The following is a 57,671-nucleotide window of genomic DNA, read 5'->3' as shown; positions in this document are numbered from 1 at the left end:
GCAGGCCGCCGGTGAAGTGCGGCACCAGGCCGGAGACGCAGCGCAGCAGCGTCGACTTGCCCGACCCGGTGCGACCGACCACCAGGCAGAGCTCTCCCTCGGGGATCGTGAGGTCGACCCCCCGCAGCACCGGGTCACCGGCTCCCGGGTAGGTCACCGAGACGTGCTCGAAGCGGATCACGCGGCCACCGCCCGGCGGGTCCGCATCGCCGCGGGCACCTCGGGCGCCGCCCAGGCCGGCAGCAGCGCGCAGGCGAGCCCCGCCACCGGCAGCAACGGCAGGGTCGGGGCGACCAGTGGCGACGTCGACGGGTCGAGGGCGCCCGGGTCGGTGGCGAAGACCGCGGCGGCCGCCAGCACCCCGCCGAGCACGACCAGCCACTCCGGCAGCGCCCAGGGGTCCGGCCGGTAGCGGGTCCGGGGGGTACGCCGCCCGGCGAGAGCCAGCCCGGCCGCCGCGAGTGCGGCGCCGACGGCGAGCAGCGGCAGGCCGAGCGCGGTCGGCGCGGAGGAGTCGAGCAGGCCGTAGGTGCTCGCGCACACCGCGAGAAGCCCGCTCACCGTCAGCGCCGCCGTGAGCCGGCGCTCGCGGGCCGGCACGCCCGCGCGGCGCCCGAAGCCGCGGGTGTCCATCGCCGCCGCGAGGTCGAGCGAGCGCTCCAGGGCGTCCTCCAGCACCGGCACCACCAGGCCACGCAGCCCGGACAGCCCGCGGATCGTCCGTCCCCGAAGCCGTCGCGCGGCGCGGACCCGGCCGGCCGCGACCACGGCCTGCGGGGCGAACGTCAGCGCGACCGTCACCGCCACCCCGATCTCGTAGATCGCGGCCGGGAGCACCCGCAGCAGGCGGGCCGGGCTCGCGAGCGCGTTGGCGGCGCCGACGCAGACCAGGATCGCGGCCAGGCGCAGCCCGTCGTACGCCGCCGCCACGGTGCCCTCGACGGTCACGTCGCCGCCGATGCGTAGCCCGGCGAACGATGACGGCAACGGCACCTGCGGCAGCCGCACCAGCGTGTGTCCCGGCACCCCGCCGCCGAAGAGGATCTGCAGCAGCACCCTGATCAGCAGCACGGTCAGCGCGAGCCGTACGAACGCCGCGTAGGAGCGGGCCCACGGAGCGTCGGTGCGCCGGGCAGCGACCACGTAGCCGGCGGCCGCCATGGCGAGCAGCAGCAGCAGCGGGTTCGTGGTGCGGCTCGCCGCGGTGCCGAGACCGATGGCCCACAGCCACCACGCGGCGGGGTGCAGCAGCCGCGGCAGCCGGGCCTGCGCGAGGGGGTGCGCCGCGGTCGTCATCGCCGGGTCCGCAGCAAGGCGGCGCCACCGAGCGCGACGGCCACCACGACGCCGACGACCAGCCCGGTCGGGAAGCCGCCGCCGGGCTTCCCGCCGGAGTGCGCCGCGGCCCGCGTGCGCCCCGCCGGATCCGGCGGGGGCGTGGCCGTGCTCCCGCCGGCCGGTGCCGCGGACGTGGCGGTCACGGCCGGCGAGCTCTTTGCGGCTGCCGGCGCGCGGGTCGCGGGCGGCCGGCCGGTGGCGCCTGCCGTCGCGACGCCGGGCGCGGACCCGCCGCCCGTGGCGGGGACCGGCGCGGCGGCCGCCGTCGCGGCCGGAGCGGGCGCGGGTGCCGGCCGGGCGGGCGCAGCCGGCGGCGTCGCGGTCGCGGCGGGCGGGCAGATCTGGGACTCCGGGATGTTCGGCGGCGGGTCGCTGCCCTCCGGGCCGCCGTTCTGCCAGACCCAGCCGTCGCTGGAGTTGTTGGCCGGCTGGTAGGTGCCGGACCCCTCGGAGCTGTACTGCCAGGTGCTGGAGCCGGCCGGGCGGTGCCAGTAGGCCCAGTAGTGCGAGCTGTCGGTCGCGCTGCATCCCTGTGCCGGCTGCCCGTCGATGGTGCAGATCAGCCCGTCGCTGCGGAACGTCATCGTGTGCCCGGCGGCCTTGAGCACCTGCGTGCCGGTCGTGCCGTCGGGCACTTTCGCGCAGGTCGATGCGACGCTGCCGCCGAGCGTCCGGAAGTCGACGACGACGGCCACGCAGATCTGCCTCGCCGCGCTGCTCGGCACCGCGGGCAGCAGCCCGGCGAGTGCCGGCGCCACCGTCACCAGGAGCGCCGGCACCCACCATCTGCGGGCGCGCGTCGTTGCCATGTCAGGCCGTGCGCCGGCCCCATCGCAGGAGCACTGCGCCGATGGCCAGCGCCGCCAGCGCGGCGGCCACGAGCGGCACGACCGGCGCGCTGCTGCCGGTGCGCGGCAGCTCCGCGGTGCCGGAGCTCGCGAGGGGAGCAGGCCGCTGGACGTGGCCGTCGGTCAGTGGTGCGACGGTGCGCGTGGCGGTGGGCGTCGGCGTGGGGGTCGCCGTCGCGGCGCAGGCCAGGGTCGGCGCTGCCGCGCCCGCGCCCGACTCGGTGATCTGGGCGAGCGTCTTGCCGGCCAGCGCCTGCGCGGCCTGTGAGGTGGCGCGCACGGCGGTCGCGCCGAAGGTGCCGCTGAACGTCACCGCGCCCCGCTGGGCGGTCGTGCCCGCGCACCCCACCTGGAGGCCGCGCAGGTAGGCGATGGACGCCGACGGGTCGCCGCCCGCGGCGAGCAGCGCCTGGACGGCGATCGCGGTGGAGTTGGCGTTGCTGCTCGGCGTACCGAAGCCGTTGTCGGAGTTGCGGTGCGCGGTCAGCCAGGCGACCGCCTTGCTGGCGTCGGTGCGCGTGGCCGCGAGCGCCTGCACGGCGAACGACGTGGTGTCGGCGTCGCTCGTGCAGGGAGCGCTCGTGCTGGTGCGGACGTCGGTCTGGAAGCCGCCGTCGGCGCACTGCTGCCCGGCCAGCCAGGAGACCGCCTTGGCGTCGGGCTTGGTGTCGGTCCGTGAGAGGGCGACCAGTGCGAGCGCCTGGGTCACCACGCTCTGGTAGCCGTTCTGCGTGTCCGGGTCGGTGTAGAGGCCGTCCGACGCCTCCTCGCCCTGCAGCGCCTTGACCAGGTCGGTGTTGCCGAAGGCGTGCGGATCCTCGCCCTGCGCGACCGCGACGAGGATCAGCTTGGCGAGCGAACCGGGGTAGTAGTTCGGCGCGGTGCCGGCATACGCGTCGACCTGGGTCGCGAGCCAGGTGGTCGCCCGCTTCGCGGCGTCCTGCGCGACCCCGGCCGCGTCGAAGGACAGCACCGCGTCGGCGGTCAGGCCCTGGTCGGCGTAGGTCTGCGTGGCGCCGTTCTGATCGACGTACGACGAGGTCAGGTGGTCGGCCTGCGGCCCGGTCAGCTGCCCGGCGAGCCACCCGGCTGCGGCCCGGGCGGGGTCCGTGGTGGACGCGCCGGTCGTCGGCGCCGGGGTGGCGGCGTAGGCCGGAGCGGCCCAGAGCGGGGCGGCGAGCAGGCCGGCGAGCGTGACGCCGGTCGCGGCGCGGGTGACGAGAGACACCGGTGGCCTTTCGGTTCGGAGATCGCGGCGCGTCGCCGGACCCACCCCCGAACCGACAAACCCCCCGTCGCCGGACGGCGACAGGGGGCGGTCACGGGCGCACGGCCCGGGCTCCGCCCCGCGAACCTCGACGGATGTCAGGGAGCCCTCGTCACCGCCAGGTGTTCCGGCTCGCTCCCGGGAGTCCACCCGGAGGCCTACGGTTGCGGGTCAGCGCCGGATTTCGACCGGCTTCCCCTGTCCGTGACGACTGCGGCTACAGCGGACCACGACGGCAGGTCGTTGTCAAAGGCGGGTCGCCGGCCCGCCGCACGTGGCACCGTGGAGGCGTGCACGTGGTCCGTGTCCTCGCCGCCGGTGTGCTCGTCGCCGTGGCCGCCGGGTGCGGCACGGGCGGGCAGGAGCTGGTCGTGCTGCCGCCGACCGCGCACCCGGCGACGAAAGTCGCGCCGCCCACGACCGCCCCTCCGACCGCCTCGCCTCACCCGGGCAAGCCGCACGTCACCGTGCAACCGGCCAAGGGACTGCACGACGGGCAGGCCGTGCACGTCACCGGCACCGGCTTCACCCCCGGAGCGACCTACATCGTCGCCGAGTGCGGCGACAAGGGGAGCAAGACCGGCCAGGGCGACTGCGACATCACCGCCGTCGTGCCCGCGACCGCCGACGGCACCGGCACGGTGCAGGCCGACTACACGGTCAAGAAAGGCCCGTTCGGCACGCACAACATCGTCTGCAGCGCGACCCAGCCGTGCCTGATCAACGTCAGCCAGCCGACACCCGACCCGACGCAGCAGGCCGACGCCCGCATCGTCTTCGCCGGTTAGCGGCCGCCGCCTGCCGCCGCGGTCCCTCAGATCGTCGCGACCGGCGTCGGTGTGTTCGGCTCGTCGACCACCCGGCCGTCGCGCATCCGCACGATCCGGTCGCACGACTGCGCCACCCGCGCGTCGTGGGTCACCATCAGGATGCAGAGTGACGGGGCGTCCTGGCGCAGCCGCTGGAACAGCGACAGCACGTGGTCGACGGACTTCTCGTCGAGGCTGCCGGTCGGCTCGTCGGCGAGGAGGATCGGCGGGTCGTTGGCCAGCGACCGTGCGATCGCGACGCGCTGACGTTCGCCGCCGGAGAGCTTGGTGGGGGGCCGGTTCTCGCGCCCGGCGAGGTCGACCGCGGCGAGCAGCTGCAGCGCTCGTTCGTGCCGCTCGCCGCGGGACAGGTGCGTGCCGAACATCGCGATCTCGACGTTGCGTACGGCGGACAGGTGGGGCAGCAGGTTGTGCAGCTGGAAGACCAGCCCGACGGTGGTGCGCCGGTAGTCGCTCGGGTCGGACAGCGTCGACAGGTCGATGCCGTCGACCCGGATCGTGCCGGAGGTCGGGCTGTCGAGCTTCGCCAGCAGGTGCAGCAGCGTCGACTTGCCGCACCCCGACGGCCCGGTGATGGCGACCGACTCCCCGGGGCGCACCCGCAGCGTCACCCCGTCGAGTGCCCGCACGATCCCGCCGTCGAAGTGCTTGACGACGTTGATCGCCTCGATGGCGTAGTCCGGCGCCGCCTGCGTCGCGGCGGTAGCGGGGACCGGCTCACTCATGGCGCAGCGCCTCCAACGGAGCGAGGAACGCCGCGCGCAGCGCGGGGTAGAGCGCGCCGAGCACGACCATGCCGGCCGCGGTGTAGATCGCGCGGCCGAACGTGCTGCCGGTGTAGTCGAGGTGCAGCACGCCTTGCAGCGACGGCAGCTGCGCTACGACGCTGGTCGCGGCGAACGACAACGCCACCCCCGCGGCCGCACCGACTATCCCGATGAGGCCGGCCTCGCTCATCACGAGCCCGAGAATGCGGGTGCGACGCCAACCGATCGCCGACAGGACGCCGAACTCCCGGGTGCGCTCGATGAACGTCATCGTCATCGTGCTCATCACGATGACCGCGCCGATGAGCACGGCGAGGATCGTGCTGCCCTTGTCGGCCGCGTTGATGAACTGCAGGCTGCGGTCGGCCCGGCCGAAGTCGGCGGCCGTGCGCACGGTCACCAGCTGCGGGAAGTCCTTGTCGATGCGGGCCTGCGCGGCCTGGACGTTGACGCCGGCGCGCACCTGCACGAACAGCAGCGAGAGCTGCCCCGACTGCCGCTGGTGGGCCTGCATCCCGATCAGCGGGAACATGGCGCCCTGGTCGCCGAGCGACTGGCCGGTCTGGTAGAGCCCGACGATCTTGTAGTTGACGTTGTCGATGTGGAACGTCTCGCCGACCTTCTTGCCGAGGTTGCGCGCCGCCTCGTAGCCCAGCAGCACCTCGTGCTGCGCGGTCGGCGCCGGTGCCCGCCCTTGGATGATGTTGACGCCGAAGCCGGCCATCTCGTCCGGGCGGATGCCGATCTCGATGAATAGCGGGTTGGCGGCGTCGTACTTCTTCGTCGCCAGCAGCACTCCGATGGCCTGGGCGACGTCGGGGTCCTGGCGCAGCCGGTCGAGGTCCGCCTGCTGCACCGAGCTCGACAGGATGTCGGAGACACCCTTCTGCGCGACGGTGAAGTCGGCCCGGCCCACCTGCATGATCGCCAGCGCGCTGGTGCGGATGCTGTGGTTGACCAGCCCCAGCGTCACCACGGTCATGACGCCGATGGCGACGGCCAGAGCCGTGAGGATCGAGCGCACCTTCTTCGTGGCGACGTTGCGCGCCACCAGCGACAGAAACGACACGGGTCCCTCCCGGCCACGACGGTAGCGCGCAGTAACCGCCCCAGGGCGGAGATCGCCTACCATGTCCTTCTCGTGCGATTCCTCGACGACACGGTTGCGTCGTACGACCTCACCTACGACGACGTGTTCATGGTCCCCCGGCGATCCGCGGTCGGCTCGCGGCTCGACGTCGATCTCTCGACGCGTGACGGCAGCGGTACGACGATCCCGATCGTCGTCGCCAACATGACGGCCGTCGCGGGCCGGCGGATGGCCGAGACCGTGGCCCGCCGCGGCGGCCTCGCCGTCATCCCGCAGGACATCCCGGCCGAGGTCGTCGCCGACGTCGTGCAGTGGGTGAAGGCCCGCCACCTCGTGCACGACACGGCGATCACGTTGACCGGCACCGACACCGTCGGCGACGCGCTCGCGCTGCTGCCCAAGCGCGCACACGGGGCCGTCGTCGTGGTGGCCGACGGGCGGCCGGTCGGCGTCGTCACCGAGGCCGACTGCACCGGCGTCGACCGGTTCACCCAGCTCGGCCGGGTGATGTCCACGGAGCTGCTCACGCTGCCGGAGAAGGTGCTGCCGCGGGTGGCCTTCGACCGCCTGCACGAGAGCCGGCACCGGCTGGCGCCGGTGGTGGGCGACGACGGTCGCCTCGTCGGCATCCTCACCCGCACGGCTGCGCTGCGCGCGACCCTCTACGACCCGGCGGTCGACGACCGCGGCCGGTTGCGGGTCGCGGTGGCCGTCGGCATCAACGGCGACGTCGCGACGAAGACGCGTGACGCGCTCGAGACCGGCGCCGACCTGCTCGTGCTCGACACCGCCCACGGTCACCAGGAGAAGATGCTCGCCGCGCTGCAGGCGGTGCGGGCCCTCGACCCGGCGGTGCCGGTCGTCGCCGGCAACGTCGTCTCGGCAGAGGGCGTGCGCGACCTCGTCGCCGCCGGCGCCGACATCGTCAAGGTCGGCGTCGGACCGGGCGCCATGTGCACGACCCGGATGATGACCGGTGTCGGCCGGCCGCAGTTCTCCGCCGTGCTCGAGTGCTCCGCCGAGGCGGCCCGGCTGGGCAAGCACGTCTGGGCCGACGGCGGTGTTCGCCACCCGCGTGACGTGGCGCTCGCCCTCGCCGCGGGAGCGTCCAACGTCATGGTCGGGTCGTGGTTCGCCGGCACCCACGAGTCGCCCGGCGACATCCACGAGGACGCGTCGGGCCGCCGCTACAAGGAGAGCTTCGGCATGGCCTCGGCCCGTGCCGTCAAGGGGCGCACCGCCGAGGAGTCGGCCTTCGACCGCGCCCGCAAGGGGCTCTTCGAGGAAGGCATCTCCACGTCGCGCATGTACCTCGACCCCGAGCGACCCGGCGTCGAGGACCTGCTCGACGCGATCGTCGCGGGCCTCCGCAGCGCCTGCACCTACGCCGGCGCGGGCACGCTCGCCGAGCTGCACGAGCGCGCGGTGGTGGGCGTGCAGAGCGCGGCCGGCTACGCCGAGGGCCGCCCGCTGCACACCAGCTGGTAGCGCGGCGGGCGAGGTAGTCCCTTCCGCCCGCACCGATCACCGGAGCGGCGGATGCTGCGGAATGCACCGGTCGGGCAACCTTGTTGGCACCTCATGCGTCTAGTCGTATGACCGGCACCCCCGCCGGGCATCATGTGCCTGCCCCACCGAGTCGACCGGAGCAGCCCCGTGCGTCTGCGTACCGCCCTCACCTCTGCGGTCGCCGTCCTTGCCGTCGCCGGTGGCGGGGTCGCGGCCTACGAGACGCTGGGCACCGGCTCTCAGCCCGGGAGCGTCACCGCGGCACAGGGCACCGCCGAGCTGTCACCGTTGCCGCCGCCCCCCGCCAAGCTGGTCGTCGCGCTGCAGAACGCGCAGGGGCAGGTGCCGTGGGACCAGCCGCTACGGCTGGTCGCCGAGCACGCCGCGATCACCTCGACCTCGGTCACCGGGCCTGGCGGCCAGGCGCTGCCGGGTCACGCAACGGCCGACGGGTCGGAGTGGCGCAGCAGCAACACGCTGGAGCCGCTCGAGACCTACACGGTCCACGTCGCCTACCAGGACCTGCGCGGCAAGAGCCACACCGACGACCTCAAGGTGCTGGTCGCCGACTCCGAGAAGCACCTGCGGCCGGTGCTCAACCCGGCGATGAGCGCCGTGGTCGGCATCGGCCAGCCCGCGATCGTCACCTTCAACCGCACCGTGCCCGACAGCGAGAAGGCCGACGTCGAGCGGCGGCTGACGATCAGCACCAGCCCCAGCGTCGAGGGCTCGTGGCACTGGATCAGCGGCACCGAGATCCACTGGCGGCCCCAGAACTACTGGGCGCCCGGCACGACCGTGACCTTCGGCGTCAACCTCGCGCACCTCTACCTCGGTGACGGGGTCTGGGGCGAGCGCGACGCGCACACCGCGACCTACCGCATCGGCGACTCCCACGTCAGCAAGGTCGACGTCAAGAACCACTCGATGCAGGTCTTCGCCAACGGCAAGCTGGTCAAGACGTTCAAGATCAGCGCGGGCCGCGAGGACAAGTGGCCCACGATGGGCGGCGTCCACATCGCGCTCGACAAGGCGCCCACGGTGATCATGGACTCCGCGACGGTGGGCATCCCACGCAACTCGCCCGACGGCTACTACGAGACGGTCAAGTGGGACGTCCGCATCTCCAACGGCGGCGCGTTCGTCCACTCCGCCCCGTGGTCGGTGGCGGACCAGGGCAACACCAACGTGTCCCACGGCTGCGTCAACCTCGCGCCGTCCGACGCGGAGTGGTTCTACAACTTCTCCCAGCGCGGCGACATCATCGACATCTTCAACACCCCCCGCCTGCCGGTGCGCTGGGACGCCGGCACCGCCGACTGGAACATGTCCTGGGCCGACTGGCTCGCTGGGTCAGCTCTTCACTAGCCGCACGAAGCCTGACGGGGTGAGGGCGCCGGTGACCGACCGGTCGTGGGCGTCCACGGGCACGGCGTCGAGCACCTCGTCGTCGAAGACCACCGCGTACGCCGGCTGCGCCAGGCTCGCCAGCAACCGGTCGTAGTGTCCGCCGCCCCGGCCCAGCCGGTGCCCGGCGCGGTCGACGGCCAGCGCCGGCACCAGCAACAGGTCGGCCTCGGCGACGGCTTCCGGCCCGAGCCGCGGGCCGGCCGGTTCGCGCAGGCCGAACCGTCCCGCCACGAGGTCGGCCGTTCCCGTGTACGCCGCCCAGGCCAGGCGCCCGCCCCGGAGGGCCACCGGCAGCAAGACCTCCAGGCCGCGCGCCGCCGCTTCGTCGAGCAGTGGCCCGGTGCCGGGCTCGTCGTCCACTCCGACGTACGCCGTCACGCAGCGCGCGGCACCGATCTCCGGCAGGGCGTCGAGGTGGCGCGCCAGCCCGGCGGCGGCGGCGCGACGCTCCGCCGGCGACCTGCTCGCCCGCCGCGCCAGCAGCTGCGCCCGCAGGCGTGACTTCACCACACTTATGGCGGTTGGCGGGGTGGCGGGCACCGGTCCACAATGACGCAGCGCGACGGCGGGGGAGCGCAGCGCAAGCAGAGTTGGCGGGGGGCCGTCGACGAAGGGTTCCCGCGGTGAGCAGCCTCCGCGCCCGGCTGTGGTTGGCGTTCGTGCTCGTCGTGCTGGTGCCCGTCGCCGCCGGGGCCGTCCTGATGCTCACCCGGGTCCCCTCCGCGCTGCAGAGCCAGGTCGACGAGCGGCTGTCCGCCGGCCGGGCCGCCATCACCGAGGTCGTCGGCGACCTCTGCCGCACCGCCCAGGTCGGCGCCGACCTCGTCGCGCACGAGCTACCGACGGCGACCACGTCGGCCGCGGTCGCCGACGTCGTCGACCGGCAGGTCGTCGGCTACGCCGCCGTCCTCGATCCGGCCGGCCGCGTCGTCGCCGAGCGCGGCACCGTGCCGCAGCTCCCGGGCGGCGGCCCCGTCGGCGCCGCGGCTCCGGCCGGCTCCTGCGTGGCGGGTCGTGGCGCCGGTGGCTACGTGCTGGTCACCTCAGTCGCGCTGCACAACCCCGACGGCTCCGCGCGCGGGACCGTCGTCGCCGGGGTGCCGTTGCCGCGGGAGCGGCTCCGCGCGCTGGCAGGTGGCGCAGACACCGCCCTGACCATCGTCTCCCGGGGCGAGCCCGTGGCGAGCACGCTGCCGCCGCGGCGCGCCGCGCAGGTCGCCGCGGTCGCCGAGCGTGCCGTGGCCGCCAGCGGTTCCGTGCACGCCGGCGGCCAGATCGTCACGGCGGCACACAGCGTGCCCGGCGGGCCGCTCGTCGTGGTCAGCGATGCCCAACCCGGGCGCAGCGGGCTGGTCGCCGTGGTCGCGGTGGTGCTGCTGGTGGCGCTCCTCGTCGCGACGGCGGTCGCGTGGCTGCTGGCCGGGCTGACGACGCGTCCCCTCGTCGAGCTCGCCGACGCCGCCGGCCGGGTCGCGGGCGGTGACCTGGACACCCGCATCCCGGTGCGCTCCCGGGACGAGGTCGGCATGCTCGCCGTGGCGTTCAACGAGATGACCGACAAGCTGCAGTCGCACATCCGTGCGCTGGTCGCGAGTCGCGACCAGCTGCGGCGCAACCTCTCCCGGCTCGGCGACACGCTGTCGAGCACCCACGACCTCGACCGCATCCTCGGCGTGATCCTCGAGGCGGCCATGGCGACCACCAACGCCACCGCGGGCGCGGTGCTGCTCGTCTCGCCCGATCGCAGCCGGCTCGAGCTCGCGGTCGGCGTCGGCCTCGGACCGCGTGGTGTCGGCGAGACGCTCTCGATCCCCCTCGGCTCCGGTGTCACCGGTCGGGTGGCCGTGCGGGCCGAACCGTTGCGTGGTCGGGTCGGGCCCGGGCAGCTGGTGCTGTCGCCGGAGGAGCCACAGGCGGCGGCGGTGCTGGCTGCGCCGCTGCACAGCGGGGAACGTGTCGTCGGCGTGCTCAACCTCTACGACCCCGACGGGTCGTCGGAGTTCCGCGAGGGCGACCTCGTCACGATCCGGTCGTTCGCCGCGCAGGCCAGCGTCGCCGTCGAGAACGTCCTGCTGCACGAGGAGGCGCAGCGGCTCTCGATCACCGACCCGCTGACCGGGTTGTGGAACTACCGCTACCTGCAGATGGCCCTCGAGCAGGAGATCGAGCGGGCCACCCGGTTCGGCCGACCGCTGAGCCTGCTCATGCTCGACCTTGACCACTTCAAGGACGTCAACGACGCCTACGGCCACCAGCGAGGTGATGCGGTGCTGGTCGAGCTGGCCGCCCGGGTGCACTCGGTGATCCGCGAGGTCGACGTCGTCGCCCGCTACGGCGGTGAGGAGCTCGTGCTGCTGCTGCCCGAGACGGGCGCTGCCGGCGCGACGACGTCCGCCGAGCGCATCTGCGAGGTCGTTCGCAACCGGTCGTTCGACGGTCACGGCGACGACCAGCCGGCGATCAGGGTCACCGTGTCGGTCGGTGTCTCGACCTACCCGACCCACGCGGCCGACGGGCCCGGCCTGATCCGGGCCGCCGACGAGGCGCTGTACGCCGCGAAGACCGAGGGCCGCGACCAGTGGCGGGTGGCCGTGCCCCACGCGACGCTCCGCGGGGCTCCGGCACAGCAGCAACAGCGGCGCTGAGCGCGCCCCGTTAGGGTCCGGCTCATGAGCAGCAGCCCGGCGCGCGCCCGCAAGGCGGTGATCCCCGCCGCGGGTCTCGGCACGCGGTTCCTGCCTGCGACCAAGGCGGTCCCGAAGGAGATGATCCCGGTCGTCGACAAGCCGGCCATCCAGTACGTCGTCGAGGAGGCCTCCCGCGCCGGCCTCGCCGACGTGCTCATGGTCACCGGGCGCAACAAGGGCGCGCTGGAGGACCACTTCGACCGGGCCTATGAGCTGGAGGACACCCTCGAGGGCCAGCCGAGCAAGAAGGACCTGCTGGAGCGGGTCCGCGCCGCGACCGACCTCGCGACCGTCCACTTCGTGCGCCAGCAGGACCCGCGCGGTCTCGGCCACGCCGTGCTCTGCGCCGCCGACCACGTGGGCGGCGAACCGTTCGCCGTGCTGCTCGGCGACGACCTCATCGACGAGCGCGACCCGGTGCTGCCGCGGATGATCGAGGTGCAGCAGCGCTACGGCGGGTGCGTCATCTGCCTGCTCGAGGTGCCCCGCGAGCAGATCCGGCTCTACGGCGCCGCCGCCACCGCGCCGACGGGCGAGGCCGATGTCGTCCGGGTCACCGGCATGGTCGAGAAACCCGAACCGGCCGAGGCGCCGAGCAACCTCGCGATGATCGGTCGCTACGTGCTGGCCGCCGAGCTGTTCGACGTCATCCGCAGCACCCCACCCGGCCGAGGCGGCGAGATCCAGCTGACCGACGCCATCGAGGCCTACGGCAAGAGCGCCGGCCCGGTGCACGGAGTGGTCTTCCGAGGGCGTCGTTACGACACCGGAGACAAGGGCGACTACCTCCGGTCGGTCGTGCAGCTCGCCGCCGACCGGCCGGATCTCGGGCCGGATTTCCTTGCCTGGTTGCAGGAATGGCTGCCGGATCGGCTGGCCGGTGGCGACGAGGAGCCGGTGCGGCCGTGACCTCCCCACCGCACGGCGACCACGGGCACGCCCCGCCGCAGCGCACCGTCGAGCAGCACCTCGAGGAGATCCTCGAGGTGGTCTCCCCGCTGTCCGAGCTCGACCTCTCGCTGCTCGACGCGCACGGGTGCGTGCTCGCCGAGGACGTCACGAGCAGCCACCCGCTGCCGCCCTTCGACAATTCCGCGATGGACGGCTACGCCGTGCGCCGGGCCGACGTCGCCGGTGCCTCCGAGGAGTCCCCGACGATGCTGCCGGTGGTGGGCGACGTGGCCGCCGGCAGCGCGACCCCTTACACGGTGCAGCCCGGGTTGTGCGTCCGGATCATGACGGGGGCGCCGCTGCCCCCCGGCGCCGACGCGGTGGTCCCGGTGGAGTGGACCGACGGTGGCATCGCGACCGTGGCGATTCGGCGTACGCCGCCGGAGGGTGCGCACATCCGCCGCGCCGGCGAGGACGTGACGGCGGGCCAGCAGGTGCTGCCGGCCGGCACGCATCTCGGTGCCGCGCAGGTCGCCCTGCTCGCCGCGGTCGGCCGGGCCCGCGTGCTGGCCCGCCCCCGCCCGCGTGTGGTGATCCTGTCGACCGGCAGCGAGCTGGTCGAGCCGGGTACGCCGCTGGGCCACGGTCAGATCGTCGACTCCAACTCCTACGGGCTGACCTGCGCGGCCCGGGAGGCGGGCGCGATCGCGTTCCGGGTCGGCATCACCACCGACGACCCCCGGGAGTTCCGCGACACGCTCGAGGACCAGCTGATCCGCGCCGACTGCATCATCACCAGCGGTGGGGTCAGCGCCGGCGCCTACGACGTGGTGAAAGAGGTGCTGTCCCAGCTCGGCACCGTCGGCTTCCACCGGGTCGCCATGCAGCCCGGCATGCCCCAGGGGTTCGGCACCGTCGGACCGGAGGCGACGCCGTTCTTCGGGCTGCCCGGCAACCCGGTCAGCGCGCTGATCTCCTTCGAGGTGTTCGTGCGGCCCGCGCTGCGCCGCATGCTCGGCACCGAGCCGATCCAGCGGCCCACGGTGCGCGCCAAGCTCGAGAGCCCGATTCGCAAGGGGGCGGGCCGCCGGCAGTTCGCGCGCGGCCGGCTGCGGGTCAAGGACGGCGCCTATGTGGTCGCGCCCTTCGAGGGCCCGGGCTCGCACCTGCTAGCCGACTACGCCGCCGCCAACACGCTCGTCGTCGTCCCGGAGGAGACGACCGAGCTACCTGCGGGCGCGGCGGTTGACTGCCTGATGCTCGAGAGAAGGCAGCGATGAGCAAGCGGCTGACCCACGTCGACGCGACCGGCGCGGCCCGCATGGTCGACGTCGCCACCAAGGACGTGACCGTCCGCACGGCGACCGCGCGGGGCCGGGTGCTGGTGTCGCCACGGGTCGTCGAGCTGCTCCGCGGCGAGGGCGTGCCCAAAGGCGACGCGCTCGCCGTCGCCCGCATCGCCGGGATCATGGCCGCCAAGCGCACGCCCGACCTGGTGCCGCTCTGCCACCCGATCGCCGTGCACGGGGTCGTTGTCGACCTCGACGTCGCTGACGACGGGGTTGACATCAGCGCTACCGTGCGCACCGCCGACCGCACCGGCGTCGAGATGGAGGCGCTCACCTCGGTGACCGTCGCCGCGCTCGCCCTCGTCGACATGGTGAAGGCGGTGGACCCGGCCGCGGTCGTCACCGACATCTGCGTCGTGGAGAAGACCGGCGGCAAGAGCGGCGACTGGAGGCGGGATGGGTAGCGAAGGACTTCCTGCCGGCGCCACCGCCCGGGTGATCACGGTCTCCGACCGCTCGCACGGTGGCGCGCGCCACGACTCCTCGGGACCGCTGCTCGCCGGCCTGCTGCGCGACCAGGGATTCGAGGTCGGCGACGTGGTCGTCGTGCCCGACGAGGTGCCCGAGATCGTGGCCGCGCTGCGCAGCGCAATCGCCGACGAGGTCGACGTCTGCGTCACGACCGGAGGCACCGGGTTCGCACCGCGCGACGTCACGCCGGAGGCGACCCGCACCGTGCTCGACAAGGAGGCGCCCGGGCTGGCGGAGGCGGTCCGGCAGTACAACCGCGAGCAGATCCCGACGACGATCCTGTCCCGCGGTGTCGCCGGTGTCGCCGCCGGCACGCTCGTCGTCAACCTCCCCGGCTCGACCGGCGGCGTCCGCGACGGCATGGCGGTGCTCGCGCCGGTCATCGGGCACGCCGTCGCGCAGCTGCACGGCGAGGACCACTGACCCGTGGCGGCGGGATGGCCGGCGCGCCTCGGCCACGGCCCGGTCACCCTCCGGCCCATGCGGCTGCGCGACGCCGGTGAGTGGGTCGACGTGCGCCGCCGCAATGAGGACTGGCTGCGGCCCTGGGAGGCGACCCCGCCGGGCCAGAGTGGGCGATCCGACCCCAGCGCCACGGTCTACCTGGCGATGCGGCGAGACCTCAACCGCAAGGGCCGCGAGGGATCGGCGCTGCCCTTCGCGTTGCTCTTCGACGGCCGGCTCGTGGGCCAGGTCACCATCGCCACGATCGTGCGCGGCTCGCTGAACTCCGGTCATGCCGGCTACTGGATCGACTCGGCCGTGGCGGGCCGCGGGATCATGCCGATCGCGCTCGCCCTCGCCGTCGACCACTGCTTCGAGCGGGCCGGTCTGCACCGCGTCGAGGCCAACATCCGGCCCGAGAACGCCGCCAGCCGCCGCGTCGTCGAGAAGCTCGGGTTCCGCGAGGAAGGCCTGCGCCGGCGCTACCTGCACATCGACGGTGCCTACCGCGACCACATCAGCTACGCGGTCACGGTGGAAGATGCACCCGCCGGTCTCCTTTCCCGTGCGCTCGCCGCCGCGGCGCGCTGATCGGTCGCTGGATGAGGAACCAGCCGAGATACGACGCCGTTGTCCCCTCGGCCGGTGAGGAACCCGGCGACACACCGGGCCAGATGCGTGCCGCACGCGGAGGGCCTGACTAGCGTTCAGCGGCGGTAGGTACAAGGGTCTGGAGGCTGTCCTGAGCGGGCTGATCTACGCCGCGATCGTGGCCATGTGGGCGGCGGTTCTCGTCCCCATGTGGCTCCGGCGACACGACGCCTCTCTCGAGGCCCGGTCCGCCGACCGCTTCTCCGCTGCGATGCGGGTCCTGTCCCGGCGCGCCATCCCGATGGCGTCCCGGTCCACCACGTCGAAGAGGTACGTCGTCATGCCCCGTCGCCTGCCCGACGCGATGTCCTGGCACGTCTCGGGGGCGTCCGACCCGGCTCGCCGGGCCCGCCAGACCCGGCCGGAGCCTGCGCCGCAGCCCCGGCCGGCCTCCCGTCCCGCCGGGGCACGACCGCCGGTCGCGGCATCCCGGCCGGCCCGGCCGGCCGACGCCCGCCGGGGCCTGATGGCTCGCCGGCGCCGGGTGCTGCTCGTCCTGGTGTCGCTGGTCTTCCTGTCGCTGGTGCTCGTCGCGGTCGGCGTGCTGCCGTTGCCGGTGCAGCTCCTGGTGGACCTGCTGCTGGTCGCCTACGTCGCGCACCTGCGGATCGAGGCGCGCTCCGCCGCCCGCCGGCCCATGCGCCGCGCCCCCGCTCGTCCGGTTCCGGCGCGGCCCGCGCCGGCACGCCCCGCGCCGCCGGTGCCGGCCGAGGAGCCGGAGGTCCCGGCCTACGCGCCGGCCGCCGCCACCGAGGTGTCTACGGTCGAGCCGATGGTGGCAGAGGGCGTAATCGAGGAGGGCGCAACCGGCACCGACGGCTGGCAGCCGGTGCCGGTGCCCCCGCCGACCTACACGCTCAAGCCGCCGGCGATGCCGGTCATCGACCTCACCCGACCTGGCGCGTGGAGCGACGCGTTCCTCGACGACGAGCCTGCCGTCGAGGTCGACGGCTGGGACGACGAGGACGACGAGCTCGACCAGATCGTCGAACGTCGGGCAGTCGGAGACTGACGCCGCTGCGTCCACGCAGGGGTGGCGCCGCGTTCGTGTAACTTGGACAGCACCGCGGGGCTGTGGCGCAGTCCGGTAGCGCACCTCGTTCGCATCGAGGGGGTCAGGGGTTCAAATCCCCTCAGCTCCACCACCCGCACGAAGGCTCTGACCTGCGAAAACTGTCGCAGGGCCGCTCTACGGTCGCTCCCGAGGCATAACCGAGGCATAACGGTTGATCTTGGAGGCGGTCATGGCGAGCGTCGTCACGCGCAAGCACAAGTCCGGCGAGCGCACCTACAAGGTGCAGTGGCTGCTCGGTGGCAGCCGCGGCGCACCATGGCAGTCCGAGACGTTCGCCGACCGCCGGGCGGCGCTGAAGTTCGCGGCGCTCGTCGACGCCGCCGGTCAGCGGTGGCCGGACGGCTGGGTCAAGGGCATGGGTTTCGGTGAGGCGTGGGAGGAGCCGGCGGAGGAGCGCCCGTTACTCGAGTTCGGCACGGCGTACGTCCGCCGGCTCACCAGCGCCGGGCCGGACACGCAGACGAAGTACGTCCAGCAGCTGACGTCGCTCGACGGCTGGCTCACCGAGATCAAGCGGTGCCAGCCGACGATCGAGAACCTGACGTCGGACGACGACCGCGACTGGATCGTCGCCCGGCGCAAGGCCGGCGCCAGCCCGAAGACGATCGCCAACTACCACGGCCTGCTGGCGGCCGTGCTCAAGAGCGCGGTGGAGAAGGGCCTGATCGGCCGCAACCCCTGCGAAGGGGTGAAACTGCCGCCGACCGACGACGACACTGAGGACGACGAGGACAAGGTCTTCCTCACCGAGAAGGAGTTCGCGCTCCTGCGCTCGTGCATGCCCGAGGTTGACCGCGACTTCCTGACTGTCGCCGTGGGCACGGGGCTGCGCTGGGGCGAGCTCACCGCGCTCAAGGTCAAGGACCTCAACATCGACGGCTCACCGGCGATGCTGACGATCCGCCGGGCTTGGAAGAGCAACGGCCGGGGCGAGTTCGCGCTCGGGCAGCACGGCGTCGCCTACATCGGCAAGCCGAAGACGCGCGAGTCCCGGCGGCGCATCACCCTGGCCCCGCGCGTCGTCGAGGCGTTGCGCCGCGTCGTGGCCGGTCGAGGCCCGGACGATCTGGTGTTCAGCGCCCGCGGCGGCGGCCGGCGGGTGCACGGCAACTGGTACGGCGGATGGCAGCGCGCGATCAAGGCCGCGCAGGCCAAAGGACTGGCGAAGACGCCGCGGTTCCACGACCTGCGGCACACGCACGCCGCCTGGCTGATCTCGGCTGGCGTCCCCCTGCCGGTGATCCAGAAGCGGCTCGGCCACAAGAGCATCCAGATCACCGTCGACGTCTACGGTGGGCTGCTCTTCCAGACCCACGAGATAGCCGACCTCGCCATCGACCGGGCACTCGGCGGTCGCAAGGTGGTCACCGCAACCGGAGGGGACAGCGTCGAGGCGGCGGTGCTCGTGCTTGAGGAGAAGCCGGCATAGGGGTGCCATTCCTCGTTCGGGCGCAGCATGCCCGGTCTGACTGACAATGGCGATTCGGCCCGGAGTCGGGGGCCGTACACCTGACTACGGAGGTCGCTTTCAGGAACGTTTGCCTGGTCCGGCAACCCTGTCGCCCAATCTGCTGGTCGGCCCGGGCAACCTTTCCACCTCCTCGTGCGTGCTACTGGCGGAAGGTGGTGAAGCGTGGACGCCGACGAACGAGCGTCGTTCGACGCGTTCGTGCGTGTCCGTATGCCGGAACTCTCTCGCTTCGCATATGCGCTGACCGCCAACTCCGCGCATGCCGACGACTTGGTGCAGGAAGCGCTGTTGCAGGTCGGGACCCGGTGGTCTCGTGTGCTCGCAAGCGGGGACCCGGCCAGGTACGTCCGTCAGGTCATGGTGAACCAGAGGATCAGTTGGTGGCGACGTCGCCGCTTGGAACGCCTGGTCGCCGTAGTTCCGGAGCAATTCTATGAGCCGGTCGGCCGGAGTTTCGAGGTGTGGGACGCGCTCGCCGCTTTGCCTCCGCGTCAGCGAGCGGTGTTGGCGCTGCGTTATGTGGCTGACTACTCCGAACAACAGGCCGCAGCGGCCTTGGGATGCAGCGTCGGCACCGTGAAGAGCCAGTCGGCCAAGGCCTTGCGCACGCTAAGAGAACGGCTCGGCTCGCCATTGCGGGAAGCGGAGCAACCGAAATGAACGATGCAGAACGTGAGCTAGTTCGTGCCTTCGAAGACGTTCCCGTCGTTGCGGTACAGGGGGAATTTCTGGAAGAACTGCACCGGCGTATCGACCGCCGACGCCGCTCTCGCCGCGCTGTCGCGGTTCTAACGGCGACGGCCACGACGACCGCCGTCGTCGCCGTCCTCTCTACCTACAGCCTCGCCGGGCACTCTACTGAGCCGGTCCCGATCCGTATGGGAAGCGCGCAGCCGGCGCCATGGGTCAACCAGCCCGTAGAAGTCGACAACTCGGCCGAGTATCCAGCCTGCGGCGCCGCGGAAATGCAAGGTCGCGCCGAACCAGTCGACGCGGGCCTTGGTGTTCACGATCATCGCCTTCTGCTCTGGTTCACCAATCGTGGCAGCCAGCCCTGCACGCTGTCCGGCTATGCCTCTGACATAAGCGTGGAACTGACCGGCGGTGGTCGGGTCAGCGGGACGACCGTGACGGCTGACCCTCATGTGCACACCGCCCCGCCGGCAAACCTAAAGCCTGGGGAGCGTGCGGCGATCGTGTTCAGCTACTCAGACGAGTGCGACACGTTGCCCCCAATGCCTTCTGGCGAATCCAATGCCACCGCGACAGCCTTCCGGGTGCCGGCCCCGGGGGGCGGCGAGGTGACAATCGCCTTCCCCGCTGCGACCGACACTCCGTGCAACGGTTTTCGGCATACGGCCTTCACGTACAGCGCGTTCACCACGCCCGCGGCGGCCACCTCGGAGTTGAACGGCTTGGTGATCACGATCAGCGCTCCCCGCGCGGCTACCAGCGGAGACACGGTCACTTACACGGTTACCCTCCACAATCCGTCCGATCGGGACGTGATCTTCAACCGCTGTCCGATCTACACCCAATACATGGGTGCCGGCTACGACCAGCCAACTGACGCCACCGTCGGCCAGTACCGCCTCAACTGCGACGAGACAAACGGCATTAAGGCCGGGGACAGCGCCACATTCGCGATGCAAATCGAGGTCCCCGCCGGCCAGGGAAGTGCCCGACTGGAATGGGGACTCGACGACAGCATCGCCGTTGCCGCGCTGCCAGGCCCGATCACGCTGAACGCGCCAGAGACTCGTCCATCGAGTTGAGACACCTAAGTCCAATTGTTGACAAGAAGGGGGTGGTTGCAGTGGCTCGTCGCAAGTCGTTCGTAGTCACGTTCGCCGTCGCGTTGGGTTTCGTGGGAGGCGCAGACATTGCACCCGCGGCTGCAGATGGTTCGCCTCCGACGCCAACGGGGCAACCTGTTTCCAGCGTGGACGCAAACCCACTTCCGGCCGCGCCGTCGGCAGCAGCGCCGAGAAGCGCGTGGGAAGCCTGGGCAGCCGACCAGCAAGCAAGCATGCGAAGCGCGAAATGGGACGAGCTTGCTCCCTCCGGTTGCCACCTTGAGAACCTCGAGTACATCCCCGTTAGCGGCGCCAGCGGGATCAAGGGCATGCCTGCGGACATAACGACCTTGGCCGTCGCCGGTGTGATCAGTTGCGATCCGAAGTCGGTGCCAGTGCCCTCGGGGGCGCAAGCGAATTCCAACTCTTCCGCGTCTGGGCCGCAAGAGAGTGCTAGCCCGTCTGCGGATCAAGCAAGTGCTAGCCCATCCCCGTCCGAGACGCAGTCGCCGACACAGGTTTCCCCGGCGTCTGTTCCTGTCGGCTCAGCCTGTGCTGCCACTACGTCCAGCGGCACCATATGCGTGGGTACGACTTTGGTCGGCGGATCCAACTACATCAAGGGCACCTACACGTACTTGGGATCTTGGGTCGACCAGGGCCATGTGTCCGTGTCCAACGAAGGAATCAGCGCAACGTCCTGTCACCCAGGAACCGGAGGCGCGAACTCGTCTGACACGAACGTGACGTACGGGCAACAAGTCGTTGTCGTCTACGGCCCAGTCAACTACTCGACCGTGTGGGACGCGACCTGGTGGGAAACGCCGTCGCCGTACTACGACCGCGGCGATGCGTGCGCCAGCATCTGAGAGTGCACACTCACCCAACTGGTAGGGCGTAGCAATCCGGCCATTGGATCCGGACACCGCAACAGTGGTGTCCGGATCCAATTCCGAGTGCACCCTCAAGGAACCGACAGGGTCCTGCAAACTGGCCGAGCATGTTATGCGAGCTTCCTGGCGCGCCGGCTGAGGCCTTGCCTGGCGGGTACGACAATCGGTAGTACCTCGCCGGCTATGACGATGGCGCGTAGTTGGTCGTCGGTGAAGCGGACGTGCTTGCCCAGGCGGGTGAAGGGCACTTCGCGAGCGGTGACCTTCTTGCGCAGCCAGCCTTCGGGGACGTGCAGCTCCGTGGCCGCTTCGGGGATGGTCAGCAGCCTCATCGGCCGATCCCGAGGTCGTGGCCGCGCCCGTCATCTCGCAGCCAGTCGAACAGCCCGTCCGGATGAGATCCGCCGTCCGGGTACTGCTCGAGGGCGAGCGTTTGCCGGGCTGACTGTTCGAGCCGGTCGGCGAGCCAGTCCGGTACTTGCCGCTCGACGGCGTACAGCTCGTCGAGGTCGGGGTTCGCGGCGTAGAGGTGGTTGCTCTCGCGGCCACGGGACAGGGCGACGTAGCCGGCTTCCTGGCTGAGGGCGCCGGTGCCGTAGAGCAGGGCGTGGTCGACGGTGGAGCCTTGGGCCTTATGGACGGTGAGCGCGTAACCGTGGGCGAGTCGATCCTCCTGTAGCCAGTCGGTGCCGACGGTGTGCCCGGCGCCGTCGCGGGTGGTCAAGGCGAGCCACTGGGCGTGGGGGTCGACGGCGGTGACGGTGGCCCGGGTGCCATTGAGCAGCCCCCGGCTGTGGTCGTTGCGGATGACCACCACCTCGTCGCCGGCCTGGAAGTCACGTACGTCCCCGTCAGCGGTCATGACGGTGAGTGCGGGGCCGGCGAGCCGGCCGTGGGCGCGCAGCCGGGCGCGGGTCAGCTCGTTGAGCTCGCACGTGTCGGCGCGGGTGGACGTGAGCATGAGCACCCGGTCGGGATGGACTGTCTGGTCCCGGAGGGCGAGGTAGTCGCTGACGATCTCGACCTGCGCGTCGACCGCGGTCGGGGCCGTGTGGATACGCCCGTGCGCCTCGTAGGCATCCAGGGCCCCGGCAATGTCACCGGTGCGCAGCTGGGCGAGCGCGACCCGTTCCCACAGTCGGTGCTGCCGCTGGTTGCCCTGCAGCCGGATGGTGTCGGGATGGCGGGTGAGCGCGGTGAACAGCCCGCCGGCGCCGATCTCCGGCAGCTGGGCCGGATCCCCGACCAGCACGAGTTTCGCTCGGCTGGCCGCGGCGTGGTCGAGAAGCCGGACGAGGGTGCGGGTGTCGACCATGCCGGCCTCGTCGACGACCAGCACCGACCCGGCCGGCAGGCCTGCCGGAGGGTGACCGTCGGCGGTAGGCCGGTCGGCGTCAGCAAGCAGGCGGGTCAACGTAGTTGTGGGCATGCCGGTGGCCCGGGATAGTTCGCGGGCGGTGAGCGCGGCGACCGTCGCGCCGTGCACGGGTACGCCGGCCGCGGACCATGCCTCGACGGCGGTCTTCAGCGCGGCGGTCTTACCGGCGCCCGCCGGGCCGACGACGATCGTCAGTCCGCCTGTATGCTCGAGCAATCCGCGGACCAGCGCCGCCTGTTCGCCATTGAGGCCGCGCAAAGCGATAGAGCGGATCGGGCGGGCGGGGGCGGCGGCACGGAGCGTGGCGGCGACGGTGAAGGCGTGCTTTTCGGTGGCCAGCAGTTCAGCTGTGGACCAGCGCGGCCCATCCTCAACCACCGCGGCGGCGCCTGCCAGCCGCACCAACTCCGTGGAGCGGAGGGTGGCGTCGGCGTAGGCGTCGACCAGCTCGAGGGAGACCGGTGCGCCGGGCGGCAGTTCTTCGCAGACGGCCTGCAGCAGATCGCGGCGGTCCACGCTGGTCTGCATCGAGGTCAGCCCGGTCGGGGCGACCAGCCTGTCGCTCATCTCGGCGAACGTCGGCAACGCCGGCAACTCGATCTGCCGGCCGACCGTCTGGTCGATCAGCTGCTCGCCCGGATGACCAGCCTCGGCGGCGCGCAGCTGCCAGCGCTCCCGTAGCGCGACCTCCGGCGTGTGGGACTTGGCGGGGCGGGTGGCCAGGCAGGCGACCTGCGCCGCAGCGGGGCCGTCCCGGCCGGTTCGGGCCAGTTCGGTGCTGATCTGGACGCTGCGGGTCGAGAAGAGCCGGCGCAGCCCAGCCGGCACCCCCACGATCTCGGCGATGCCCCGCTTGGGGGCGGTCCACGTGACGCCGAGCCGGCGGGTCAGCTCGGCCCGCAACGTTGCTTGGTACAGGTAGGAGGCCGTGGTGGCGTGCCGGTAGACCGCCCGGGAGTCCACCGCGCTCCACTGGCCGTCCTCACCCCGTACGACGTTCGGGATGACCAGGTGGGTGTGCAACTGCGGGTCGTCCGCGCGGCTCGTCCGGTGGGTGAACCCCGCCGCGATCAGCCCGTCGGTGCCGATGCGCGCCGCCCGCCGCCCATCACCTTGATGCCCGCGCAGCCCGTGCCCCGCCTCCCGCGACAGGTAGCGCAGTGCCTCGGCGACCGCGGCGTCGTGGGCGGCCCGCGCCTGCCCGGCGACCGCCGGCGAGCCGAGCCCGTAGAGGACGGAAACCGACTTGGGCGCGGACATGGTCACGTCGATCCCAGCGCGGCGAATGTCCACTCGGCCGTCGGCCGCCGCGAGCGCCGGGCTGAACCGGTCCGTGCCGTCCGCCGCCCGGAACACCGCGACCGGGTCGAGGCCGGCCGCCGAACACAGCCGCTCGGCGTCCTCCGCGCCCACGGTCGCCGTCGCGCCACGCGGCCCGTCCATCCGCCGTTCCAGCACCCGGTACCGCGCATCCGGCGTCCGCGGCAGGATTTCGGACGGGGTCAGTTGCTGGCCGATCGCGACCGCCCTGACCGCCTCCACGAGTGGGCCGGCGGGCAGCCGGGACGCCGGAACCGCCCGAAGCACCGCCGCCACCAACACCTGGCCGTCCGGAGCGCGGCCGGCGAGCATCGCTCGCAGCACATGCTCGCCGCCTGGACCCAGCGGACCCGTCAGGCCGAGCGCTTCGGCGCCGGCACCTACCCACACGCCCTCCGACTCGCCCCGACCGACGTAGTAGTCAGCCGCGCAGTCCGCCTGCCGGCGCAGGTAGTAGTCCCCCGCGCCGGGTCCGCCGGTCAGCATCTCGACCGAGATCACCGCCGCCCACCCCTCGCAGCGGTAGCCCGGGTCGACGGGGAGGGGGCGGCAGGCGGGCGGGGACGGCGGGTGGGCGCACCGGGGTCGAGATCCATGCGCGCATTGCAAGCTCGGGGCGTCCCCGCCGACGTCCCCGCCGGCGCCCCCGGGGCCGGTTTCGAGCGTGGGGGGATCTTGAAATCAGGCCACCGGTCCGTCTGCACGGCGAGGACTCTGGCGCCCGTACCTTGTCCAGATCCTTATCCGAACCCTTGGCCGCAAGCCGAAAGCGCCCCGGATTCTGCTCGTCAGGCGTGACGACCTTGTCCAGATCCTTGGCCAACACCTTGTCCGGCAACCCGACACGCGTCCCCGCCCGCGTCCCCGCTGACGTCCCCGCCTGCGTCCCCGCGCGGGCCGCGGACTGATCGAAGCTCGAGCGAGCCGAGTGGGGCTGGTGTTCCGCCTGGCGGAATCGACGCGGAAGGAGTGCAGGGAGCCAATCTCGGCACAGGAGTCGCCAGTGACCACAATCTCCAGAATGCGATCACGGGCTCACACGACACCAACACCCACGACAACAAGATCCCGAACGCGAACGAGATCACCAAGAACATGTGACCCAACGAACCTGACCCAGGACACAAACCAGACGGAACACACCCCGGTATCTCCGATACGGGGCCGGTGTCTCGCCTCCCGGGGGGAAGCGCCGGACCCACTCCCGTTCGGGTTGGCGGCCTCGAGCACGGTGGCCGCGGGGGCTGCTTGGGTGCCGATGGCCCCTGAAGATCGCGGCGGACGCGTCATTGCGTCTGTTTCGTTTGTTGCGGATACTGCGACTGCGGAGGAGGTGAGTCATGACCGCAGCGCTCGACACGATCTTGCCGAGCAAGGACGACGCCACGCGTGCTGCCGAGGCCCTACCGGCGCTGCAGTCCTACCTCACCCGACACCGGCGGCTGCCCGAGTCGATCCACCTGAGGGTGGAGGAGGACGACGGGGAGACGGTGCTCGTGCCCGCGGCAGCGCTCAGGGTGTTCGTGCGGATCCTCGCGCACATGGCTGCCGGTCACGGGGTCGCCGTCGTCCCATCGACGGCCGAGCTGACCACCCAGCAGGCCGCCGACCTGCTCAACGTCTCCCGCCCCTACCTCATCGGTTTGCTGAACGACGGCAAGATCGGCTATCGGATGGTGGGGACTCATCGGCGCGTCCTCGTGGACAGCCTCCTGCGGCACAAGCGTGAGGACGATCTGCTGCGCCTCTCGGCGGCGGATGAGCTGGCCGCGATGAAGCAGGATCTGGATCTGTCCTGACCTTGTGCGCGTCCGCTACTGCCGCAGGCTTCGACAGACGCCCGTGCATGGTGCCTGCGACCCGATCAAAACCCAATATCGCCGCTCCATCATTGTGTTTTTGGTGGTTAGGCATTAGCGTAGTTGCCGTGAGAGGGACCGTTGCCGAACGCCTGGCCGCCGACACTGGCGAGGAGTTGTTGAGCACTGGCGAGGCCGCGGCGCGGTTGGGCGTGTCCCGCCAGCACGTCGTTGACCTGTGCGACCAAGGCGTCCTGCCGTGTTCATGGGTGGGTAAGCACCGTCGGGTCCGTCAGCGCGACGTCGACGTGGTTGCCGCAGGTGCACGCCGGATGACTCGCGATCAGGTGCGGTCGTTGCTGCTGGCGCATGCGATCGCCGGCCGGATAGCGGAAGATCCGGACAGCGCACGGGCGCTGGCTCGCGAGAACCTGCGCCGGATGCGGGAGTCCTCCTCGCGTGGGGCCGCGCGAATCTGGATGCGGGAGTGGGAGCGGCTGCTGGAAGGCCCGCTGACCGAGCTGCTGACCGCATTGACCTCACCGTCGCCCAGATCCCGCGAGCTGCGGCAGAACAACCCCTTCGCCGGGGTGCTGTCCGAGGAGGAACGGCGTCGGGTGCTGGGGGCGGCGAACTCGCCGAAGGTGCGGTGAGACGCGAGGAGCTGGCGCACGTGCTCCGCGCGGCAGCTCGCGTCGCCGGAGACCCCGACATCCTCGTCCTCGGCTCACAGGCGATCCTCGGCACCTTCGGCGAGGACGATCTGCCAGAGATCGCGTGGCTGTCGGTCGAAGCGGATCTTGCCTTCTTCGACGACGACGACTCCGCGAAGGCCAACCTCGTCGACGGCGCCATCGGCGAGCTCTCGTCGTTTCACCAGACGTTCGCCTACTACGCCCAGGGCGTCGACGTGAGCACGGCGATCTTGCCCGTCGGCTGGCGGGAGCGACTGGTGCGGTTCGACGCCAGAGCGGCCGAGCCGGCGACGGCGCTGTGCCTGGAGCGACACGACCTGATTGTCGCGAAGCTCGCGGCACACCGGGAGAAGGACTTCGCGTTTGCCTATGCGCTTCTCGAGGCCCGCCTGGCCGATCTCGGCACGCTGTTGGACCGCGCCGCGCTGCTGCCGGCCGGACACGGGGTTGCTCGGGCGCGGGTCATTGACTGGCTGCGCGGCTCCGGGCACCGGCTCGGTTTGACCCCCGACGCGCCGGGTTCTGAATGATGCCGTTCTCTTGATCAACGCACGGACGATCGGACGTCTCGCCGCCCCGCAACAAGATCATCCGTTATGCCCCGGGGCATAACGGCACGGCGTACAACGGCGTCGAACGACCGCCGGCTGCTCACGACCACCGCGCTGACCTGCGACTTTGCGTATAGTCGCAGGTAGGAAGCGAGCGACGAGTGGTTCAAATCCCCTCAGCTCCACCACCCGCACGTCGGTTCTGACCCGAGCCGGGCCGTGCCAGGTCCAGGGTGGCGCAGAGGTAAGTCTTCTGCCGGCGTACCCCGAGCCCGATGACTTCTGCCGCGCTTCGTCGTCTACTTGCGGACAGCTTCGACGAGCAGGAGGAGCCATGGCACAAGCCAGCAAGATCGCGACGGTGATCGTCCCGATGGCCGACCAGGACGCCGCGGTGGACTTCTACGTCGGCAAGCTCGGTTTCGAGAAGCGGGTGGACATCCCGTTCGGCCCCGGCCCCGACCGCTGGATCGAGGTCGGGCTGCCCGGTCAGGAGACGACCATCGCGCTCGCGCCCCCGCACCCGGAGGCCAAGACCGGCGGCCGGGAGACCGGCATCAGCCTGCACACCGAGGACGTCGACGGCTACCACGCACAGCTGCGCGGGGCCGGCGTCGACGTCGACGCCGAGGTGCAGCGCATGGGCGGTCCGGTGCCCCCGATGTTCTGGCTTCGCGACCACGAGAGCAACGTGCTGATGGTGGTCGGCTAGTGGCGAACCTCGCCGCCGGCGGCCGGCCGGGCTAGATCCAGCAGGGCGCGACCTCGACCGTGTGGTCGCTGCTCGCGCTCGTGCACTGGCGGAACCACATGCGGTCGTGCCACTCGCTCTGCGGGATGACCTTCGCGGCGAGGATCGGATACAGGTAGAAGAAGTTCGCCACGACCAGCAGGGCGAAGGCGCCGACCGCCGCCGCGGCCCACCGTCTGCGCAGCAGCGTCGTTCGTGCGCGGCCCAGCAACGAGCCGGCCGCCAGTGTCAGCCCGAGGATCATGAACGGCACGGCGGGCAGCGCGTAGAAGAGGAACATCGTGCGGCTGGGGAAGGCCAGCCACACGACATAGCCCGCGCCGAACCCCCAGAGCACGGCGGTCGCCCGCCAGTCGCGCCGGGCGACCCACACCCAGATCGTCCAGAGCAGCGCCGGGATCGACGCCCACCAGATCGCCGGCGTGCCGATCGCGAGCACCTCGCGGGAGCACTGCTGAGCATGGCAGCCGAGCTGGCCCAGGTCCGGCGAGGAGTAGAAGTACGCCACCGGCCGGGCCAGCAGCAGCCAGCCCCACGGCTCTGACTTGTAGGGGTGGCCCGCGTCGAGGTGGACGTGGAAGTTGTAGACCTCGCGGTGGTAGCTCACCCAGCCGTGCACGACCGCGACGGCGTGCGCGAACCAGCCCTGCCCCGGGTGCACGAACTTGTCGTGATCCCAGGCGGTGGCGCCGGTGGCCATGAACCAGCCGAGCCACGACAGCACGTAGACCATCGCCGGGACGAGCAGCAGCAGGACGATCGAGGGCAGGCCGTCGAGCAGCAGCGCGGCCCGGCGCGGGTGGCGGATGCCGGCCGCCCGGCGGGCGCCCGCGTCCCACGCCCACGCCAGCAGGAAGAACGCGATGACGAACCAGACGCCGCTCCACTTGGTCGCGCACGCGGCACCCGCGCAGATCCCGACACCGAGCCGCCACCAGCGCACGCCGAGCCACGGGCCGCGGCCCCGCGCCGACGCCGGCCACTCCTCCATACGCTCGGCCAGGCGCCGCCGGCCGTCGTCACGATCGATGACGAGGCAGGCGAACCCCGCGACGACCCAGAACATCAGGAAGATGTCGAGCATCGCGACTCGGCTCTGCACGAACTCCAGCGCTTCCAGCGCCAGCAGCAGCCCGGCGAGGCAGCCGAGCAGCGTCGAGCCGAACATCCGCCGCGCCGTACGGGCGAGGATCAGCACCGACAGCGTGCCGACGAGCGCCGCGGAGAACCGCCAGCCGTAGGAGTTGTAGCCGAACACCCACTCGCCGAACGCGATCATCCACTTGCCGAGCGGCGGGTGCACCACGAAGCCGGGGCCGTTGTCGTGCGCGTTGAGCTCGACGCCGTGGTGCAGCAGGCTCCACGCGTCGTGGCTGTAGTAGACCTCGTCGAAGACCTTCGCCTGCGGCACGCCGAGCCGGTGGAAGCGCAGGTAGGCGGCCAGCCCGGTCACCAGCAGCGGGCCGAGCCACCCCCACAGCACGTCGCGCGGCAGCGGCACCACGAGCCGCGCGCGGATGCGGGCCAGCCGCGCGTGCTGGTCGGCGGCAGGCAGCTCCGCGGTCGCGTCGGGCGCGGGGCCCCCCGTTGCCAGCCCGGTCGCCACGCGGCCAATGCTAGGACCGCCGGCGCGGCAGGATGGCCGGATGCGCAGCGACGACGCGGGGCGGCTCGTGCTGGCCGGCGTACCGATCGGCGATCCGGCCGACGCCTCGCCGCGGCTGCGCGACCTGCTGGCGACCGCCGACGTCATCGCCGCCGAGGACACCCGCAGGTTGCGCCGCCTCGCCGCGGATCTCGACGTCACGCTCGGCGGCAAGATCGTGTCCTACTACGACTCCGTGGAAGGGGCGCGTACGCCGGAGCTGCTGGCCGCCCTGCGCGGTGGCGCGACCGTGCTCCTCGTCACCGACGCGGGCATGCCGACGGTGTCGGATCCCGGCTACCGGTTGGTGTCCGCCGCCGCGGCCGAGGGGTTGCCGGTCACTGCGCTCGCGGGGCCGTCGGCGGTGACGACCGCGCTGGCGGTGTCGGGGCTGCCCACGGACCGGTTCTGCTTCGAAGGCTTCCTGCCGCGCCGGGCCGGCGAGCGCCGCGCGCGGCTGGCCGAGCTCGCCACGGAGCCGCGCACACTGGTGCTCTTCGAGGCGCCGCACCGGTTGGCGGCCACCGTCACCGACCTGGCCGCGGCCTTCGGCGACGACCGCCCGGCGGTGGCCTGCCGCGAGCTGACGAAGACCTACGAGGAGGTGCGCCGCGGCAGCCTGGCCGACCTGGCCGCCTGGGCCGCCGCCGGGGTCAGGGGCGAGATCACGCTCGTCGTGGGTGGCGCCCCGGCCGCGGCGTACGTCGGTAGCAGCGACGATCTGGTCGCTCTCGTCCGGGCGCGCGAGCAGGCGGGGCAGTCGCGCAAGGACGCGATCGGCGAGGTCGCGCGCGAGACGGGCCTGCCGAAGCGCGAGGTCTACGCCGCGGTCGTGGCCGCGAAGAACGACCACCCTCGTCGGCACTAGTGGTGTTGTTGGATCCGCACGTCGAGACAGCCACATCCCTGGTGTTTGCGCGCCACCGAAGTGGTTGGACGCCTCTCACTAGGGTGGATGCATGCCCCGCCACGTGCTCACCGCTGTCGCCTGGCCCTATGCCAACGGCCCCCGGCACATCGGGCACGTCGCAGGTTTCGGCGTGCCGTCGGACATCTTCAGCCGCTACCGGCGGATGACCGGCGACCGCGTGCTCATGGTCAGCGGCACGGACGAGCACGGCACGCCGATCCTCGTGCAGGCCGAGCAGGAGGGGGTGACCCCCAAGTCGCTCGCCGACCGCTACAACCGGGTGATCGTCGAGGACCTCACCGCGCTCGGGCTGTCCTACGACCTCTTCACGCGTACGACGACGCGCAACCATTACGCCGTCGCGCAGGAGATGTTCAAGACGCTCTACCGCAACGGCTACATGATCGAGCAGACGACCACCGGTGCGGTCAGCCCGTCGACCGGCCGCACGCTTCCCGACCGCTACATCGAGGGCACCTGCCCGATCTGCGGCTACGACGGCGCCCGCGGGGACCAGTGCGACAACTGCGGCAACCAGCTCGACGCGGCCGACCTGATCAACCCGCGCAGCCGCATCAACGGCGAGGTGCCCCAGTTCGTCGAGACCGAGCACTTCTTCCTCGACCTGCCGGCCCTGGCCGACGCACTCGGCGCCTGGCTGCGCACCCGCACCGGCTGGCGGCCCAACGTCCTGCGTTTCTCCCTGAACCTGCTGGACGATCTGCGCCCGCGGGCGATGACCCGCGACATCGACTGGGGCATCCCGGTGCCCTTGCCCGGCTGGGAGGACAACCCCAACAAGCGGCTCTACGTCTGGTTCGACGCGGTCATCGGCTACCTGTCGGCGTCGATCGAGTGGGCCCGGCGCGGGGCCGACCCCGACGCCTGGCAGCAGTGGTGGTGCGACCCCGATGCGGCGTCCTACTACTTCATGGGCAAGGACAACATCACGTTCCACTCGCAGATCTGGCCGGCCGAGCTGCTCGGCTACGACGGCCGTGGCGCGAAGGGCGGCACCCCGGGGGACTACGGCGAGCTCCAGCTGCCCACCGAGGTCGTGTCCAGCGAGTTCCTGACGATGGAGGGCAAGAAGTTCTCCTCGAGTCGTGGGGTCGTCATCTACGTCGGCGACTTCCTCTCCCGCTACGACGCCGACGCGCTGCGCTACTTCATCGCGGCCGCAGGCCCGGAGAACCAGGACACCGACTTCACCTGGTCGGAGTTCCTCCGGCGCAACAACGACGAGCTGGTCGCCGGCTGGGGCAACCTCGTCAACCGGTCGGTGTCGATGGCGGCCAAGAACGTCGGCTCCATCCCCGCCGCGGGCGACCTCACCGACGCGGACCGCGCCCTGCTTTCCTCGGTGCAGCAAGGCTTTTCCACCGTCGGTGGGCATCTCGACGGCTCTCACTTCAAGGCCGCGCTCGGTGAGGCGATGCGGGTCGTGGGCGAGGCCAACAAGTACCTCTCCGACCAGGCCCCGTGGAAGCTCAAGAACGACGACCCGCAGCGGATGGAGACCGTGCTGCACGTGGCGCTGCAGGCGGTGAGCGACTGCAACACGCTGCTCGCGCCGTTCCTGCCGCACAGCGCGCAGCGGGTGCACGAGCTGCTGGGCGGCACCGGCCGGTTCTCCCCCGCGCCGGAGATCCGCGAGGCCGACGACCTCGACGGCGGTACGCCGTACCCCGTCATCACCGGCGACTACGACGACGTACCGGCCTGGGAACGTCGCGAGATCGTCGCCGGCACGCCGCTGGCCGCGCCGACGCCGGTGTTCCGCAAGCTCGACCCGTCGGTCGTCGACGAGGAGCTCGCCCGCCTGGAGGAGCGGGCCGGATGAGCCGAGGCAAGCGCGAGGGCGAGAGGCCGCCCGCGCCGGAGCCGCTGGCCGTCGCCGTCCCCGACGCGCACTGCCACCTCGACCTCATGGGCGACGACGTCCGGACGTCGGTCGACGAGGCGAGGGCGGCCGGCATCGCGCCCCTGCTCACCGTCGGCATCGACGTGGCCTCGTCGCAGTGGTGCGCGGCGACCGCCGAGCAGCACGCCGGTGTCCACGCCACCGTCGCGATCCACCCCAACGAGTCGCCGAGCGCCACCGAGGAGGACTTCGCCGAGATCGCCCGGCTTGCCGGTCTGCCGCAGGTCGTCGCGATCGGGGAGACCGGGCTCGACCACTTCCGCACCGGCGAGCCCGAGTGGGCCGTCCAGGAGGCGTCGTTCCGGCGGCACATCGCGATCGCGAAGGAGTCGGGCAAGGCGCTCGTCATCCACGACCGCGACGCCCACGACGACGTGCTGCGGGTTCTCGCCGAGGAGGGCGCTCCCGAGCAGACGGTCTTTCACTGCTTCTCGGGCGACGCGGCCATGGCCCGCACCTGCGCCGAGCGCGGCTTCGTGATGAGCTTCGCCGGCAACGTCACGTTCAACAACGCCCACGACCTGCGGGCGGCGGCCGCCGTCGCGCCGATCGACCAGCTGCTGGTCGAGACCGACGCACCGTTCCTCACGCCGGTGCCCTACCGCGGCCGGCCCAACGCGCCCTACCTCGTGCCGCTCACCGTGCGCGCGTTGGCCGAGGTCAAAGGGGTCGAAACCGATACGTTGTGCGCGGCCGTCGCGGCCACTGCCGCACGCGTGTTCGGGCTCTGAACACCCCTCCTGTCCCCACCCTCGATTTGTCAATCCGCCACGCCGGTCGCTAAGGTCCCCGAACTGTTGGCCGGATCGGGACATCCGGGCACGCTTCGGGGGGCGGCGGCGCGAAGCCAGGCCTGGGATCCGATCCAGGATGGGGGAGTACCGCGGCCTGCGCGTGCTCGCTCCCGTGCCCGGATCGCACGACCTTGGAGCATTGTGCGCCGCTCTCCTGCCGCCCTCGCGTTCTTCGTGGCCGTGCTCACCCTTCTCAGCGGTGGTGCGGTGGCCTACGCGGCGCTCGGCAAGACCGTCACGGTCTCGGTCGACGGCCAGCAGCGCCAGATCCACACGTTCGCGGGAGACGTCGCAGGAGTCCTCGACCGTGCCGGCGTCGAGGTGGGCCCGCACGACCTGGTCGTCCCCGACGAGCATGCGGCGATCAAGGACGGCGGCCGCGTCGTGGTGCGCCACGCGCGCGAGCTCGCGCTGACGGTCAACGGCAAGGAGCGCAAGGTCTGGGTGACGGCCGCCAGCGTCGACGACGCCCTCGGCGAGCTGGGCCTGCGGGAGTCCGGCGAGTTCATCTCCGCCTCGCGCTCGCTGACGATCCCCCGCAAGGGGCTCAGCCTGACCGTGCGCACCCCGCAGCACCCGACGATCCTGGTCGACGGCCACACGCTGCAGCCGACCACGACGGCGAGGAGCGTCGACGACCTGCTGCGCTGGCAGCTCCACCTCGACCTCGCGCCCAGTGACCTGGTCAGCGTGCCGTCGTGGACCTACCCCACCGACGGCCTCGTCGTGACCGTCACCCGCATCCGTGACCGCCGGGTGCTGGAGAGCGTGGCGCTGCCGTTCGGCACGGAAACCCGCTACGACTCCTCGATGTACCGCGACCAGAAGAAGGTGCTGCAGGAGGGTCGGCCGGGGGTCCGCACGCTCGACTACATCTACACGATGCGCGACGGCAAGCCCTGGAAGAAGAAGCTGATGAACAGCGTCGTCACCCAGGCTCCGGTCACCCGCGTCGTCGTCGTCGGCACCAAGGTCAGGCCGGCCGCGCCCCAGCACGCCCCGAGCGCCGACGGCCTCAACTGGGGCGCGCTCGCCCAGTGCGAGTCCGGCGGCAACCCGCGCGCCGTCTCGCCGGGCGGCACCTACCGCGGGCTCTACCAGTTCTCGTTGGGCACCTGGCACGGCGTGGGCGGTGCAGGCGACCCGATCGACGCCTCCTCGGGCGAGCAGACCTACCGGGCGCAGATCCTCTACTCCCGCAGCGGTGACTCGCCGTGGCCGGTCTGCGGTCACTATCTCTACAGCTGACCGCCCCGGCTCCGGGCTGCTCGGCGCCGCCGCGGTCCGCGAGATCGCTGCGGCGCTCGGCTTGCGGCCGACCAAGACGCTCGGGCAGAACTTCGTCATTGACGCGAACACCGTCCGCCGGATCGTGCGCGCGGCCGGCGTCCGCGCCGAGGACGTCGTCCTCGAGGTCGGCCCCGGGCTCGGCTCGCTGACCCTGGGGCTCCTGCCGGAGGTCGGACGGGTTGTCGCCGTGGAGATCGACCCCGTGCTCGCCGGGGCGCTTCCCGAGACGGTGCGCACGAGGCTTCCGGCCTACGCCCACCGCCTCGACGTCGTCACGGCCGACGCAATGCGCCTCGAGGTGCTGCCCGGCGAGCCCCCCACGCGGCTGGTCGCGAACCTGCCCTACAACGTCGCGGTCCCGGTGCTGCTGCACGCGCTCGAGCGGTTCCCCTCACTGGCCGGTGGGCTGGTCATGGTGCAGGCCGAGGTCGCCGACCGGCTCGCGGCCGGCCCGGGGTCCCGGACCTACGGCGCGCCGTCGGTCAAAGCCCGCTGGTACGCCGACGTACGCCGGGCCGGTCCGGTCTCCCGCACGGTCTTCTGGCCCGAGCCGCGCGTCCACTCCGGGCTGGTCGCCTTCACCCGGCACGCTCCTCCGGCCACCACGGCGAGCCGCGGCGAGGTGTTCGCCGTCATCGACGCGGCGTTCGCCCAGCGGCGCAAGACGTTGCGGGCGGCGCTTTCCGCGTGGGCCGGGTCTCCTTCGGCGGCCGAGGCGGTGCTGCGCGCCGCGGGCGTCGACCCCGGTGCGCGCGGTGAGGGCTTGGGCGTCGACGACTTCGCGCGGATCGCCGCGGCGCGCGGGGCGGCTACCGGCGCCTCCTAGCATCGAGGGGTGAGCCAGCCGCACGACACACGTCCGGCGCCCGGCGCCGTGACGGTGCGGGTGCCGGCGAAGGTCAACCTCGCGCTGTGCGTCGGGCCGCTGCGCGACGACGGCTTCCACGAGCTCTCGACGGTCTTCCACGCGGTCTCGCTCTACGACGACGTGGTCGTCGAGCCGGCCGAGCGGCTCTCGGTCGGCGTGGTGGGCGAGGGCGCCGACGACGTGCCCCTCGACGACCGCAACCTCGCGGTGCAGGCCGTGCGGGCGGTCGCCGCGCTCACCGGCCGCGAGCCGGCCGTGCGCCTCACCATCCGCAAGGGGATCCCCGTCGCCGGGGGCATGGCGGGCGGCTCCGCCGACGCCGCCGGTGCGCTGGTCGCCGTCGACGCCCTGTGGGACACCGGGCTGGACCGCGAGACGATGCTCGGCCTGGCCGCCGGGCTGGGCAGCGACGTGCCGTTCGCGCTGCAGGGCGGCACCGCGCTGGGCGCCGGGCGCGGGGAGCAGCTCTCACCGGTGCTCGGACGCGGCACCTACCACTGGGTCTTCGCGCTCGCCGACGGCGGGCTGTCGACGCCGGCCGTCTACGCCGCGCTCGACGCGATGCGCGCGGAGCAGCCGCAACCCGAGGCCAACCTCGACGGCGTGCTCGCGGCGCTGCGCAGCGGCGACCCGGTCGCGCTCGGGCGCACGCTGTGCAACGACCTGCAACCAGCCGCCCTGCGGCTGCGACCGCAGCTGGGACGGGTGCTCGAAGCCGGTCGCGAGGTCGGGGCGGTCGGCGCCGTCGTGTCGGGGTCCGGTCCGACCGTCGCGTTCCTCACGCGCTCCGCCGACGACGGCGTCCACGTCGCGGCCGCGCTCGCCGGCATGGACGTCTGCCGCGGCATCCGCCGGGCCGACGGGCCGGTCGCAGGGGCGCGGGTCGTTGTTGACGAACCGGTCGAGGCAGCGCCCGCCGGTCCGCGTCGCTGATGGCCGGCGGCGCCAACCTCGTCAACCTGGAGACCGTCGCCAAGGGCTATGGCGTCGTCACCCTGCTCGACGGGATCTCCCTCGGCGTCGCGGCCGGCGAGCGCATCGGGGTCGTCGGCCCCAACGGCGCCGGCAAGTCGACGCTGCTCGCCGTGCTGGCGGGCCGGGAGCCGCCCGACTCGGGCCGGGTCACGCACACCGGCGGCCTGCGGCTCGGCTTCCTCGCGCAGGCCGACGAGCGGGACTCGGGGCTGAGCGTGCGGCAGGCGATCGTCGGCGACCGCCCGGACCACGAGTGGGCCGGCGACGCGCGCGTCCGCGACGTGTTCGGCGGCCTCGTCGCCGGGCTGCCGATGGACGCACCGCTCGCCCCGCTGTCCGGCGGTGAGCGGCGGCGGGTCGCCCTCGCCGCCCTGCTGTGCACCGACCTCGACCTGCTGCTGCTCGACGAGCCGACCAACCATCTCGACGTCGAAGGCATCGACTGGCTCGCCCGGCACCTGGTGTCGCGCCGGCTGGCTCTGGTCGTGGTCACTCATGACCGGTGGTTCCTCGACGCGGTCTGCGAGACGACGTGGGAGGTGGCCGCCGGGCGCGTCCACGCCTACGACGGCGGCTACTCGTCGTACGTCCTCGCCCGCGCCGAACGGACGCGTCTGGAGGCCGCCGCCGAGGAGCGCCGCACCAACCTCCTGCGCAAGGAGCTCGCGTGGCTGCGCCGCGGCCCGCCGGCGCGTACGTCGAAGCCGCGCTTCCGCATCGAGGCGGCCAACGAGCTGATCGCGGCCGAGCCGCCGGCTCGCGACACCGTGGCGTTGCAGCGCTTCGCCGCCGCCCGGCTCGGCAAGGACGTCTACGACGTGGAGGACGTGAGCCTCTCGGTCGGCGGCCGCACGCTGCTGGACCGGGTGACCTGGCGCCTGGGCCCGGGCGACCGGATCGGCCTCGTCGGGGTCAACGGCAGCGGCAAGACGTCGCTGCTGCGGCTGCTCGCCGGCGAGCTCGCGCCCTCGGCCGGCCGGGTACGGGTCGGGCGGACCGTGCGGGCGGCGTACCTCTCGCAGACCGTCGCCGAGCTGGACGAGAGCCGCCGGGTGCTCGAGGCGGTCGAGGACGTCGCGAACGTGGTCGATCTCGGCAAGCGCGAGCTGACCGCGTCGCAGCTGCTCGAGCGGTTCGGCTTCGGCGGGGCCCGGCAGTGGACGCCGGTCGGCGACCTGTCGGGCGGAGAGCGGCGCCGCCTGCAGCTGCTGCGCCTGTTGATGGGCGGGCCCAACGTGCTGCTGCTCGACGAGCCGACCAACGACCTCGACATCGAGACGCTGACCCAGCTCGAGGACCTGCTCGACGGGTGGCCGGGCACCCTCGTCGCCGTCAGCCACGACCGCTACTTCCTCGAGCGGGTGTGCGACGCGGTCTACGCGCTGCCGGGTGACGGCCGGCTGCGGCACCTGCCCGGCGGTGTCGACGACTACCTGGCGACGCGCTCGACGTCCCCCTCCACCGCCGCCCCGGCTCGTAAGGCGGACTCGCGGGCCACCCGCAAGGAGCTGCAACGGGTCGAGCGCGCGCTCGAGCGGGTGGCCCGCCGGGAGCAGGAGCTGCACACCGCTCTTGCCGAGCGGGCGAGCGACTACGAGGCTGTGCTCGGTCTCGACGCCGAGCTGCGGGAGGTGCTCGCCGAGAAGGCACGGCTCGAGGACCAGTGGCTTCAGCTGGCGGAGGAGGCTTCGTGACGGGGTGGGACCCGCAGCAGTACCAGCGCTTCGGCGACGAGCGGGCGCGGCCGTTCTTCGACCTGTTGGCCCGTGTCGACGTCCCCGCGGCCCGGCGGGTGGTGGACCTCGGCTGCGGACCGGGACAGCTCACGGCCGCGCTGTCCAGGCGCTGGCCGGCCGCTCGGGTCGTCGGGATCGACAGCTCGCCGGAGATGCTCGCCGAGGCCAAGGTTCTGGAGCTTCCGGGGCGGCTGGAGTTCCGGCAGCAGGACCTGCGCGAGTGGCGGCCGGACGAGCCGGTCGACGTCCTCGTGGCCAACGCGACGTTGCAGTGGGTGCCCGGCCACATCGACCTGCTCGGCGTGCTCGCCGGGCACGTCGCACCGGGCGGCACGCTGGCCTTCCAGGTGCCGGGCAACTTCGAGGCGCCCAGCCACCGGGCGATCCTCGACCTGCGCCGCTCGCCGCGGTGGCGCGACCTGCTCGGCGCCGACGCGGACCGCGGCGCCGGGGTGTGCCAACCGGGCGACTACCTCGCGGCCCTCGCCGCGGCCGGCCTGCACGCCGACGTGTGGGAGACGACCTACCAGCACCTGCTCCCCGGCGACGATGCGGTGCTCGAGTGGGTCAAGGGAACCGCGCTGCGGCCGGTTCTCGCCCGCCTCGACGGGGCCGAGCAGGCGGAGTTCCTCGCCGAGCTGGCCGCGCGGCTGCGCGCCGCCTACCCGAAGGGGGAGCACGGCACGTTGCTGCCGTTCCGCCGGATCTTCGCGGTGGGCCGGCGCGGCGGCGCGGCTCAGCCGGCCTCGGTGACCGGCCTCGACCACGTCCAGGTCGCGATCCCGACCGGCGGGGAGGACGCTGCGCGCGGCTACTACGCCGACCTGCTCGGCCTGGTCGAGGCACCGAAGCCGCCGGTGCTCGCCGCCCGCGGCGGCTGCTGGTTCCGGGGGCACGGCACCGAGGTGCACCTGGGCGTCGAGGCCGAGTTCCGCCCGGCGCGCAAGGCGCATGTCGCGTTCGTCGTGCACGACCTCGACGGCCTGGCCGACCGGCTTGCGGCCGCCGGCCGTTCGGTGACCTGGGACGACGAGCTAGCGCCTCGTCGCCGCTTCTACAGCGACGACCCGTTCGGCAACCGGGTCGAGCTCCTCGCCCCGCAGGCGTAGGCCACCTCGGGGTGCTGCGGCACCCGCGAGACCGGGTGGCCGTGGCCTTCGGCGTACGCCGCGAAGTGCACCGCGTCGTGCACGGCCGCGCAGCCGGGGTCGTTGTTGAAGTAGACGAACACGTCGGCGTCGTCGGGCCAGGTGCCGGTCAGCCGGTCGACCCAGCCGGCCAGCGCCTCCGGGCGGTAGAAGGGCCAGACGTCGGCGGCTCCCGCGTGCAGCCGCAGGTAGCCCCAGTCGGCCGTGCGCCACAGCGGGCCGAGAGACCTCTCCTCGCGGTCCGCCCAGACCAGGGTGGCACCGTGCGCGGCGAGCACGTCTCGGACCTCGTCGGTCCACCACGAGTCGTGCCGGGGCTCGACGGCAACTCGTACGCCGGAGGGGAATGCGTCGAGCGTCGCGCGCAACCCGTCCACGTCGACGTGCAGGTCCGGTGGCAGCTGCACGAGCACGGGGCCGAGCTTGGCGCCCAGGCCGGTCGCGCGCTCCACGAGCAGCGCCACCGAGGGCGCCGGGTCGCGAAGCCGTTTGACGTGGGTGAGGTAGCGGCTGGCCTTGACCGTGACGATCGCGTCCGCGGGCGAGCGGCGGGCCCAGCCTTCGAACGTCTCGCGCTTCGGCAGGCGGTAGAACGACACGTTGAGCTCGGTGGTGCGAAAGGCCGCGAGCACGTGCTCGAACCACCGGCGCTGGGGCACCCCGGCGTAGAACGGCTCGCGCCAGTCGGCGTACTGCCATCCGGACGTGCCGACGAGCAAGGTCACGCGGGGGACCTGCCCCGCAGGGTCAGCGTCGACGCAGCGTCGGCGCCTTGTCGAGGTGCGACAGGCCGTTCCAGGCAAGGTTGACCAGGTGGGCGGCGACCTCGTTGCGGCCCGGCTGGCGCGCGTCGAGCCACCACTGGCCGGTGAGCGCGACCATGCCGACGAGCGCCTGGGCGTACATCGGCGCGAGGCCCGGGTCGAAGCCGCGCATCGCGAACTCGTTGCCCAGGATGTGCTCGACGCGGTTGGCGATGTCACTGATGAGGCTGGCGAACGTGCCCGACTCCGAGGCGACCGGGGAGTCGCGCACGAGGATGCGGAACCCGTCGGTGTCGCCCTCGATGTAACCGAGCAGCGCGAGGGCGGCCTGCTCCAGCAGCTCCCGCGGATGGCCTGCGGTCAGCGCGCTGGTGATGCGGTCGGCCAGCCGCTGCATCTCGCGGTCGACGACGACGGCGTAGAGACCTTCCTTGCCGCCGAAGTGCTCGTAGACGACCGGCTTCGAGACGCCGGCGCGGGCGGCGATCTCCTCGGTCGATGCGGCGTCGAAGCCCTTCTCGGCGAAGACCACGCGGCCGATCTCGAGGAGCTGCTCCCGGCGCTCCTTGCCGGACATGCGTACCCGGACCGGGCGGGCTCCCTCGACAGGCTGGCTGGCGCCGTCGGTCACGCGACCTCGGCGACCCGCAGCTTGCGCAGTCGTTCGGGCGTCGGCCAGCGGACGTCGTAGGCCCAGCCGAGCTTCTCGAAGAGGCGGATGAGCTCGGCGCTCGTGTCGATCTGGCCGCGGCTCACTCCGTGCCGGGCGCTGGTCGGCTCGGCGTGGTGCAGGTTGTGCCACGACTCGCCCATGGACAGCAGCGCGAGCCACCAGACGTTGACCGAGCGGTCGCGGCTCTTGAAGGGCTTGGAACCCCACATGTGGCAGATCGAGTTGATCGACCAGGTCGTGTGGTGCAGGGCCGCGACGCGGACCAGGCTGCCCCAGAAGAACGCCGTCAGCGCGCCCTGCCACGACAGCGACCACAGGCCGCCCACCAGCGGCGGCAGCAGCAGCGTGACGGCGGTCAGGGTCGGGAAGGCGCGGTCGACCCGGCGGATGTCCTTGTCGGCGAGGAGGTCCGGTGCGAAGCGCTCCTGGTTGGTCTGCTCGGTGTCGAACAGCCAGCCGATGTGGGCGTGCCAGAAGCCCTTGGCGAGGCCCTTGAGGTTCTCGCCGTAGCGCCACGGCGAGTGCGGATCGCCGTCGCGGTCGCTGAACGCGTGGTGGCGCCTGTGGTCGGCGACCCAGCGGACGACCGAGCCCTGCACGGCCATGCTGCCGGCGACGGCGAGCACGATCCGCAGCGGCCGCTTCGCCTTGAACGATCCGTGGGTGAAGTAGCGGTGGAAGCCGACCGTGATGCCGTGGCCGGTGAAGTAGAACATCACGATCGCGATCACGATGTCGCGCCAGCCGAGGCCCCAGCCCCACGCGACGGGCACCGCGGCGGCCACGGCGAGCGCCGGGATCGCGATGAACAGCCCCAGCGCCACCTGTTCAACCCGCGCCTTGGTCATGCTGCCCGGCACGAACTGCAACGGCTTGGGCGCGTTGGCGGTCGGCCGGCTCGGGCGGGCGGGTGCGGTGGTCGTGGGTGCGGTCATGCTGCTCCTCGGCATACCGATGTGCTGGCTACGCCACCGTAACCTACGCATCCGTAGGTTGGCGAGAGAGGGTGGCGCTGCTTGTGGGCTCTCCTGGAGATGTACGACGAAACCCCTGCGCCCGGTTTGCCCACAGGGCAGCTCGCCATGCCCCCAGGTGTCGGGGGGTTCGCGGAAGATCAGCTCATGGACTTCGACGAAGATCCGCGGGCCGGGCGCGCCCGCGCGCTGCGCCGGGCCGGGCCCTTGTTCGTCGCCGCCGCAACATCGAGCGCCTCGTGACGAAGGCTCGGGCCAGCGCATCCGTCGGGAAGGTGACCGAACGAGAGCTCTACCTGATCGGTGTCGCGCTCTACTGGGCGGAGGGAGCCAAGGACAAGCCTTACTTCGCGCCGCGAGCGCGTGACGTTCTGCAACTCCGACCCGACGATGGTCACCACGTTTCTCAGTTGGTTGTTGCTGGTGGGCGTTGAATCCGATCGTTTGCGGTTCCGACTGCAGATTCACGAGACTGCCGACGCCAAGGCCGCAATGCATTACTGGTCGGATGTCGTCGGGCACCCTCTGACCTCGTTCACGGCGACTTCCCTGAAGCGTCATGACCCACGGACGAGAGCGTGGGTCGGCGTTGCTGCCGCCCTTACGGCGCCGTCGCGTTCGCAGCCGATATACTGAGACTGGCGAAGCATTCACCGGAATCGCCAACGAATTGTTGATTGCGCCGTGGTGTAATTGGCAACACACCGGACTTTGACTCCGGGTTTTCTGGTTCGAGTCCAGACGGCGCAGCCAATTGCAATTCTGCTGATCCCCCGTTTGCTTCTTAGGCGAGGTACTGCCTAGCCTCGCCTGGCAGTTTTCCGACGTGTTCGGCGTGGTGGGCAACCGTCGCGGGTGTGCCGGGGCGGCGAGCCCACCGCTAGCCTTGAGGCGTGACCGAGAGCCGGCCCGCCGCGGTCGTCGTCCTCGCCGCCGGACAGGGCACCCGGATGCGCTCCGCTCACCCCAAGGTCCTGCACGAGATCGGCGGCCGTTCGCTGCTCGGGCACGTGCTCGCCGCGGTCGCGCCCCTCCAGGCGCCCCATGTCGCGGTCGTCATCGGCCACGGTCGCGAGGCGGTCGACAAGTACCTCGCGGAGATCGATCCCTCCGCCACGGCGGTGGTCCAGGAGTCCCAGGACGGCACCGGTCACGCCGTACGCGTTGCCCTCGACGCCTTGCCGCGGCTCGACGGGACCGTCGTCGTCGTCCCGGGCGACGCGCCGCTGCTGACGACCGCGACCCTCGCGGCTCTGCTGGACGAGCACGCCGAGTCGGCCGCCGCCGCCACGTTGCTGACCGCTCACCTGGTGGATCCCACCGGCTACGGCCGGGTGGTTCGCGACGATGCCGGCGGCGTGCGGGCAATCGTCGAGGAACGCGACGCCGACGAGCAGACCAGGCGGATCCGCGAGGTCGGCACGTCGGTCTACGCGTTCGACGCCGCGCTGCTGCACGACGCGCTGCAGCGCATCACCACCGACAACGCGCAGGGCGAGCAGTACCTCACCGACGTCATCGAGATTCTCGTCGCCGACGGGCGTGGGGTCGGCGCCCACACCGTCGCGGATGCCGACGAGACGCTCGGCGTCAACGACCGCGTGCAGCTCGCGCACGCCGGCCGGGTGCTGCGCGACCGTCTCGTCGAGGCCGCCATGCGCGCGGGCGCCACCATCGTCGACCCGGCCACCACCTGGCTTGACGCGGAGGTGACCGTCGGCCGTGACGTGACGATCGAGCCCAACACCCAGCTCAAGGGACGTACGACGCTCGCCGACGGCGCCGTCGTCGGACCCAACTGCACGCTCACCGACACCGCCGTCGGCGAGGAGGCCCGAGTCGTCAACACCGTCGCGGTCGGCGCGGTCATCGGCCCGCAGGCCGACGTCGGACCGTGGACCTACCTGCGCCCGGGCACCCGTCTCGGCGCGCGCACCAAGGCGGGCATCTTCGTCGAGATGAAGAACGCCGTCGTGGGCGACGACACCAAGGTGCCGCACCTGACCTACGTCGGGGACGCGACGATCGGCGAGCGCTCCAACATCGGCTGCGCCACGGTCTTCGTCAACTACGACGGGGTCGACAAGCACCACACGTCGGTGGGCGACGACGTGCGGATCGGTAGCGACACGATGCTCGTCGCGCCGCTGCGGGTCGGTGACGGCGCCTACACCGCGGCGGGTTCGGTGGTCACCGACGAGGTGCCGCCCGGGGCTCTGGCCGTCGCCCGGGCCCGCCAGCGCAACGTCGTGGACTGGGTCCTGCGGCGACGCGCCGGGACGAAGTCGGCCGCCGCCGCTCGGCGGGCCGGTGCGGGCGGCACAATGGAGGCACCTTCCCCTTCCACGACCGACCAACTTCCAGGGGAGAACCAGCCGTGACCGGCATCAAGACCACCGGCGAGAAGACGCTGATGCTGTTCTCCGGTCGCGCGCACCCTGCGCTGGCCGAGGAGATCGCCCGCGAGCTGGAGATCGCGGTGAGCCCGACCGACAGTCGTGACTTCGCCGACGGGGAGATCTACACCCGCTTCGAGGAGTCGGTCCGCGGCTGCGACGCGTTCGTCATCCAGTCGATGACGGCGCCGGTCAACGAGTGGATCATGGAGACGCTCGTGATGTGCGACGCCCTGAAGCGGGGCTCGGCCAAGCGCATCACGGTCGTCGTCCCCTACTACCCCTACGCCCGCCAGGACAAGAAGAGTCGTGGCCGCGAGCCCATCACCGCCCGGCTCGTCGCCGACCTCTACAGGACCGCCGGTGCGAACCGGGTCCTCACCGTCGACCTGCACACCAGCCAGATCCAGGGCTTCTTCGACGGGCCGGTCGACCACCTGTTCGCGCTGCCCCTGCTCGCGAAGCACATCTCGGAGAACTACGACCTCAGCCGCGTGACCGTCGTCTCGCCGGACTCCGGCCGGGTGCGGGTCGCCGAGCGCTGGACCGAGCGCCTGGGCGGCACCCCGCTGGCGTTCATCCACAAGACCCGCGACATCACGGTCGCCAACTCGGTCGTCGCCAACCGCGTGGTCGGCGAGGTGCAGGGCCGCACCTGCATCCTGGTCGACGACATGATCGACACCGCCGGCACCATCACGAAGGCGGCCGAGACCTTGTTCGCCGACGGTGCCGAGTCGGTGATCGTCGCCGCGACGCACGGGATCCTGTCGGAGCCGGCCATCGACCGGTTGAAGAACAGCCGGATCTGCGAGGTCGTGCTCACCAACACGCTGCCGATCGGGCCGGAGAAGCAGTTCGACAAGCTGACCGTCGTCTCGATCGCGCCGCTCGTCGCCCGGGCGATCAGCGAGGTCTTCGCCGACGGCTCGGTCACCTCCCTCTTCGACGGCAACGCCTGACCGGCTTAGACTGGCAACTCGCGCCGCGGGCCGCTCGTGCACCGTGAGCATTCACGTCGTACGTCGTTTCGAGGAGTCCCGCCGTGTCCGAGGTCCGCATCGCCGCCGAACCGCGCACCGAGTTCGGCAAAGGTGCCGCCCGGCGCACCCGTCGGGCCGGCAAGGTGCCCGCCGTCCTCTACGGCCACGGCGAGGACCCGCGGCACATCGCGCTGCCGGCGCGCGACTTCGAGCACGCGCTGCGGACGGAGGCGGGCGCGAACGTCCTTCTCGACCTGCAGATCGACGGGGCGTCCGAGCTCGCGCTGGCCAAGGCGATCCAGCGTGACCCGCTGCGTGGCGCCGTCGCCCACGTCGACCTGCTGCTCGTCCGCCGTGGCGAACGGGTCACCGTCGACGTCCCGGTCGTCGCCGAGGGCGAGGCGCCGAGCGACGGGCTGCTCGACGTGCAACTGACCACCGTCAGCCTCGAGGTCGAGGCCACCAGCATCCCGCAGCCGATCCACCTCGACATCAGCGTGCTCGAGGTCGGCCAGTCCGTGCATGCCGGCGACCTGAAGCTGCCGGAGGGCGCGGAGCTCAAGACCGACCCCGAGGCGACGATCATCCACATCGCCCAGGCCCCCACTGCGGCCCAGATCGACGCGGAGCTCGCGCAGGCCGAGGCCGAGCTCGGCGCGGGCGAGGCCGGTGCTGCCGCACAGGAGGCGGCCAAGGCCGAGGCCGAGAGCGAGGCCGCGACCGGCGAGGGCGACGTCGTGCCCGACACGCAGTCCGGCGAGGGCGGACCGTCGCCCGAGCAGACTCCCGCCGAGTAAGCCCTCCCGGTGCCCGAATCGGAGGGCGCCTGGCTGGTCGTCGGCCTCGGCAACCCGGGCCCGCGCCATGTCGCCAACCGGCACAACGCCGGCTTCCTCGTGCTCGACGTCCTCGCCGAGCGGCTCGCCGGCAGGTTCAAGGTGCACCGCGGCCGCGCGGAGGTCCTCGAGGACCGCATCGGCGGCAGCCGCGTGGTGCTCGCCAAGCCGCTGTCCTACATGAACGACTCGGGCGGCCCGGTCTGCGCGCTCCGCGACTTCTACAAGATCCCTCCCGATCGGCTGGCCGTCGTCCACGACGAGCTCGACCTGCCCTACGGCACGCTGCGGCTGAAGTACGCCGGCGGCGACAACGGCCACAACGGCCTGCGGTCACTGCGCGCGTCACTGGGCACCGGCGACTTCTACCGGGTGCGCTTCGGGATCGGCCGTCCGCCGGGCCGGCAGGACCCGGCCGAGTGGGTGCTGCGCGACTTCTCGACCGCCGAGCGCAAGGACATCGACCTGCACCTCGAACGCGCCGCCGACGCGGTCGAGGCGCTGCTCACCGAAGGCCTCGAGCGAGCCCAGAACCGCTACAACGACTGACCCTTCGTGGCCCGAGGCAGGGCATCCGGGCGCCGGATCCGCCCGATATCCTGGGGACAACTCATGACGCTCTCCGGTCTTCTAGACACGCTTGCCCGCGATCCGGCGCTCTCCGCTGCGATCGACGCTGCCGGCAAGGTCACGGACCTCGAGCTGTCGGCACCGGTGTCGATGCGCCCGTTCGTCGCTGCGCTGCTTGCCGCGAAGGCCGACCGGCCGGTGCTTGCGGTGACCGCGACCGCACGGGAGGCCGAGGATCTCGTCTCCGCCCTGCAGTCCCTGCTCCCGCCCGACCAGGTCGTCGAGTACCCCGCGTGGGAGACGTTGCCGCACGAACGGTTGTCGCCCCGCGCCGACACCGTCGGCCGGCGCCTGGCCGTGCTGCGGCGGTTGCGGCACCCGAGCAGCGACGACCCGACCACCGGCCGCGTCTCGGTGGTCGTCGCACCGGTGCGCAGCGTCCTGCAGCCGCAGGTCCCCGGCCTCGGCGACCTCGAGCCGGTGTCGTTGCGCACGGGGGACGAGTGCGACTTCGACGGCGTCGTACGCCGCCTCGCCGACATCGCCTACCACCGCGTCGACATGGTCGAGAAGCGTGGCGAGTTCGCCGTCCGGGGCGGGCTGCTCGACGTCTTCCCGCCGACCGAGGAACACCCGCTGCGCGTGGAGTTCTGGGGCGACACGGTCGAGGAGGTGCGCTACTTCAAGGTCGCCGACCAGCGGTCGCTCGAGGTCGCCGAGCGCGGGCTGTGGGCCCCGCCCTGCCGGGAGCTGCTGCTCACCGAGCAGGTGCGCGCCCGCGCCGCCGACCTCGCCGACGCGCATCCCGAGCTGGCGGACATCGCCGGCAAGTTGGCCGAAGGCATCCCGGTCGAGGGCATGGAGGCGCTCGCCCCGGTGCTCGTCGACCGCCTCGTCCTGCTGCTCGACGACCTGCCGGCCGGCACCCACGTGCTGGTGTGCGACCCCGAGCGGGTGCGCACCCGGGCGCACGAGCTGGTGCGCACCAGCCAGGAGTTCCTCGAGGCGTCCTGGACGGCCGCGGCCGGCGGCGGCGCCGCCCCGATCGACGTGGGCGCGGCGGCGTACAAGTCGCTCGCCGACGTGCGACACGACGCGCGGGAGCTGGGGCTGCCCTGGTGGAGCGTCTCGCCGTTCACCGTCGACGAGAGCCTCGCCGATGACGGCGTGCAGGTCGTCGCCGCGCAGTCGGTCGAGGGCTACCGCGGCGAGACCAAGCGAGCCGTCGACGACGTACGCCGGTGGCTGCACGACGGCTGGCGGGTGGTGCTCGTCACCGAGGGCCGCGGTCCGGCCGAGCGGCTGGTCGAGGTGCTGCGCGGTGAGGACGTCGGCGCGCGGCTCGAGCCGTCGCTCACCGACGAGCCCGAGGCGTCGGCCGCGCTCGTCACCACGGGCTGCCTGACCGGCGGTTTCATCAGCGAGCAGCTGCGGCTCGCCGTGCTGACGGAGACGGACCTCGCCGGCGCCCGCGCCGCCAGCCGTGAGGAACGCCGGCTGCCCAGCCGTCGGCGCAACACGATCGACCCGTTGCAGCTTGCCGCCGGCGACTTCGTGGTGCACGAGCAGCACGGCGTCGGCCGCTACGTCGAGATGGTGCAGCGCACCGTGCAGGGCGCGACCCGCGAGTACCTCGTCATCGAGTACGCCCCCAGTAAGCGAGGCCATCCCGGCGACCGGCTCTACGTGCCCACCGACTCCCTTGACCAGGTCACCCGCTACGTCGGCGGGGAGCACCCCACCCTCGACAAGATGGGCGGCGGCGACTGGGCCAAGCGCAAGGGTCGTGCCCGCAAGGCGGTCCGCGAGATCGCGGCCGAGCTGATCCGCCTCTACGCCGCGCGGATGAGCGCTCCCGGTCACGCGTTCGGCTCCGACACGCCCTGGCAGCGCGAGCTCGAGGACGCCTTTCCCTACACGGAGACCCCCGACCAGCTCGAGGCCATCGACGAGGTCAAGGCCGACATGGAGCAGCCGCACCCCATGGACCGGGTGATCTGCGGCGATGTCGGCTACGGCAAGACGGAGATCTCGGTGCGGGCGGCGTTCAAGGCCGTCACCGATGGCAAGCAGGTCGCCGTGCTCGTGCCGACGACCTTGCTGGCGCAGCAGCACTTCGTGACGTTCTCGGAGCGGTTCGCGCCGTTCCCGGTCACCGTCAAGGTGCTCAGCCGCTTCCAGTCCGACCGGGAGCAGCGGGCCGTCATCGCCGGGCTGGCGAGCGGTGAGGTCGACGTCGTCATCGGCACCCACCGGTTGCTGCAGTCGTCGACGTCCTTCAAGGACCTCGGTCTCGTCGTCGTCGACGAGGAGCAGCGGTTCGGCGTGGAGCACAAGGAGTTCCTGAAGCGGCTGCGCACCAGCGTCGACGTGCTGACGATGAGCGCGACCCCGATCCCGCGGACGCTGGAGATGTCGATCACCGGTATCCGCGAGATGAGCGTCATCCAGACGCCGCCGGAGGAGCGGCACCCGGTGCTGACGTTCGTCGGGCCGTACGACGAGAAGCAGATCGCCGCCGCCATCCGCCGCGAGCTGCTCCGCGAGGGCCAGGTCTTCTACCTGCACAACCGGGTCGAGTCGATCGACCGGGCCGCCGCACGGCTGCGCGGGCTCGTGCCCGAGGCGCGGATCGCCACCGCGCACGGGCAGATGCACGAGGACACGCTCGAGCAGGTCATGGTCGACTTCTGGGAGAAGGCCTACGATGTCCTCGTCTGCACGACGATCGTCGAGAGCGGCCTCGACATCGCCAACGCCAACACCCTCGTCGTCGAGCGCGCGGACCTGCTCGGCCTCGGTCAGCTGCACCAGCTGCGCGGTCGGGTGGGCCGGGGGCGCGAGCGGGCCTACGCCTACTTCACCTACGCCCCGGAGCGGCCGCTGACCGAAGAGGCGCACGATCGTCTGGCGACGATCGCCCAGCACTCCGACCTGGGAGCCGGCATGGCGGTCGCCATGCGTGACCTGGAGATCCGCGGTGCGGGCAACCTGCTCGGCGGTGAGCAGTCCGGCCACATCGCCGCGGTCGGCTTCGACCTCTACATCCGGCTGGTCGGTGAGGCCGTGGCGGAGTTCAAGGGCGAGCAGGACGAGGAGCTGCCCGAGGTCCGCATCGAGCTGCCGGTCGACGCGCACCTGCCGCACGACTACGTCGGCGTCGAACGGCTGCGGTTGGAGGCCTACCGCCGGATCGCCTCGATCCGCACCGAGGACGCGATCGACGACGTGCGCGCCGAGCTCGCCGACCGCTACGGCCCGCTGCCCCAGCCGGTCGAGAACCTCCTGCACGTCGCGGCCTTCCGCGTGCACGCGCGCCGCTACGGGCTCACCGAGGTCGCGCTGCAGGGCGACAAGATCCGCTTCGCGCCGCTCGAGCTGAGGGAGTCCCAAACCCTGCGGCTGCAGCGGCTCTACCCTGGCTCCGTCGTCAAGGCGCCGGTGCGTACCGTGCTGGTGCCGCGACCGACGACCGCCCGCATCGGCGGAACGCCGCTGCGGGACCTCACGTTGTTGGACTGGTGCCGCCAGCTGCTCGACGAGGTGGTCGGGGCGCTGGCCCCGGCCGCGGGCTGACGCACCGTGCACGTGCCGGACCGAGAGGACCTTCGTTGATCCGCAACTCCCGTCGACTCACCGCCGCAGCCGTCCTGGCCCTCGCCGGTGGGCTTGCGCTGTCCGGGTGCACCACGAACCCCGGCGCGGCGGCCGTCGTCGGCAACACGTCGTTCTCGGTCGACCAGCTCGCCTCGATGGTCCACCGCGCCTACACGGGAAACCCGCAGGCGGCCCAGGCGCTCGGCAGCAAGCTCGACTTCGAGCGCAGCCAGCTCAGCCGGATGGTCGGCTCCGCCGTGGTGCGCACCGCCGCCCAGGAGCGCGGCATCACCGTCACCAACGGCGAGATCGACCAGCAGCTGAAGGTCTACGCCCAACAGGCCGGCGGCATGAAGGCGCTCGAGCAGCAGGCGGAGCGGTCCGGTTTCGCCCCCGGCGACCTGCGCGGCCTCGTCGAGGACGTGCTGCTCCAGCAGAAGCTCGGCGACAAGCTGGTCGCCGACGTCAAGGTGCCCGACAGCACGCTGCGCCAGCTCTACGAGCAGCACATCGACGACTACGACCAGGTGCGCTCGGCCCACATCCTGGTCAAGGACAAGGCGACCGCCGACAAGATCCTGGCCGAGGCCCGCAAGGACCCGGCGTCGTTCGGCGCGCTGGCCAAGCAGTACTCCACCGACCAGGGCTCGGCGGCTAACGGCGGCGAGCTCGGCTACGCCGGGCGCGGGCAGTTCGTCCCCGCCTTCGCCGACGCGATCTTCGCGGCCAAGCCCGGATCGATCATCGAGGTGCACAGCCAGTTCGGGTGGCACGTGGTGAAGGTCATCGCGCGGCGTACGACGACGTTCGCGCAGGCCAAGCCCGACCTGCGCCGCGCCTACCTGCAGGACCAGCAGTCGACGCTGGAGGCCAAGGTGCTCTCCGCGACCGCCAAGCGGCTCGGCGTGCACATCAACCCGCGCTTCGGCCGCTACGACCCCAACACCAACCAGGTCGTCGCCCGCGTCGACACGCTGTCCAAGCCGCTGCAGTCGAAGCCGACGGCCCAGCCGACTCTCCCGCTCGGCGGCTGACCGGCAGCCCGACCGGCTCTGGCATGGTGGGCAGGTGCCCGACCGTGTCGTCCTTCTCGCCACCTCGCCCCGGGTGGCGCCCGGGCTGCTGTCCTGGCCGGCGTGGGAGACGCTGCGCACCGGCGTCGCGCTCACCGGCGACCCCGAGCACCCGCAGCTGGAGGCGGTCCGGCACGCCGGCATCGACGTGGACGTCCTCGACGGCGAACCCGAGGCCACCGCGCGGGAGCTGCGGGAGCGCGCCCGGGCCGTGCCCGCCGTCTGGTTGGTCGCGCCGGAGGGCGACGACGCCCTGCTGAGCGCGCTGCGGGCGCTGGGTGACGCAGGCCTCGAGGTCGAGGTCCTCGACGGTTCCTTCGACCTGCCCGGCGCCCGGCTGCTCGACGTCGTCACCACGATGGACCGGCTGCGCTCGCCGGGCGGCTGCCCCTGGGACGCGCAGCAGACGCACGAGAGCCTCGGGCCCTACCTGCTGGAAGAGGCCTACGAGGCGTTCGAGGCGATCGAGGAGGGGGACCGCGACGCGCTGCGCGAGGAGCTCGGCGACGTGCTGCTACAGGTCGCCTTCCACGCGCGGGTCGCGCAGGAGGACACCGAGCGGCCCTGGTCGATCGACGACGTCGCGTCGGGGCTGGTCGACAAGCTGGTCCGCCGGCACCCGCACGTCTTCGCCGACGTGGAGGTGGCGGGGGCGGACGACGTCGTCGCCAACTGGGACGTCATCAAGACCGAGGAGAAGCGGCGTACGTCGGTGACCGACGGCGTCGCGATGTCGCAGCCGGCGCTGACCCTCGCCGCCACCCTGCAGCGCAAGGCGACCAAGCTCGGCCTGCCGCCGGGCCTGCTGTCGCCGGAGATCGCCGCTGCCGAGACGCCCGGGCAGGCCGTGAGCGCCGCTGCGGCCGTCGTCGAGGAGCGGTCCGGCGTCGACACGGTCGGCGAGCTGCTGTGGGCCGCAGTCCTGCTCGCGCGGCTGCAGGACGTCGACCCGGAGGCGGCTCTTCGCGGCCGCGCCAGGGCGTTCCGAGACCGGCTCGCCGAGGTCGAGCGGGAGGCCCGCAGCGCCGGGCTCGATCCGAAGGAGTTCGACGTGCGGCAGTGGCAGCAGCGCTGGGAGGGCCGGTGACCGAAGCCGAGCAGTTCCGGCAGGTGGCGGGCGCTGCGCTCGACGACCTGCTGGCCGACAACCCGGAGCGGGCGACCGACGTCGGCGACCACCGGTTCGACGATCGGCTGACCGATCGCACCGTCGAAGGCCGCCGCGCCGCCCGCGACCGGGCGGCCGCGCACCGCAGCGCTCTCGCCGCCGTGGACACCACCGCGCTCGATCCCGAGGACGCCGTCGACGCCACGGTCCTGGCCGGCGTGCTCGACCGCGAGGTCTTCGCGATCGACGAGCTCGCGGAGCACACCTGGAACCCGCTTGCCTACAACCTCGGCGAGGCGCTGCACCCGTTGCTGACCCGTGAGGTCCCGGCGCTCCCCGACCGGCTGCGTTCGATCGCCGCGCGGCTCGACGCGTTCACCGACGTGGTCGCCACGGCGCGGCGGCAGCTGGTGCGACCGCCGCACGTCCACGTCGAGACGGCGCTGCTGCAGCACGCGGGCACGGTCGGCATGGTCCGCGACGAGGTGAGCCGGCTGCTCGCCGGCGAGCCCGGGCTGCGCGGCGTCGTCGAGCCGGCACAGCAGCGTGCCCTCGCCGCGCTGGCCGAGCACGAGGAGCACCTGCGCGAGCTGATCGAGGGCGAGCACCGCGACTTCCGGCTGGGCGCCGACCGGTTCGACCGCAAGCTGCGGCTCACCCTGCAGTCCCCGCTGTCGCCCGCCGACGTGCTCTCGCGCGCGCAAGCGTCCCTCGCCGAGGTCACCGAGCAGCTCTACGCCGTCGCCCGCGACCACCTCGGTCGCGGCGGCGAGCCGGCCGAGATCATCCGGACGGCCCTCGACGATGTCGCCCGCGACCACCCCGACGACACGACGATCGTCGGCGCGGCCCGGCAGGCGCTCGCCGACTGCACGGACGCCGTCCGCCGGCTCGGCATCGTCACGATCCCCGACGACCCGGTGCGGGTCGAGGTCATGCCGGAGTTCCGCCGCGGGGTCGCGGTGGCCTACTGCGACCCGCCCGGGCCGTTGGAGCCGGTCGGTACGACGTCGTTCGCGATCTCGCCGACCCCGGCGGACTGGTCGCCCGAGCGCGTCGCGTCGTTCTACCGCGAGTACAACTCCGCGATGGTCGTCGACCTCGCCGTCCACGAGGCGATGCCGGGCCACGTGCTGCAGCTCGCCACCGCGAGGAGGTTCGCCGGCTCGACACCGTTGCGGGCGGCGTACTGGAGCGGGTCGTTCGTCGAGGGCTGGGCCGTGCACGCCGAGCGGATCATGGCCGAGGCCGGCCACGGCGGCACTCCCGTGCGGCTTCAGCAGCTGAAGATGCAGCTGCGGATGACCATCAACGCCATCCTCGACGCGGGCGTGCACGCCGGTGAGCTGGCCGAGGCGGAGGCGCTCGATCTCATGACCCGGCGTGGCTTCCAGGAGGAGGGTGAGGCGGTCGGCAAGTGGCGGCGCGCCCGGCTGACCAGCGCCCAGCTGTCGACCTACTTCGTCGGCTACACCGAGCTGGCCGACCTCTTCGCCGACCTCGGCAGCCTCTCGTCGTACGACGCGGTGCTGGCGCACGGTTCGCCGCCCCCCGCCCAGCTCCGCCGCCTGCTGCTGCCGTAACGCGAGCGCGGGCGTCCCGGCGGGGCAGCACGGCGTACGCCGTCCGTTTCGTTAATCTCGGGCGCATGCCAGCGATCGACGCCGTCGGTGCGCGCGAGATCCTCGACTCGCGCGGCAACCCCACCGTCGAGGTCGAGGTGCTCCTCGACGACGGCTCGCTCGCCCGCGCGGCGGTGCCGAGCGGCGCGTCGACCGGCAAGTTCGAGGCGGTCGAGCTGCGCGACGGCGGCGACCGCTACGGCGGCAAGGGCGTGCAGAAGGCGGTCAACGCGGTCCTCGACGACATCGGCCCCGAGCTCGTCGGCCACGAGGCGACCGAGCAGCGGATGGTCGACCAGGCCCTGATCGACCTCGATGGCACGCCCGACAAGTCCCGTTTCGGCGCCAACGCGATCCTCGGGGTCTCGCTGGCGGTCGCCCGGGCGGCGGCGGAGTCGTCGAACCTGCCGCTGTTCCGCTACGTCGGTGGGGCCAACGCGCACGTGCTGCCCGTCCCGATGATGAACATCCTCAACGGTGGGGCGCACGCCGACACCAACGTCGACATCCAGGAGTTCATGATCGCCCCGATCGGGGCTGCGACGTTCAGCGAGGCGGTGCGCTGGGGCGCCGAGGTCTACCACTCGCTCAAGGGCGTCCTCAAGGGCCGCGGCCTGTCGACCGGGCTCGGCGACGAGGGCGGCTTCGCCCCCGACCTGCCGAGCAACCGCGACGCTCTCGACCTGATCGTCACCGCGGTCGAAGGCGCGGGCTTCACGGTCGGTCGTGACGTGGCGCTGGCTCTCGACGTCGCGGCGACCGAGTTCTGCGCCGACGGCAGCTACCGGTTCGAGGGTCAGGCGCGCACCGCCGACCAGCTGACCGGCTACTACGAGGAGATCGTCAGCGCCTACCCGGTCGTCTCGATCGAGGATCCGCTCGACGAGGAGGACTGGGAGGGCTGGGCCCGCCTCACCGCCGTGCTCGGCGGGCGCGTCCAGCTCGTGGGCGACGACCTGTTCGTGACCAACCCCGAGCGGCTGGCGCGCGGCATCCGGGAGCGGGCGGCCAACGCCCTGCTGGTGAAGGTCAACCAGATCGGCACGCTCACCGAGACGCTCGACGCGGTCGATCTCGCGCACCGCTCCGGCTACCGGACGATGATGAGCCACCGGTCGGGTGAGACCGAGGACACCACGATCGCCGACCTCGCGGTGGCCACCGACTGCGGGCAGATCAAGACCGGTGCGCCGGCGAGGTCCGAGCGGGTGGCGAAGTACAACCAGCTGCTGCGCATCGAGGAGGAGCTCGACGACGCGGCGCGCTATGCCGGCGCGGCGGCGTTCCCGCGGATGCGCCCGGAGTCCGATGGCTGACCCCACCCGCGAACGCGCTCGTCGCCCGTCCCGGTCCCGGCCGACCGCGCGGCGCGGCCGACCGGCCCGCGCCGGCACCGCCCGCCGCGCCGGCACGGAGGAGGGCACCGCGTCGCGGGCGGCTTTCACCGGCCGGGCGGTCGTGCTCGCCGTCGCGATCGCGTCCGTGATGCTCGCGCTCGCCCTGCCGTTCAAGGTCTTCGTCAGCCAGCGACACGCGATCGGGCGGCTCGAGCAGCAGACGGCGGCCCAGCAGGCGCGGGTCGACGCGCTCAAGGTCCAGCAGCGCACCTGGCAGGACCCCGCCTACGTCGCCGCGCAGGCGCGCGAGCGGTTGCACTTCGTCAAGCCGGGTGAGACGGCCTACATCGTGCTGGGCGACCCGGCCTCCGCCACCGCCGTCGCGCCGGGTGACGCGCCGCCCACGCCGCGGCCCGCGTCGCACGACCCCTGGTACACCCAGCTGTGGCACAGCGTGCAGCTGGCCGACGCGCCCCCTCCGGTGAAGACCGTCCAGCGCGCTGTGCAGCAGGCCGTCGGGTCGCCGGCCATCGCGCCGGCTCGATGACCGACCTGACGACGGTCGCCACCGCGCAGCTCGGCCGGCCGCCGCGCGGCCTGCGCGGAGCGGCCCACACCTGCAGCTGCGGGCTGCCCGACGTCCTCGAGACCGCGCCCCGGCTGCCCGACGGCGAACCGTTCCCGACCTTCTACTGGTTGTCGTGCCCGCGCGCCTCGTCGGCGATCGGCCGGCTGGAGGGCTCCGGGCTCATGCGCGAGATGAGCCGACGGCTGCACGCCGATCCCGACCTCGCGGCCGCGTACCGCGCCGCCCACGACGACTACCTGCGTCGCCGTGACGCCGTCGAGCCGCTCGGCATCGGCGTCAGCGCCGGGGGCATGCCCGACCGGGTGAAGTGCCTGCACGTGCTCGCCGCCCACGCCCTCGCCGCCGGGCGCGGCGTCAACCCGCTCGGCGATGAGGTGCTCGACCTGCTGCCCGACTGGGGCGCACGCGGCCCGTGCGTGGAGGTGTCGTGAGCCGGGTCGCCGCCATCGACTGCGGCACCAACTCGGTCCGGCTGCTGGTCGCCGACGTCGACGGGGCGCGGCTCGTCGACGTCGTACGCCGGATGGAGATCGTCCGGCTCGGCCAGGGCGTCGACCGCACCGGCCGGTTCGCGGCCGAGGCCCTCGAGCGGACGTTCGCCGCCCTGCGCTCCTTCGCGTCCGATCTGGAGCGGTGCGGATCGCCGCCGGTGCGCATGGTCGCCACGTCGGCGACCCGCGACGCGGCCAACCGCGAGGAGTTCGTCACGGGAGTGCGCGAGATCCTCGGTGTCGACCCGGAGGTGGTGACCGGCATGGCCGAGGCGGCGCTGTCCTACGAAGGCGCCACCCGTGAGCTCGCCGGCTGCCCGGTCGATCCGCCGTACCTCGTCGTCGACATCGGCGGGGGGTCGACGGAGTTCGTGCTGGGCGACGGGGAGGTGCACGCGGCCAGGTCGGTCGACATCGGCTGCGTGCGGATGAGCGAGCGGCACTTCGCCGCCGATCCGCCGACCGCGGCGCAGGTGGCGGCCGCCACCGACGACATCGATTCGGCGATCGCGCTTGCCGGGGAGGAGGTCCCGTTCGAGGAGGCGCGCACGCTCGTGGGTCTGGCCGGCTCGGTGACGACCGTCGCGGCGATCGCGCTCGAACTGCCGGACTACGACCCGGAGCGCATCCACCACGCCCGGATCCCGGCCGACCGCGTGCGCGACATCAGCGAGCGGCTGCTCTACCTCGACCGCGCGCAACGTGCGGCGATCCCGGTGATGCATCCGGGTCGCGTCGACGTCATCGCCGCGGGTGCGCTGGTGCTGCGCCGGATCATCGACCGGCTGGGCTGCGACGGGGTCGTCGCCTCCGAGCACGACATCCTCGACGGCATCGCCTACCGGCTGGCCGACGGATGAGCCGCTGCGTACCTCCCGGATCAGGCTGGCCCGGCGACCTCGCGAGTGCCACGACGCCGGTGGCGCGCAGCGCCGACGACGTACGCCGCCTCGCCGGCAGCGCGCCCACGCTCGACCACCTCAGCGGCCGGGTCTCCGTCTGCCGCGCGTGCCCCCGTCTGGTGGCCTGGCGCGAGCAGGTCGCCGAGGAGAAGCGGGCGTCGTTCCGCGAGGAGATCTACTGGGGCCGGCCGATTCCGGGGTTCGGTCCGCGGCGGTCGCGGATCGCGGTCGTCGGGCTCGCGCCGGCGGCGCACGGCGGCAACCGCACCGGACGGATCTTCACCGGTGATCGCAGCGGCGACTGGCTGTTCGCCGCCCTGCACCGGGCCGGGTTGGCGAAGCTCCCGACCAGCGTCAGCGCCGACGACGGTCAGGAGATGCGGCACACGCGGGTGCTCGCCGCCGTGCGTTGCGCGCCGCCGGCCAACAAGCCGACCCCCGAGGAGCGCGACACCTGTCGTCCGTGGATGGAGCGGGAGCTGGCCGAGCTGCGCTCGACCCTGCGGGTCGTCGTAGTGCTGGGGGGCTTCGGCTGGGCCGCGCTATGGCCGGTGCTGGAGGCGCTCGGCTACCCCGTGCCGGCCCGGCGGCCGCGGTTCGGCCATGGGGTCGAGATCGCACTAGGGGAGGACGGGCTGACCGTGCTGGGCTGCTTCCACCCGAGCCAGCAGAACACCTTCACCGGGAAGCTGACCGAGACCATGCTCGACGACGTGCTGAGCCGCGCATCGGAGCTGGCCGGCTTGTCCTAGGGAGCCGCCGACCGGCTCGCTAGGCCGGGCGGCCGCGTCGTGGGCGCCGCGCCGGTCGGGACGGCGGGCCGTTCAGATCCGTCGGCTCAGCCGGGGAGCCCTACCTCGCAGACACCATCAGTCACGGCTGTGGCCCCAGTTTTCACAGCAGTCACAGGAGGCTTTGTCCGTCACAGGGCAAGAATGTCCGAACGACGCGGATGTAATTACTCCAAAAGGCCTACAAAGGATGCCCCGCATGCCGCACCATGCGCTGTGTAGAGGAAGCGCGGGAGGAGGTGCGCCATGCGGGGCGGTAACTGGTCCTGAGTGAGTCGACACCGACTCTGAATCCAGGGGCTGGGTCCGGCGCTGCAACGCCGTCTCCTGGCCCCTGGTTCTGTTTTCGGCACACCTTGCCCCGACTTGAGTGTTCGAGACAATTTTCTGGGAC

General features: G+C 72.2%; 51 protein-coding genes, 2 tRNA genes and 1 riboswitch (1 of these 54 running past the window's edge). Of the genes, 40 read left to right on the top strand and 13 right to left on the bottom strand.

Annotated elements, in window-relative coordinates:
* The 4 genes in view from VFJ21_02105 to VFJ21_02090 are tightly spaced (at most 1 nt apart) and all read right to left on the bottom strand, a layout consistent with a single transcriptional unit that may run on beyond the window.
* A protein-coding gene (locus VFJ21_02105; GenBank protein HET7405916.1) for an ATP-binding cassette domain-containing protein crosses the window boundary here: on the bottom strand, positions 1–181 show its 5' portion. Its footprint begins 1,424 nt before the window's first position; 181 of the gene's 1,605 nt are visible here — the first part of the coding sequence; its start codon is at positions 179–181; its stop codon lies off the left edge, out of view.
* Positions 178–1,296, bottom strand: coding sequence for a CbiQ family ECF transporter T component (locus VFJ21_02100; GenBank protein ID HET7405915.1), 1,119 nt, complete (start codon positions 1,294–1,296; stop codon positions 178–180). Before VFJ21_02100 ends, VFJ21_02105 begins: the two co-directional genes overlap by 4 nt.
* Positions 1,293–2,147, bottom strand: a complete 855-nt coding sequence (locus VFJ21_02095) for a hypothetical protein (GenBank protein ID HET7405914.1) — start codon at positions 2,145–2,147, stop codon at positions 1,293–1,295. The genes VFJ21_02100 and VFJ21_02095 overlap by 4 nt, the downstream gene beginning before the upstream one ends.
* A 1-nt stretch (position 2,148) precedes the next feature.
* On the bottom strand, positions 2,149–3,414 hold the full coding sequence (locus tag VFJ21_02090) for a prenyltransferase/squalene oxidase repeat-containing protein (protein ID HET7405913.1): 1,266 nt from the start codon (positions 3,412–3,414) through the stop codon (positions 2,149–2,151).
* 138 nt (positions 3,415–3,552) lie between these two features.
* Positions 3,553–3,695, bottom strand: a riboswitch (cobalamin riboswitch).
* Positions 3,696–3,743: 48 nt separating this feature from the next.
* Here VFJ21_02090 and VFJ21_02085 point away from each other — a divergent pair.
* Positions 3,744–4,241, top strand: a complete 498-nt coding sequence (locus VFJ21_02085) for a neocarzinostatin apoprotein domain-containing protein (protein HET7405912.1) — start codon at positions 3,744–3,746, stop codon at positions 4,239–4,241.
* 26 nt (positions 4,242–4,267) lie between these two features.
* Here VFJ21_02085 and VFJ21_02080 read toward each other — a convergent pair whose 3' ends face one another.
* Both VFJ21_02080 and VFJ21_02075 read right to left on the bottom strand, forming a co-directional pair.
* Positions 4,268–5,008 carry an ABC transporter ATP-binding protein gene (locus VFJ21_02080; GenBank protein HET7405911.1) on the bottom strand — a complete coding sequence of 247 codons (741 nt, stop codon included), beginning with the start codon at positions 5,006–5,008 and terminating at the stop codon, positions 4,268–4,270.
* Complete coding sequence (locus VFJ21_02075; GenBank protein HET7405910.1) at positions 5,001–6,119, bottom strand: ABC transporter permease; 1,119 nt, start codon at positions 6,117–6,119, stop codon at positions 5,001–5,003. Before VFJ21_02075 ends, VFJ21_02080 begins: the two co-directional genes overlap by 8 nt.
* Before the next feature lie 72 nt (positions 6,120–6,191).
* Between VFJ21_02075 and VFJ21_02070 the strand changes: the two genes are divergently transcribed.
* Entirely contained in the window at positions 6,192–7,628 is a 1,437-nt protein-coding gene (locus VFJ21_02070) for a GuaB1 family IMP dehydrogenase-related protein (protein ID HET7405909.1), read from the top strand.
* A gap of 168 nt (positions 7,629–7,796) precedes the next feature.
* A complete protein-coding gene (locus VFJ21_02065) occupies positions 7,797–9,017 on the top strand; it encodes an Ig-like domain-containing protein (GenBank protein HET7405908.1) in 1,221 nt (406 codons plus the stop codon).
* Here the strand turns inward: VFJ21_02065 and VFJ21_02060 are convergent.
* Positions 9,003–9,569: a 5-formyltetrahydrofolate cyclo-ligase gene (locus tag VFJ21_02060; GenBank protein HET7405907.1), complete on the bottom strand. Its 567-nt coding sequence runs from the start codon at positions 9,567–9,569 to the stop codon at positions 9,003–9,005. The two genes, VFJ21_02065 and VFJ21_02060, sit on opposite strands and share 15 nt — an antisense overlap.
* A gap of 113 nt (positions 9,570–9,682) precedes the next feature.
* Between VFJ21_02060 and VFJ21_02055 the strand changes: the two genes are divergently transcribed.
* The 11 genes from VFJ21_02055 to VFJ21_02005 all read left to right on the top strand — a co-directional run bounded on the left by VFJ21_02055 (position 9,683) and on the right by VFJ21_02005 (position 19,873).
* Positions 9,683–11,704, top strand: a complete 2,022-nt coding sequence (locus tag VFJ21_02055) for a diguanylate cyclase (protein ID HET7405906.1) — start codon at positions 9,683–9,685, stop codon at positions 11,702–11,704.
* Between the two features lie 24 nt (positions 11,705–11,728).
* Positions 11,729–12,655 (top strand): UTP--glucose-1-phosphate uridylyltransferase GalU, encoded by a 927-nt coding sequence (galU, locus tag VFJ21_02050; protein ID HET7405905.1) that lies wholly within the window; start codon positions 11,729–11,731, stop codon positions 12,653–12,655.
* Complete coding sequence (glp, locus tag VFJ21_02045) at positions 12,652–13,917, top strand: gephyrin-like molybdotransferase Glp (GenBank protein ID HET7405904.1); 1,266 nt, start codon at positions 12,652–12,654, stop codon at positions 13,915–13,917. Before galU ends, glp begins: the two co-directional genes overlap by 4 nt.
* Entirely contained in the window at positions 13,914–14,390 is a 477-nt protein-coding gene (gene moaC / locus VFJ21_02040) for a cyclic pyranopterin monophosphate synthase MoaC (protein HET7405903.1), read from the top strand. The genes glp and moaC overlap by 4 nt, the downstream gene beginning before the upstream one ends.
* Positions 14,383–14,880, top strand: coding sequence for a MogA/MoaB family molybdenum cofactor biosynthesis protein (locus VFJ21_02035; GenBank protein HET7405902.1), 498 nt, complete (start codon positions 14,383–14,385; stop codon positions 14,878–14,880). Before moaC ends, VFJ21_02035 begins: the two co-directional genes overlap by 8 nt.
* A 3-nt stretch (positions 14,881–14,883) precedes the next feature.
* Positions 14,884–15,492 (top strand): GNAT family protein, encoded by a 609-nt coding sequence (locus VFJ21_02030; GenBank protein ID HET7405901.1) that lies wholly within the window; start codon positions 14,884–14,886, stop codon positions 15,490–15,492.
* 340 nt (positions 15,493–15,832) lie between these two features.
* The gene (locus tag VFJ21_02025; protein HET7405900.1) at positions 15,833–16,564 is read left to right on the top strand and encodes a hypothetical protein; all 732 of its coding nucleotides are present in this window, start codon (positions 15,833–15,835) and stop codon (positions 16,562–16,564) included.
* A 56-nt stretch (positions 16,565–16,620) separates the two neighbouring features.
* Positions 16,621–16,697, top strand: a tRNA-Ala gene (locus VFJ21_02020).
* Between the two features lie 99 nt (positions 16,698–16,796).
* On the top strand, positions 16,797–18,056 hold the full coding sequence (locus VFJ21_02015) for a site-specific integrase (protein HET7405899.1): 1,260 nt from the start codon (positions 16,797–16,799) through the stop codon (positions 18,054–18,056).
* 204 nt (positions 18,057–18,260) lie between these two features.
* Positions 18,261–18,758 (top strand): SigE family RNA polymerase sigma factor, encoded by a 498-nt coding sequence (locus VFJ21_02010; protein HET7405898.1) that lies wholly within the window; start codon positions 18,261–18,263, stop codon positions 18,756–18,758.
* Positions 18,755–19,873 carry a DUF4232 domain-containing protein gene (locus VFJ21_02005; GenBank protein HET7405897.1) on the top strand — a complete coding sequence of 373 codons (1,119 nt, stop codon included), beginning with the start codon at positions 18,755–18,757 and terminating at the stop codon, positions 19,871–19,873. The genes VFJ21_02010 and VFJ21_02005 overlap by 4 nt, the downstream gene beginning before the upstream one ends.
* A 1,024-nt stretch (positions 19,874–20,897) precedes the next feature.
* Here VFJ21_02005 and VFJ21_02000 read toward each other — a convergent pair.
* Positions 20,898–21,119 carry an excisionase family DNA-binding protein gene (locus tag VFJ21_02000; protein ID HET7405896.1) on the bottom strand — a complete coding sequence of 74 codons (222 nt, stop codon included), beginning with the start codon at positions 21,117–21,119 and terminating at the stop codon, positions 20,898–20,900.
* Positions 21,116–23,986, bottom strand: coding sequence for a MobF family relaxase (gene mobF, locus VFJ21_01995; protein ID HET7405895.1), 2,871 nt, complete (start codon positions 23,984–23,986; stop codon positions 21,116–21,118). The genes VFJ21_02000 and mobF overlap by 4 nt, the downstream gene beginning before the upstream one ends.
* Before the next feature lie 839 nt (positions 23,987–24,825).
* On the opposite strand from mobF, the gene VFJ21_01990 reads away from it, so the two are divergent.
* The 4 genes from VFJ21_01990 to VFJ21_01975 all read left to right on the top strand — a co-directional run bounded on the left by VFJ21_01990 (position 24,826) and on the right by VFJ21_01975 (position 27,242).
* Positions 24,826–25,284, top strand: coding sequence for a helix-turn-helix domain-containing protein (locus VFJ21_01990; GenBank protein HET7405894.1), 459 nt, complete (start codon positions 24,826–24,828; stop codon positions 25,282–25,284).
* Between the two features lie 128 nt (positions 25,285–25,412).
* Entirely contained in the window at positions 25,413–25,937 is a 525-nt protein-coding gene (locus tag VFJ21_01985) for a helix-turn-helix domain-containing protein (protein ID HET7405893.1), read from the top strand.
* A complete protein-coding gene (locus tag VFJ21_01980; protein HET7405892.1) occupies positions 25,934–26,509 on the top strand; it encodes a hypothetical protein in 576 nt (191 codons plus the stop codon). The genes VFJ21_01985 and VFJ21_01980 overlap by 4 nt, the downstream gene beginning before the upstream one ends.
* 355 nt (positions 26,510–26,864) lie before the next feature.
* Complete coding sequence (locus VFJ21_01975) at positions 26,865–27,242, top strand: VOC family protein (GenBank protein HET7405891.1); 378 nt, start codon at positions 26,865–26,867, stop codon at positions 27,240–27,242.
* 31 nt (positions 27,243–27,273) lie between these two features.
* Here VFJ21_01975 and VFJ21_01970 read toward each other — a convergent pair whose 3' ends face one another.
* Complete coding sequence (locus tag VFJ21_01970; protein HET7405890.1) at positions 27,274–28,887, bottom strand: phospholipid carrier-dependent glycosyltransferase; 1,614 nt, start codon at positions 28,885–28,887, stop codon at positions 27,274–27,276.
* A gap of 40 nt (positions 28,888–28,927) precedes the next feature.
* Here VFJ21_01970 and rsmI point away from each other — a divergent pair, with 40 nt between their 5' ends.
* The 8 genes from rsmI (at position 28,928) to VFJ21_01930 (ending at position 38,532) form a co-directional block, all read left to right on the top strand.
* Entirely contained in the window at positions 28,928–29,794 is an 867-nt protein-coding gene (gene rsmI / locus VFJ21_01965) for a 16S rRNA (cytidine(1402)-2'-O)-methyltransferase (protein ID HET7405889.1), read from the top strand.
* A 91-nt stretch (positions 29,795–29,885) separates the two neighbouring features.
* Complete coding sequence (gene metG / locus VFJ21_01960; GenBank protein ID HET7405888.1) at positions 29,886–31,679, top strand: methionine--tRNA ligase; 1,794 nt, start codon at positions 29,886–29,888, stop codon at positions 31,677–31,679.
* Positions 31,676–32,491: a TatD family hydrolase gene (locus VFJ21_01955; GenBank protein HET7405887.1), complete on the top strand. Its 816-nt coding sequence runs from the start codon at positions 31,676–31,678 to the stop codon at positions 32,489–32,491. The genes metG and VFJ21_01955 overlap by 4 nt, the downstream gene beginning before the upstream one ends.
* 204 nt (positions 32,492–32,695) lie before the next feature.
* Positions 32,696–33,802: a ubiquitin-like domain-containing protein gene (locus tag VFJ21_01950; GenBank protein HET7405886.1), complete on the top strand. Its 1,107-nt coding sequence runs from the start codon at positions 32,696–32,698 to the stop codon at positions 33,800–33,802.
* Positions 33,759–34,670 carry a 16S rRNA (adenine(1518)-N(6)/adenine(1519)-N(6))-dimethyltransferase RsmA gene (rsmA, locus tag VFJ21_01945; GenBank protein ID HET7405885.1) on the top strand — a complete coding sequence of 304 codons (912 nt, stop codon included), beginning with the start codon at positions 33,759–33,761 and terminating at the stop codon, positions 34,668–34,670. The genes VFJ21_01950 and rsmA overlap by 44 nt, the downstream gene beginning before the upstream one ends.
* A gap of 9 nt (positions 34,671–34,679) precedes the next feature.
* Positions 34,680–35,645 carry a 4-(cytidine 5'-diphospho)-2-C-methyl-D-erythritol kinase gene (locus VFJ21_01940; GenBank protein HET7405884.1) on the top strand — a complete coding sequence of 322 codons (966 nt, stop codon included), beginning with the start codon at positions 34,680–34,682 and terminating at the stop codon, positions 35,643–35,645.
* Positions 35,645–37,381: an ABC-F family ATP-binding cassette domain-containing protein gene (locus tag VFJ21_01935; GenBank protein HET7405883.1), complete on the top strand. Its 1,737-nt coding sequence runs from the start codon at positions 35,645–35,647 to the stop codon at positions 37,379–37,381. The genes VFJ21_01940 and VFJ21_01935 overlap by 1 nt, the downstream gene beginning before the upstream one ends.
* On the top strand, positions 37,378–38,532 hold the full coding sequence (locus VFJ21_01930) for a trans-aconitate 2-methyltransferase (GenBank protein HET7405882.1): 1,155 nt from the start codon (positions 37,378–37,380) through the stop codon (positions 38,530–38,532). The genes VFJ21_01935 and VFJ21_01930 overlap by 4 nt, the downstream gene beginning before the upstream one ends.
* Here the strand turns inward: VFJ21_01930 and VFJ21_01925 are convergent.
* From VFJ21_01925 to VFJ21_01915, 3 genes are read right to left on the bottom strand one after another with little or no spacing between them, the layout of a single operon-like run.
* Positions 38,478–39,296, bottom strand: coding sequence for a DUF72 domain-containing protein (locus VFJ21_01925; protein HET7405881.1), 819 nt, complete (start codon positions 39,294–39,296; stop codon positions 38,478–38,480). The genes VFJ21_01930 and VFJ21_01925 overlap by 55 nt on opposite strands.
* A 22-nt stretch (positions 39,297–39,318) precedes the next feature.
* Positions 39,319–39,912: a TetR/AcrR family transcriptional regulator gene (locus VFJ21_01920; protein ID HET7405880.1), complete on the bottom strand. Its 594-nt coding sequence runs from the start codon at positions 39,910–39,912 to the stop codon at positions 39,319–39,321.
* A 50-nt stretch (positions 39,913–39,962) separates the two neighbouring features.
* A complete protein-coding gene (locus VFJ21_01915) occupies positions 39,963–40,943 on the bottom strand; it encodes an acyl-CoA desaturase (GenBank protein ID HET7405879.1) in 981 nt (326 codons plus the stop codon).
* Between the two features lie 717 nt (positions 40,944–41,660).
* On the opposite strand from VFJ21_01915, the gene VFJ21_01910 reads away from it, so the two are divergent.
* From VFJ21_01910 to VFJ21_01845, 14 genes are all read left to right on the top strand, one after another.
* Positions 41,661–41,735, top strand: a tRNA-Gln gene (locus tag VFJ21_01910).
* 140 nt (positions 41,736–41,875) lie between these two features.
* Positions 41,876–43,363 (top strand): bifunctional UDP-N-acetylglucosamine diphosphorylase/glucosamine-1-phosphate N-acetyltransferase GlmU, encoded by a 1,488-nt coding sequence (gene glmU / locus VFJ21_01905; protein HET7405878.1) that lies wholly within the window; start codon positions 41,876–41,878, stop codon positions 43,361–43,363.
* Positions 43,360–44,340: a ribose-phosphate diphosphokinase gene (locus VFJ21_01900; protein HET7405877.1), complete on the top strand. Its 981-nt coding sequence runs from the start codon at positions 43,360–43,362 to the stop codon at positions 44,338–44,340. Before glmU ends, VFJ21_01900 begins: the two co-directional genes overlap by 4 nt.
* Positions 44,341–44,423: 83 nt before the next feature.
* A complete protein-coding gene (locus VFJ21_01895) occupies positions 44,424–45,158 on the top strand; it encodes a 50S ribosomal protein L25/general stress protein Ctc (GenBank protein HET7405876.1) in 735 nt (244 codons plus the stop codon).
* A 9-nt stretch (positions 45,159–45,167) separates the two neighbouring features.
* Positions 45,168–45,746, top strand: coding sequence for an aminoacyl-tRNA hydrolase (pth, locus tag VFJ21_01890; protein ID HET7405875.1), 579 nt, complete (start codon positions 45,168–45,170; stop codon positions 45,744–45,746).
* Between the two features lie 63 nt (positions 45,747–45,809).
* On the top strand, positions 45,810–49,343 hold the full coding sequence (mfd, locus tag VFJ21_01885) for a transcription-repair coupling factor (protein ID HET7405874.1): 3,534 nt from the start codon (positions 45,810–45,812) through the stop codon (positions 49,341–49,343).
* Between the two features lie 35 nt (positions 49,344–49,378).
* Positions 49,379–50,398 carry a peptidylprolyl isomerase gene (locus tag VFJ21_01880; GenBank protein HET7405873.1) on the top strand — a complete coding sequence of 340 codons (1,020 nt, stop codon included), beginning with the start codon at positions 49,379–49,381 and terminating at the stop codon, positions 50,396–50,398.
* A gap of 34 nt (positions 50,399–50,432) precedes the next feature.
* On the top strand, positions 50,433–51,524 hold the full coding sequence (gene mazG / locus VFJ21_01875; protein HET7405872.1) for a nucleoside triphosphate pyrophosphohydrolase: 1,092 nt from the start codon (positions 50,433–50,435) through the stop codon (positions 51,522–51,524).
* Positions 51,521–53,128 carry a DUF885 domain-containing protein gene (locus VFJ21_01870; GenBank protein ID HET7405871.1) on the top strand — a complete coding sequence of 536 codons (1,608 nt, stop codon included), beginning with the start codon at positions 51,521–51,523 and terminating at the stop codon, positions 53,126–53,128. The genes mazG and VFJ21_01870 overlap by 4 nt, the downstream gene beginning before the upstream one ends.
* Before the next feature lie 65 nt (positions 53,129–53,193).
* Entirely contained in the window at positions 53,194–54,483 is a 1,290-nt protein-coding gene (eno, locus tag VFJ21_01865) for a phosphopyruvate hydratase (GenBank protein HET7405870.1), read from the top strand.
* Positions 54,476–55,051 (top strand): septum formation initiator family protein, encoded by a 576-nt coding sequence (locus VFJ21_01860; protein HET7405869.1) that lies wholly within the window; start codon positions 54,476–54,478, stop codon positions 55,049–55,051. The genes eno and VFJ21_01860 overlap by 8 nt, the downstream gene beginning before the upstream one ends.
* The gene (locus VFJ21_01855; protein ID HET7405868.1) at positions 55,048–55,524 is read left to right on the top strand and encodes a DUF501 domain-containing protein; all 477 of its coding nucleotides are present in this window, start codon (positions 55,048–55,050) and stop codon (positions 55,522–55,524) included. Before VFJ21_01860 ends, VFJ21_01855 begins: the two co-directional genes overlap by 4 nt.
* A complete protein-coding gene (locus tag VFJ21_01850; protein HET7405867.1) occupies positions 55,521–56,444 on the top strand; it encodes a Ppx/GppA phosphatase family protein in 924 nt (307 codons plus the stop codon). The genes VFJ21_01855 and VFJ21_01850 overlap by 4 nt, the downstream gene beginning before the upstream one ends.
* Positions 56,441–57,238: a uracil-DNA glycosylase gene (locus tag VFJ21_01845; GenBank protein ID HET7405866.1), complete on the top strand. Its 798-nt coding sequence runs from the start codon at positions 56,441–56,443 to the stop codon at positions 57,236–57,238. Before VFJ21_01850 ends, VFJ21_01845 begins: the two co-directional genes overlap by 4 nt.
* Positions 57,239–57,671: the final 433 nt, after the last annotated feature.

It is taken from the genome of Mycobacteriales bacterium, from assembly GCA_035690485.1.
GTDB lineage: Bacteria > Actinomycetota > Actinomycetes > JAFAQI01 > DASSKL01 > DASSKL01.
The sequence above is the reverse complement of the archived record's forward strand: the minus strand, read 5'-3'. Positions and strand labels throughout refer to the sequence as shown.

What these genes read in the sequence shown, in the direction of transcription:
- VFJ21_02080 (HET7405911.1), bottom strand. Translation starts at nt 5,008, where the DNA reads ATGAGTGAGCCGGTCCCCGCTACCGCCGCGACGCAGGCGGCGCCGGAC.
- rsmI (HET7405889.1), top strand. Translation starts at nt 28,928, where the DNA reads ATGCGCAGCGACGACGCGGGGCGGCTCGTGCTGGCCGGCGTACCGATC.
- mfd (HET7405874.1), top strand. Translation starts at nt 45,810, where the DNA reads ATGACGCTCTCCGGTCTTCTAGACACGCTTGCCCGCGATCCGGCGCTC.
- VFJ21_02025 (HET7405900.1), top strand. Translation starts at nt 15,833, where the DNA reads ATGCCCCGTCGCCTGCCCGACGCGATGTCCTGGCACGTCTCGGGGGCG.
- eno (HET7405870.1), top strand. Translation starts at nt 53,194, where the DNA reads ATGCCAGCGATCGACGCCGTCGGTGCGCGCGAGATCCTCGACTCGCGC.
- VFJ21_01975 (HET7405891.1), top strand. Translation starts at nt 26,865, where the DNA reads ATGGCACAAGCCAGCAAGATCGCGACGGTGATCGTCCCGATGGCCGAC.
- VFJ21_01920 (HET7405880.1), bottom strand. Translation starts at nt 39,912, where the DNA reads ATGTCCGGCAAGGAGCGCCGGGAGCAGCTCCTCGAGATCGGCCGCGTG.
- VFJ21_02035 (HET7405902.1), top strand. Translation starts at nt 14,383, where the DNA reads ATGGGTAGCGAAGGACTTCCTGCCGGCGCCACCGCCCGGGTGATCACG.
- VFJ21_01935 (HET7405883.1), top strand. Translation starts at nt 35,645, where the DNA reads ATGGCCGGCGGCGCCAACCTCGTCAACCTGGAGACCGTCGCCAAGGGC.
- VFJ21_01845 (HET7405866.1), top strand. Translation starts at nt 56,441, where the DNA reads ATGAGCCGCTGCGTACCTCCCGGATCAGGCTGGCCCGGCGACCTCGCG.
- VFJ21_02015 (HET7405899.1), top strand. Translation starts at nt 16,797, where the DNA reads ATGGCGAGCGTCGTCACGCGCAAGCACAAGTCCGGCGAGCGCACCTAC.
- VFJ21_01855 (HET7405868.1), top strand. Translation starts at nt 55,048, where the DNA reads ATGACCGACCTGACGACGGTCGCCACCGCGCAGCTCGGCCGGCCGCCG.
- galU (HET7405905.1), top strand. Translation starts at nt 11,729, where the DNA reads ATGAGCAGCAGCCCGGCGCGCGCCCGCAAGGCGGTGATCCCCGCCGCG.
- VFJ21_02100 (HET7405915.1), bottom strand. Translation starts at nt 1,296, where the DNA reads ATGACGACCGCGGCGCACCCCCTCGCGCAGGCCCGGCTGCCGCGGCTG.
- VFJ21_02000 (HET7405896.1), bottom strand. Translation starts at nt 21,119, where the DNA reads ATGAGGCTGCTGACCATCCCCGAAGCGGCCACGGAGCTGCACGTCCCC.
- VFJ21_01860 (HET7405869.1), top strand. Translation starts at nt 54,476, where the DNA reads ATGGCTGACCCCACCCGCGAACGCGCTCGTCGCCCGTCCCGGTCCCGG.
- VFJ21_02005 (HET7405897.1), top strand. Translation starts at nt 18,755, where the DNA reads ATGAACGATGCAGAACGTGAGCTAGTTCGTGCCTTCGAAGACGTTCCC.
- moaC (HET7405903.1), top strand. Translation starts at nt 13,914, where the DNA reads ATGAGCAAGCGGCTGACCCACGTCGACGCGACCGGCGCGGCCCGCATG.
- VFJ21_01955 (HET7405887.1), top strand. Translation starts at nt 31,676, where the DNA reads ATGAGCCGAGGCAAGCGCGAGGGCGAGAGGCCGCCCGCGCCGGAGCCG.
- VFJ21_02095 (HET7405914.1), bottom strand. Translation starts at nt 2,147, where the DNA reads ATGGCAACGACGCGCGCCCGCAGATGGTGGGTGCCGGCGCTCCTGGTG.
- metG (HET7405888.1), top strand. Translation starts at nt 29,886, where the DNA reads ATGCCCCGCCACGTGCTCACCGCTGTCGCCTGGCCCTATGCCAACGGC.
- VFJ21_01990 (HET7405894.1), top strand. Translation starts at nt 24,826, where the DNA reads ATGACCGCAGCGCTCGACACGATCTTGCCGAGCAAGGACGACGCCACG.
- VFJ21_01915 (HET7405879.1), bottom strand. Translation starts at nt 40,943, where the DNA reads ATGACCGCACCCACGACCACCGCACCCGCCCGCCCGAGCCGGCCGACC.